The sequence below is a fragment of the Agrobacterium rubi TR3 = NBRC 13261 genome, assembly GCF_000739935.1.
Classification (GTDB): Bacteria; Pseudomonadota; Alphaproteobacteria; order Rhizobiales; family Rhizobiaceae; genus Agrobacterium; species Agrobacterium rubi.
In genome coordinates this window covers 1-57,099 of sequence record NZ_BBJU01000028.1, presented here as the reverse complement: position 1 = coordinate 57,099, position 57,099 = coordinate 1, and the positions used below count along the sequence as shown (strand labels likewise).

The window sequence follows — 57,099 nt, the reverse complement described above, 5'->3', positions numbered from 1 at the left end:
CTATCATCGACCCGCATTTCCATCTGTGGGACCTCGAAAACAATTATTATCCTTGGCTGTCGGACGGGGTTAAGCCTTCGGCATTCGGCGATTATAGCGCCATCAACAAGACTTACCTCATAGAAGATTATCTCGCCGACGCCGCAAATCAGAACCTCGTTAAGGCCGTCCACCTCGACGTCGGTTACGATCCGAAAGATCCGGCAGGCGAAACCCGGTGGCTCCAGGGCGTGGCCGACAAGCACGGCTTTCCACACGGTATCGTCGGCTATGCCGATTTAAGCAAGCCGGATGTCGGCGATCTGCTCAACGAGCACATGCAATATGCGAATTTCCGGGGCATCCGGCAGTCGATGAATTTTCATCCGAATCCGGCAAAGACCTACCTAACCCAGGCGGAGGTCAGCCGCACGCCGGAGTGGCGCGCCGGTTTCAAGGAGCTTGCCCGGCGCGGCCTCAGCTTCGATCTGCAAATCTACTACTGGCAGATGGAGGAATTCTACAAGCTTGCCTGCGATTTCCCCGAAGCCCTGATCATTCTCAACCATACCGGCATGCAGGTCGATGGCCCGGATCATTTCGACGGTTGGCGTGAAGGGATGAAAAAAATTTCACAGGCACCAAACGTCGCATGCAAAATATCCGGTTTGGGAATGGGTAATTGGAACTGGACGATCGACGAGATTAGACCCTATGTTGAAGAGGCCATCACCTTGTTCGACATCGACCGATGCATGTTCGCATCCAATTTTCCTGTCGACAAAATCTTCTCGACGTATGACTCGGTATTCGGGGCCTTCAAATCGATAACGGCGGGTTATAGCGATAATGACAGGCGATCCTTGTTTCATGATAATGCAGCGCACTTCTACAAAATCTAATGCATTCTGACTTCCTTTGACGTGCCATCCTTTCTGCTATTGACCCACGATATCGACCAAGCATTTTATCTGGGCCACCGCATTTACATGATGGTAGTGCGCGCTGGCTGCATTCAGCATGATCTTGCGGTGGAGGATTCCAGGCCGCGGGAGTGGGGAGTGCACGTCTAGATATACCCAGTCATGGTATTGCAGCTTCGTTACAGGGTGCCCAGGTCATTTGAGTTGATAGGTCTCGTTCTCTTACCCGAATAGGGGGCCCTTTAATATCCCCAATCAAGTCCTTGCCGGGCACCGCGGAGATGCCGTCAGCAGCGATCATAACGGCCTCGACACCATGGACCGAGCAGGCACAGGCACCTGAGCAGGACGGCTGGAAAGGTGGGCTGCTTAGTGCCAGATGCGGACGCCCGGATAAAGTTACAGTCGCAATTGCATTGGCTGTCCGCACCACTATATTCGAGCCTTTGATCGCCGTCAGACCTGGCTTTGGCGTCCAGGCCATCTGGGGAAGCACTCTTGGATCTCTTACTGTTTGACGCGATCATTTTCCCTAGCCCGCCATGCGGAACGGCGAGTGAGCGATCGTGCGTCGGCAAGATGCCGCTTCCGAAAACCTGAACTGAGCAACAAGTTCATTGAGTTCGCTCGCTTCGTGCGCAAGAGTGTGGCTTGCCGCAGTTTGCTCCTCCACCATTGCCGCGTTCTGCTGCGTGGCTTGATCCATCGTCGAAACAGCCGCATTGATCTCTTGAAGTCCAGTCGATTGTTCGCGCGAGGAGACGACAATTGCACCAATGTGACTGTTTAACGCGGATAGGGCAAAAGATAACGATCTCGAACCGTCTGGCCTACATACTCCCGTGGATACACGCCGCGGTCCTGCAAAATCGGAACGACTTGATCTACGAACTCGACGATGTCATCCGGCGCGCGCGGGGGCTGGAGGGTATAGCCGTCGACGGTTCCGTCTTGCCACAGATCGATTATGCCATCTGCCACGTCTTCGGGGGTACCTAGCAGTAAGCGATGGTGCCCCTCAGACCGTCGGACGACTTCGCGTGCCGTTAGACGCTCATGGGTCAGGAGATCGGACAGACCGAGCCCCATGCCGACCGCCCATTGGCGGTTTTGATCCGGTGTGAATTCTTCGGCATTCAGCACTGCGTCTGGGTCGAATCGATTGGGGTCGCGGCCGTTTTCTTTGACGAAGCGTGCCAGAAGTCCGTCTTCGGATCCCGCACCACTGAACAACTCGTGTTTTCTCAAGGCTTCTTGGCGGGTCTTACCCAAAATAACGACGAGGCCCGGCACGATGCGGATGCCAGATGGATCGCGGCCGAAGGCGATAGCGCGGTCCCGCACTTTCTTGCCGAAGGCCTGCCCGGCCGGGCGTGAGAGGATATTGCAATAAATGATCTCGCCATGGCGGGCGGCAAGGTCGATGCCGCCTTCGGACGCTCCCGCCTGGGCGATGACCGGGTGGCCCTGAGGTCCGCGCGGCACGTTGAGCGGGCCTTTGACGGTGAAGAATTCACCGTCGTGGTCGATGGGTTGGGCTGTCGCTGCATCCCAGAACCGGTCTTCCGCCACGTCTTGTTCGCGTCGGTTGTCCCAACTGGCCCAGAGCTTTTTGGCCACGTCCAGAAACTCCGTAGCCTTCGCATACCGTTCGCTGCGCGGCGGCAGCGGCGCATTGCCAAAGTTTGCTGCGACGTTCGGATTGAAGGAAGACACGACATTGATGATCAGGCGACCGCCCGAGACGATGTCGATGGACTGCGTCCGTCTGGCCAGATTGTAAGGGGAGTTATAGGTGGAAGAGATCGTCGCCACGAAACCAATGTCAGGCACTTGAGCCGCAAGGGAGGTTGACAGGATCAGCGGGTCGATGGTGTGGAAGGGTCGGCTGAGCGGATCTGTCAGAAGTGCGGGATGGTCCGATAGAAACACGGCGTCGAACCGGCCCTTATGGGCGATTTCCGTCAGGTGGCGATAATAATCGATATCATTGATGTCGTGCCTTGTGCCGGCGCGATATTTCCAGGCGTTGGGAAGATAGCCGGTGGTATTGATACCAACGTTCAGGTTCAGCCGGCGTTGTGGTTTGCTCATGCGTCTGCTTTTTCTTTGTCTGTTTGCAGCGCTACTCCGACCCCGCCATTAGCGGGCGGCGAGGCACCGTTGACGGCGAAATCGCCAACGATCCTGTCGTGATAGATGCGTGGATTATGGGATGTGATGGTACGTGCGTTGCGCCAGTGGCGATCGAGCCCATGGCTGCGTTTGGTCGAGGAGGCACCAAGGGCATCGAAAAGCGTGGTGGATGCTTCCAGTATCAACCTGCTGACAACCGTCACAGTTTGGCTGACTTCGATTTCGGCATTGCGGTTGGTGAAGACAATCTGCTCTTCGTGACCTGAAAGATTGGCATCATATGCGGCTTGCAAGGCTTCCGCGGCTTTCAGCACGATTGCACCAGCCGTGTAGGCCGCACCGCGCACCTCTCCCACGACCTGAAGAATCTGCGGATCGTCCGAAAAGCGGCCGGCATTGCTGCGCTGGTAAACGCGTTTGCGATCCGCAACCAGACGGGCGAGATCCGAGGCTGCGGCACGACCTATGCCGGCCAGCGAGGCCAGATGGACCAGTTGGAAAAACCCGCCGGAATAGCTGAAACGCAGGGCGCTCGGTTTGATCAAATCGTTTTCGATGGCCACATCGGTAAAGCGCGCCGTGCCGCTTGCCGTCAGCGCCTGCCCGAAACCGTCCCAGTCATTGACGATGTCGACGCCGGGCGCACGGGTGGGCACTATGGCACCGATGGGCTCGCCATCTCCGTCCACCGCACCAAGCGTGATCCAATCTGCATAAAGAGAGCCGGTGGTGTAATATTTCTCACCATTCAAACGCCGGCCACTTCCGTCCCGGATCAACTGTGTCGAATAGGTCCCAAGCCGTGTCTCACCCAGTTCCGAAAAGCCGCTGCCGATGGTGTCGCCCTCTCCAAGTTGGGCAAACCAGTTGTCACGCCATAAACTCGGCGGTGCGTTGAGCAAATCTTCCGTAAAACCAAAATGACTGCGATAGGCATTGGTGAGATTGGGATCGGCTTCGGCGAGTTCGATGATCAGGCCGAAAAGCTCAGGCAGGGTTAGGCCGAGACCACCGTGCTGTTCCGGCAGGCGCAATTTAGAGAAGCCTGCCGCCTTCAAGGCGTCATAAGCATCGAAACGAAGTTGCCTGTCGAGATCGCGCGCCACCGTTTCCTTGGCGATCTGCGCGAAAATCGGGCGGAAACGGCTCGCGATTGTTTCATAACGTTTGCTGGGTGGAGAACCCCAGGCGTGCAGGGTGTCGGTCATCGATAAATCCTGTGCGCGGAAGCGTCCGGGCAATATCCGTGATGGTAGCAGCCGGGATTTCGGCCGCGAGTTAAAAATCCTTGGCCTGCAGGAAAGAAAAACTTGCGCAGCGTGCAAGGAGACGCCGTTGTTTCAAGCAGCGACCTGCGCCGCTTGCTCGAAGTCATGCAGATGAATGGCGATCTCGAAACCGCGCCGTTTCAGCCAATGTGCGACCACCCGCGCACGCGCGCCTAAAAGGTCATCAACGAGTATGACCCTTGCTCCACGCACGGCAATGGTGCGGTAGGCAACGCCAAGCAATTGGCCACCCTCAGACGAAATCGACCCTGGAATGTGTGATGCAGCGAATTCTTCAGGCGTGCGAACATCGAGAAAATAAGTCGTTCGGTCCTTATCCGCCAACCATCGTTCCGTGGTTGATCGGTCAATGAAGATGAGGTCGTCCTCTTTCGAAAAGGTCTCCAGACGGGCTTGGGCAAATCGCTTAGCATCTGCACTGGCGGGACGGTATATATCAAAGAGGCCTGTTTCCAGGTCAAATCCATCATCCGTCCAGCCGCGTGTCCCGTCATGCAGATAGCTTACCCGGTTCTCGATCCCCGCATCGATCAATGTCTGCGCACCAAGGATCGCGCGCGGAAGTCCGGCGCAGGACACCACGATCTTTGTTTCGGTGGAGGAAACAAGGTCAGCAAATCTCAGCAGCAGTTCCGCGCCCGGCACGTTGACGGCACCGGGAACATGCGCTTTCTCATATTCGGGCGTCGTGCGCGTGTCGATAACGACAACATCCTCACCCGCCTCCCTCCATGCCTTGAGTTCGCGCGCGAAGACGACGGGTGTGTTCTTTTCCGCGCGGACCTTCTGCACAAAAGGCACGCCTGCAATGTCGAAGGTCGGCAGGTTTTCGAGCCCGCCTTTGATCCATGCGGGGATGCCGCCATCCAGAAAATGGATATTGCTCCAGCCGTTTGCCTTCAGCCGCTCAGCAGACTGGCGTGCGACCTTCGTGCCGTCGTCCACCAGCACCGTGCGGATGGTTCGACGCGGAACAAAACGGTCAAGTTCGGCATCCAGCCGATCAGCGGGCAGATTGGTCGCAAACAGTGGCGATGCATAGCCAACATCATCTACCGGACGGATATCGATGACGGCGAGTTCCTCACCGGCTCCGAGCCAGTTGATGAGCGTGCTTTTGCTGATGGATTGCTCTGACATATTGATCTCCTTGAATGGTGTTCGTTCAGGAATTTGGATCGAGCCAAAGGTCGCCGAAACTCCAGTTGAGCCCCTGCGCACCGGTGACGTAGTTCTTCACCCTCTTGTGGGCGACGATCTGGCTGCCTGCGGCCACAAGGTCCACCGAGGCGACGTCGTCATGGATGAGATGCTGGAACTGGTTCCATATTTCTTTGCGTTTCGCCTCATCCGGTTCGATGGCTGCCGCCTCAAGCAAGGCGTCCGCTTGCCGGTTCGAATAGTGAGCGGCATTGGAAAACGGTAGGCCGATCTTGAAGTTCTTGCTCCAATACGCGCGCTGTATGCCAAGGGACGGATCGAAGGTGTTGGAAAGAGATTCCACGACAAGATCGAAGGCACGGTCGGTGTAGACAGTCTTGAGATAGGTCGGCAGATCATATTTGCGGATTTCGACCGCGACGCCGATCTTTTCAAGCTGGTTGCGAATGACATCCGCAAAACCTGGCGTGAGATAGGAATTGTAGGTCAATCGCACCGGGAACCGTTTGCCGTCATCCTTGCGGGGATAACCCGCTGCATCCAGAAGCCGTTCGGCCTCCTTTGGGTCATAAGGGTGAGCTTTCACTGACGGATCGTACCATTTGGTCAGTGCCGTGCTGACGGGGCTTGGCGACACCTGACCGTAACCGAAGAGGCCCACATTGACGATTTCCTCCAGGTTGATTGCCTTGGCAATTGCCAGGCGGACATCCTTCTTCGCGAAGATATCGTTGTCGTAGTTGAAAAAAAGCTGCTGCTGCGGCCCCGCATAGGCATAGGTCGTCGTATCAAGCACAAGGTCGGGATTTTGCTTCAACCTGTCCAGATCGGCCAGCGGAACGGGGTTGTCGCCAATATCGACCTCGCCGGTTTCCAGCGCTACCGCGCGCGCAGCAGGATCGGTGATGACGCGCAGTACGATGCGGTCGAGATAGGGTTTGCCTGCATCCCAGTAATCCGGATTGCGTTCGAAGATGAGATGGCTGCCCGGGCTCCACTGCGTCAGTCTGAACGGGCCGGTGCCTATGGCGGTCTTGAGCGTCTGTCCGTCACCAGGCTTCAGCGTTTCGAAAATATGTTTCGGCACGATGGGCGATTCAGAACTAGACTGAGCAGCAATCAGGAAAGGTGCCGGTTTGGACAGTACGATGATGGCGGTCAGCGGGTCTGGCGTCTCGACGGAAGTGACGTTCTGGTAGGTGATGCGACCGCGGGGATGGGCCTCCTTGAGCCGGAAAATCGAAAAGGCAACGTCGTCGGAGGTGAAGTCCTTGCCGTCATGCCATTTCACGTTCGGGCGCAATTTGAACGTATAACGAAGATGGTCGTCCGAGACCGACCATTCGGTAGCCAGAAGCGGCTGTGGTTTGAGTTCGAAATCGAATGTCAGCAGGCCTTCAACGATTTTCGGGCCTATGGCCTGACCCGTTCCCGAGGAGGTGTTGATGGCAAACAATGCGTTGCCCGGATCGACCCGATAAAGAAGATTGAGGGTTCCGCCCGAAACCGGACGCCGGGAGGCATCCGCTCCAAAGACAGATCCCGGCAGGGCCGTGCCTGCGGTGGCCAGAAACAACAACTGATTGAATTTGCGACGCCCTATACCCATTGCACTGTCCCCATCCCTGTGAAAACCTAGTGTCGAATGGATCCAGCATGTCGGCAGACGTGTTTTTTTGTAAGAATAATTTTCTTCGTGAAGCTGAAAGAAATCATTTCTTTGGGAATGTAATTCCAATATGTCTGATTTGTGGGTGAAAGCTTGCTTTCTGCTTTGGTGGGAGTAGACCCCCGTTACACGAGGTTGCGAGAATACGGAACGTTTGAAATCGATTGTGACCGCGTGCTCTGCTCCGGGCCGGAAATTTTCTTCCAAGAGCGGGTTGCCGATTGGCAATGCGTTCCTCGGCTGTCTATGTTGGGGCGCATAGGAATTATATGACCGTTGCAGTTGCCGGGTCAGATGGCTGTAAAGCGCTTCACTCTGTTTTCTGATCGCCCAAGAGGTTTTCCATGACGATACATTCTTCTTCCATTACCGAAGGCGAAGTTCCACAGCAGCGCCTTTCTGCCCGCTATGGCGTGGAACAGGATTTTTCGCTGCCTTTCTGGAACAGCACGATCGATGCGCTGCTGAACCACCGCACCGCGCGTGATTATTTGCCAAAATCACTGCCAGAAGGCGCGCTAGAACTTTTGGTGGCAGCAGCCCAATCCGCACCGACCTCGTCCAATCTTCAGGCTTGGAGCGTCGTTGCCGTTCGAGATGAAGATCGCAAGGCGCGGCTCGCGGGTTATACCGGCGGCAATGCGCATATTCTGTCTGCGCCGCTGTTTCTCGTCTGGCTGATCGACCTGAAGCGGTTGAGAGCCGTGGCCCAACTTCATGGCAATGAGGGTGAGGGGCTTGATTATCTGGAGAGTTTTCTGATCGGTGCCATCGACGCAGCTCTGGCCGCGCAGAACGCCGTTGCGGCAATCGACAGCCTCGGTCTCGGCTCATGTTACGTTGGAGGTATTCGTAACAAACCTCATGACGTTTCCCGTGAACTGCAACTGCCGCCGGAAACGGTCGCGGTTTTCGGCCTCACTGTCGGATATCCCGACCCGGACGTCATCACCGACGTAAAACCACGTCTTCCACAGTCTTCTGTCCTGTTTCACGAGACATATTCCGGGACGCCCGAGGCGGGTTTGGATGGCTATGACGATGTGCTGAAAGCATTTCAAGTCAAGCAAAAGCTGCCACAGGCGGGCTGGACAGGGCCAATTTCAAAGCGCGTCGAGAATGCAGCAGCGCTAAAGGGCAGGGCGGAATTGACGGAAACGTTGCGGACGCTCGGTTTCCCGATCAAGTAGGGGCTGACGGCACGGTGCGCGCAGGCAGGCCGTGCAACCTGCTTTTGGAAAAGCGATCTCACCAACACCATGATAAATAGTACAGTATATCTATAGATTATATAATTATCCTTATAGCGTGCCTGATATCGCTCGTATTTAAGGATTATAGTCATGGCAGATGCAGCCCTTCGCAAGGTAACGCAACCAGACACCGTGTGGTATGCGCGCTGCCCGGCTCCCACACCGTTATCGATTGCTGCGCAGCTCGGTTGGGTCGAAGAGGGTTTTTCGGCTCATGGCATCGGCGTAACCTCCATTCGAGATGCGACAGATCCGGCCATTCGCCTGAGCCATTTTGATCACCGGCTCGACTGGTCCTTTCGCCAAGGCGGCAATATCCCGCCGATCTGGACGCGTTCGAAAGGCCGCCAGACCCGGCTGATCGGTCTGACGCGGACGGATGAGTTTCAGGCCGTCATCGCCCTGCCGGAAAGCGGCATCACCAAAGGGGCGGATTTGAAGGGCCGAGGGATAGGCCTGCCAAAAAGGCCCAACGAGATCATCGACTTTCAGCGCGCGACATCGCTCAAGGGCATCGTCTCGGCTCTGACGATTTCCGACCTTGTCCCTGACGACGTGGAGTTGGTGGATATCGGGGCATCTGAGCCGGTTCTGCTTAATCCTACGGACCAAAGGCTTCAAGGGCTCAACCGTCGGTTTCCTTACGGTGAAGAAATCGCGGCTCTGCACCGCGGCGAAATCGAGGCCTTTTTTGTGAAGGGTGCAGAGGGCGTAACGGTTGCCAACCTCCTCGGCGCGCTCGTCGTCGTTTCCACGGGATTTCATCCAGACCCGAAAATTCGCATTAATAATGGTACGCCGAGGCCGCTGACTGTCGATGCGACTTTTGTGGACGAGCGCCCGGATCTCGTTGCCGAATTGGTGTCGAGCGTGCAGCGGGTCTCGCACTGGGCGAATGAGAACCCAGGAGATGCGGTTCGCTTCATCGCGCGTGAAATCGGGGTGAGCGAGGACGCTGTTCTGGCCGCCAACGGCCCACAGGTGCATCGCCAACTGGTGCTTGATCTCGACCCTGCCGAAGTGGATGCCATCAGCCACTTCAAGGACTTTCTGCTCGAATGGAATTTCATTCCTACGGATTTCAACGTTCACGACTGGCTCGATCCACGTCCGCTGGCCGCATCGCGCCAGTCCGTTGGCACGTGAGGGCGGGAACAATGGCGGTGGATATTCTGGTAACAGGCGCGACTGGCAGGCTGGGAAAGCTCGTCGTCCCACGGCTTCTGGACGCGGGCATAAAGGTCCGCGTGCTGACCCGGCGTCCGCAGGAGGCAATCGGTCTCTGGGGAGGCAAGGTCGAGGTTGCTCAAGGAGATTTCGCCGACCCGGCAACGGTGAAAGACGCGGCACGCGGCGCTCAGAAACTTTTCCTGCTTTCACCGATCAGCGAGACGCTCATCACCCACCAGAGTGCCGCCATCGATGCAGCAAAAGATGCGGGTGTTGCGCGCATCGTCAAGATATCCGGTTCTGACTGGACCTTGAGGAACCCCGACCGCTCCATATCCGGTGCCGCCCATGCAGCGGTAGAGGCGCATCTGGTCGCCAGCGGCATTTCGCATGCCATTGTGAGGCCAAATGCCTGGATGCAGGTGGGGCTTGCCTCGGTCATCGCGGCTGCCGGCAAAGGAGAGGATTTGCCAAGCAGGTATGGACACGCCGCCGTGTCCTACATCGATGCGCAGGACATAGCCGATGTCGCAGTCAACGCCCTGCTTGATGAAACGGTCTCATCCGACCCTCTGGTTTTGACGGGGACAGAGGCGCTAACGATACACGACATCGCGCGCATCGCAGCGCGGATATTACAGCGTCCCCTTGGCGTATCTGCCGCATCATCCGCAGCTCTGCCGACGCATATCGATACATTCGAAAGACGTGCCATCGGCGAGTTCGTGGCGCTGATCGGGGAAGGATTGGCCGCACCTGTGACGCAGACGGTGTCGCGCATCACCGGCAAGCAGTCACGCACTGTGGAGGATTTTTTGCGTCACCATCTGGCTACCGCTGAAACGCAAAAGAACGACCCAAAGGGAGAAAAGACATGGCACTGACTGCGCCGATCACCGGAGACCTGGAACTCAAAGGGCCGTTCGACTTCGCGGAAAGCCCGCTCAGCCGTGCTGCACAACAGCCCTTGATGATGGGACTGTTCCTCAATCTTCAGGACATCAATTTCTCAAGCCTGCCGACCAGCAACAGCTGGACCTTCGACTATAATGTCGAACTGGTAAAACGGGCGGAGGAACTGGGGTTCGAGCTTGTCTTCAGCCGCACGCAATGGCTGCCGAAAGGCGGTTATGACGGGGATTCCTCGCTCGACAGCTTCGTTGCCCTCGGCGCGATGGCGGCGGTAACCAAAAGCATTTTGCTGATTTCGACCATTCATGTGCTTTACGGCCCACTCCATCCGCTGCATCTGGCCAAATATGGCGCAACGCTCGATCACATCGCCAAGGGGCGGTGGGGTATCAACATCGTTACCGGTCACCGCGCCATCGAGCATGAAATGTTCGGCTGGCAGCGCATCGAGCATGACAAGCGCTATGACATGGCAAGTGAGCTTTTCGACGTGCTGCACCGGCTGTGGGGCGAAACCGAGAATTTCTCCCATGAGGGTAAGCTCAATCCATGGGCCATCAGCAATGGCTGGATCACGCCCAAACCTGCCTTTGGCCGCCCGAACTTGGTAACGGCCACCGGCTCCCCGGCAGGTATCGACTTTGCGGCGCGCCATTCCGATTTGGTGTTCGTCACCTCGCCCGGTGGTGCGCATATCGATAGCGCGTTGGAAACGCTTCCCGACCACGTCGCGACCATCAAAAACCGGGCAAAGGCCTATGGCCGGCAAGTCAAGACGATTATCAACCCCATCATCGTCAGCCGTGATACGGAAGCCGAAGCAATCGCCTATGCGGACGCGATCGAGGCGGGTAAGCCGCAGCCTGGCGGTACGCGTGCTTTCGCGGCCACCAATTATGAGAGCGATGCTCACGCCTGGCGCGGACGCGGCGACCCGCGCCACAAGCAGGGACGCAATCTTGGCGGCAACATCGAGATCATCGGCTCACCGGAACAGGTGGTCGAGCAACTGGTGGCGCTGAAAGATGTCGGCATCGATGGCGTTCAACTCAACTTCTACGATTTCCGGGAAGACCTGGAATATTTCGGTGACCGTATTCTGCCGCTGATGAAGGAGGCCGGGCTGAGGCTTTGACGTCTTGTCCCGCTCTTACTGACCAGCATCGCCGAGACCTTGGCAATGCATTTTCTTCCCAATTGCAATGAGGACCAGCCGTGAATATTGCCGTCGATCCCGTCAAAACACCGCCACCTGAGATTATCGATCTGATCGCAACCTATGTTCCTGAACTGGTCGATATCAGGCACGATCTGCACCGCCACCCCGAAATCGGTTTCGAGGAAGTTCGCACATCCGGCATCGTCGCGGAAAAGCTGGCCTCGTGGGGTATCGAGGTTCATCGCGGATATGGCAAGACCGGTCTCGTCGGCGTGCTTCGCGGCAAACATGCGGGCAACCGCGTCATCGGTCTCCGCGCCGATATGGACGCTCTGCCGATGCCGGAGGAAACCGGCCTGCCTTATGCCTCCATTTACCCCGGCAAGTTCCACGGATGCGGACATGATGTTCACACCACGATCCTGCTGGGAACGGCTCGCTATCTGGCGGAGACCCGTGATTTTGCCGGCTCGGTGGTCTTCATCTTCCAGCCTGCGGAAGAAGGCTTGGGTGGCGCGCGTGCGATGATCGCGGATGGCCTGTTCAGAGACTTTCCGGTGGATGAGCTTTACGGGCTGCACAATTCGTCACACGCCGCGCCCAATCATCTCAAGGTATCGCCGGGAACGATCCTGGCAGGGGCTGACTTCTTCGACATTCGATTTAAAGGCAAAGGCGCGCATGCAGCCCATCCAGATGTGGCGCATGATCCCGTGCCCGCAATCGGTGAATTGATCAGTGCGTTGCAGACGATTGTCAGCCGCAATGTGCCGCCCACCGAACCGGCAGTCTTGTCCATCACACGCATCGAAGCCGGGTCCGCCTATAATGTCATCCCCGAAACGGCTTTGATTGCCGGAACGGTGCGGGCGTTTTCGGATACGGTCCGCGAAACCATTCGGTCGCGCATCCACACGATTTCGGAGCATATCGCGCAGGCCCATGGTCTTTCGGCAGAGGTCGACATTCGCGATATCTTCTCGGTTCTGACCAATGACGACGCATCAGTCGACATCGTTGCCGACGTTGCGCGTCAGGTCTTGGGCGAGGCTCGCGTGTCCACGGAGCCCAGCCGCTTCATGGGCAGCGAGGATTTCGCCGATCTGTTGAAACACGCGCCCGGCGCATTTTTTACGCTTGGCCATTCCGGCACCGTACCAGCCCACAATCCCGGCTTCATCGTCGATGACGCAATCCTTCCGGTGGGCGCAACGCTGTTTGCGCGCCTGGTGGAAAGCCGCCTGAAACCGGCCTGATGCAGCACCGCATTTCATAACCAAAACGAAAAGGAAACAATCATGGATTTGACGAGGCGTAAGACATTGCTTTTGGGTGCTGCGCTCGGTGGGGCCACACTGCTGCCATCGCTATCCTTCGCAGCTACACAGACACCCAGCAAAGGCGGCATCGTAACCTTTGCCGGGTTGGGCGAGCCCACGACGCTCGTGCCTTTGTCGGACAGCAACACGCGCACACGCGCCATTTCCACGAAAATCCTCGAAGGGCTGGTGCGGTTCGACAGCGAGTTCAAGCCGCATCCCGTTCTGGCCGAAAGCTGGGATGTGTCCAGTGATGGTCTGCGTTACACCTTCAAGCTACGCCAAGGTGTGAAGTGGCACGATGGCAAAGACTTGACCTCTGCGGATGTGATGTTTTCGCTGCTGGCCTTCAAGAAAGTCGGGCCACGCGGGCGTATCACCTTTGCCAACATCGCCGACGTCGAAACGCCCGATCCGCTGACCGCCATCGTGGTTCTTTCCAAACCCGCACCCTATCTGTTGCGGGCGCTTGTCGGTGGTGAAACGCCGATCCTGCCAGCGCATGCCTATCCATCGGAGAATTACAGTGAAAGCCCGAATGGAAACTCGCCCATCGGCACCGGGCCCTTCATCTTTGAAGAGTGGAAGCGCGGCAGCTATGTGAAACTCAAGCGCAACCCGAACTACTGGCAGGCAGACCTGCCGCATCTGGATGGCTTCATCGCGCGTTTCGTTGCGGACTCTGCATCGGCCACAATCGCGGTGGAGACAGGCGAGGCAGACTACGCGACCGATGTATCCTTCGGCGATCTGGAACGCTTGCGGCAGGATCCGAAACTGGCCGTCGATGTCTATACGGATGCCTATCTGAACAACGCAGCCGTTTTCGAGTTCAATCTCGAAAATCCCATTCTCGCCAAGAAGGAAGTCCGTCACGCGCTGGCGCATGCAATCGACCGCAATTTCATAAACGATGCGATTTTTTATGGCACCGCGAAACCCGCGGGATCGAATATTCCGGCGATATTCACCGCCTATAATGACGAGGCACCGTTCAACTATCCTTTCGATCTTGCCAAGTCCAACGCATTGCTCGACCAGGCGGGCTACCCAAAAGGGGCGGACGGAACGCGTTTTTCGCTTCGGCTCGCCTTCCTGCCGTCAGATGTCTTCCGCAAAACATCCGAATATCTGCGCTCCTCATTCGGCAAGCTCGGGATCAAGGTCGAGACTCTCGACGGCGATCTGGCGACTTTCATCAAGCGTGTCTATACCGAGCGCGGTTTCGATCTGACCGTAAACGGCATCAGCCGCCTGTTCGACCCGACAGCCGGCGTACAGCGGCTTTACTGGTCCGATGGCATCAAGAACCCGGCACCCTATGTCAACGCAGCGCATTACAATAATCCGAAGGTGGACGATCTTTTCCGAGCCGCTGCCGTAGAAAGCGATGAGACAAAGCGCGCCGCGCAGTTCAAGGACATTCAAAAGATCACCGGTGACGAATTGCCGAATTTCTCCATCGTTGCGCTGCCGACTGTCATTTTGCGAAACGCCAATCTGCAATCCCTGGTGACGACCATCGATGTTGCCTATAGCGACCTCGCGACTGCGTGGAAGCAACCGCAAAGTTGATCTACGCCTCTTCTGCTCCCTGGACCCGGCGCTTGCGTCGGGTTTTTTATTGCGCGTTGCTCCGGCAGGTCATTTCCGAACGTTTGCTTCAGAGCGCAATCGGCGAATGCCATTGTCCTTTTGACCCATCCGGAAAAAGGAAATGCCTGGAGAGTAATCTTCCAAAGAACGCTATTTCATCGTTGTTTTTCAGCAAATTTATTCTTCGCATGGCAGCAAAAATACGTTTCTGGACCCGCCATATCTCCCGCGTCAGTGTCGGTTCACCCTAACTATCAATGATGGATGCCCATGGCCAAGGACACGCTTTTTCTCATCGCCCCAGGTTTTGAAGACCCGAAACATCCGGGGGTGACGTTTGTCTGCCCTCATTGCAACCAGATCGAAGGGCTGCTTGCAGCTTTTCCAGATCTTGCCAAACGGCTCGATATTCACCGCGTCGGCTTCACCCGTCCGCGTGAGGCGGTGATTGCGCAGGTTGGCGAGCAGAACCAGTCGCTGCCGCTTCTGATCTTCGCCGAGGATGCCCCCGAAGACGCGACGGTTCACGGCGACAAGCGGTTCGTTCAGGACACGAAACGCATCCTTTCCCTGCTGGCCGAACGACACGGTTTTCCGCAGCTTCATTGATATCGGTCCATTCACTTTACGCCGGAGACAGAGATGAGTTTTTCCAGACGCCAGTTTCACAGAATCGCACTTGCTGCAGGCGCTTTCGTTGCCCTTCCCGGCGGCTCCTTCGCGGCAGCCGAAGAGCCGGTTTCCGGTGGCACGTTAAAGATCGTTTATTTCCCGGAGCCGACCCAGCTCGTCGCGATCAACACCAGCGCTGGCGGGCCGCAATTCGTGGGCTCCAAAATCTATGACGGGTTGCTGACTTATGATTATGACCTGACACCCAAGCCGAGCCTCGCCAGAGAGTGGTCGGTTTCCGCCGATGGGCTGGAGTATGTTTTCCATCTACAGCCGAACGCGAAATTTCACGATGGCAAGCCCGTTACATCACAGGATGTCGCCTTCTCCGTTCTCCGTCTCAAAGATGCGCATCCTCGTGGGCGCGCGACCTTCTCGCAGGTCGAGAGTGTCGATACATCCGATCCGCTTGTCGCGAAACTCAAGCTCGCCAAGCCTTCGCCGGGGCTGATTACGGCGCTGGCATCGTCGGAATCGCCAATCGTACCCAAGCACATCTTCGAAACATTCAAGCCGACCGAGAACCCGAAAACGAACCAGATCATCGGCAGCGGACCGTTCGTTCTGAAAGAGTGGACACCCGGCAGTCACATTCTCTTGGAAAAGAACGCCGATTACTGGGACCAACCGCGTCCGCATCTGGACCGGGTCATCATCAGGCTGATCAACGATGCGGGCGCACGGGCGGCAGCGCTTGAAACCGGAGAGGGCGATATCGGCCCAAACCCTGTGGCACTGTCTGATCTGGAGCGATTGAAAGCCGTGCCATCGCTGCATGTGGATGATCGCATCTATGCCTATGCGGGGCAGCAGAACCAGCTCGTCATCAATCTTGAAAACGAATATCTCAAGAACCTTGGAGTAAGGCAGGCCATTGCGCACGCCATCAATGTTCCCGCTCTCATCGACATCGTTCTTTACGGCTATGCGGTGCCGTCTCCCACGCCCATCAGCCCCGGCCTGCCGAAATTCCACAATCCGGATATCGGCTTTGCCAAGTTCGATACTGCCCTTTCCGAAAAGCTGCTGGATGAGGCCGGCTTTCCGCGCAAGGGAGATGGCAAGCGCTTCAAGCTCAGGGTCACCACCAACCCGTTCAATCCGCAAACCTATTCCGACTTCATCGCGCAAGCGCTGATCAAGATCGGCATCGAGGCAGATATTCAGAAGTTCGATTTCGGCACCTATGTGAAGGTGGTTTATACCGACCGTGCCTGGGACCTCTCGGTGGAGTCGCTCTCCAACACGTTTGACCCGACAGCCGGTGTGCAGCGTGTGTACTGGAGCAAGAACTTCAAGATCGGCCTGCCTTTCTCGAACGCCAGCCACTACGAAAACCCGGAGGTCGATCGGTTGCTGGAAGCGGCCGCGGTGGAGCCCGACATCGAAAAACGTGCCGAGTTGTTCAAGGCATTCCAGGTCATCGTCGCCAGGGACTTGCCGGTCATCAATCTTGTCTCACCCATTCAGCCGGTCGTCGGCAGCGTTAGGGTCAAGGATTATGCCGTGGGCGCAGAGGGATTGAGCGGCAATTTGGCACAGGCATGGCTGGCAAAAGAGGCCTGAGGCACTTGGCGCACTGACGGGTGCGCCAATCATCTTTCGACATATGAACAGGATCGGAAAGACAATGAGCAGAACGTCGGAGAAACTCGTTCTCAACGCATTCATCTATCCCGGCGGCCACCATGAGGCGGCCTGGCGTCACCCGCAGTCGGAGCCACTTCGCGTGACCGATATCAAGCTTTACCAGGATATCGCAAAGCGTGCGGAAGCGGCCAAGCTGGACGCGATTTTCTTTGCGGATGCACCGGTTCTGGATAGCAACATTCGTTATGCCGCGCGGCATCGGCTGGAGCCGATCACCATGCTTGCCGCGCTTGCGGTGGTCACGGAAAAAATCGGCTTCATCGCGACAGCATCGACCACCTATTATGAGCCCTATAATCTGGCGAGGCTGTTTGCCTCCGTCGATCATATCAGTGGCGGTCGCGTCGGCTGGAACATCGTTACAACGTCGGCAGATGCGGCAGCCGCGAACTTCAACCTGGAAAAGCATCCGCCCCATGCCGACCGGTACCGTCAGGCGACCGAGTTTGTCGATGTCGTCACAAAGCTATGGGACAGCTGGGAAGACGACGCCATCGTGGCCGACAAGGAGAGTGGTCTTTTTGCCGATACGGACCGTATCCATCCGGCTAATCACAAGGGTGATTTTTATCAGGTTCGCGGCGCACTCAACCTGCCGCGCTCCCCGCAGGGCCGCCCGATCTATGTTCAGGCCGGATCATCTGAAGAAGGACGGGGGTTTGCTGCCCGTTACGCCGAAGCGATCTTTACCGCACACCAGACTCTCGAAAGTGCCAAAAGCTTCTATTCCGACATCAAGAAACGCGTCGCCGCCGTGGGCCGCAATCCGGCCCATGTCAAAATCCTGCCCGGCATCAGCCCCTTCATCGCCTCGACGGAGACGGAGGCGCGCAAGCTGGAAGCGGAATTCAACAATCTCGTCCAACCCGCCTTTTCTCTGGCGCAGCTGAACCGCATCACCGGCATTGATCTCGGTTCGGCCGATCTTGACAAACCGTTGCCGCGTGAGGTGGTGGAGGCGACACGGGCCCACGCCAACAGTAGCCGTCATCAGCTTGTTCTGGATGTCATCGACCGCGAAAATCCGACCATCCGGCAATTGCTGCACAGGCTGGCTGGCGGGCGTGGCCACAAGGTCATTGCCGGCACGCCGGAGCAGGTGGCGGACTGGATCGAAAGCTGGTTCCGGGAGGGTGCTGCGGATGGGTTCAACATCATGCCGCCATGGCTGACGGGTGGGTTCGACATCTTCATCGATGAGGTGGTGCCGCTTCTTCAAAAGCGCGGCCTGTTCAGGCTGGATTACAAAGGCGATACGTTGCGCGATCATTATGGCTTGCCACGGCCGGACAATATTTATGCTGTGCCGGCCGTTGCGCGCGAAAGCGCCTGACTTGCAATGATGTCAGGCGGCAGCGTTCAAGGAAGGCACATCGTCGCGCAGCAATGCGATGAGTGATGCGATTTCCGGCTGTCGCCGTCTCTCTTGGCTGGCGAGGAGATGATAGCGGCACGCGGTGGGCTGCGGTGAACCGATGGGCGAGACAAGCCTGCCGTTTTTCAACTCTTCCGACACCAGCGATTGACGCACGAGCGCAATGCCGTGACCGGCAAGCGCTGCCTCGATCAGTACCGGTTGATGGGAAAAGCGCGGTCCAAGCTTTGCAAGCCTGATATGAATGCCGCAGGAGCGCAGCCAGTTGGCCCAATCGAAGTCACCATCGCTGCCGCTGCCGCGCAAGATTTCGCCCGAGAGATCGCGAAGCCGTTCCGGATGACCGGTGAGGCGATGACGCGCGGCAAAGTCCGGTGCACACACGGCCAACACGGCGTCGTCAAACAGCGGTTCATAGACGAAGCCCGCGATCCGCTCCCCAGATGCGACGATTGCGCAATCGGCGTCATCCAATTGAAGGCGGTCGAGTGGCCCTTCATCCAGTGTTTCGATGGAGAGTTCCACATCGCCAAGCGCATGGCTGATCCGTCCAAGCCTTGGCGCAAGCCATCGGGCCGCAAAGGATGGGCAGGCAAGGATGCTGAGCCTTGGCCGAGAACCGGCACGCAGAAGATCCGAAAGACTACCGACCATGGTTTCGAACGCTTCCGCCATGCCGGGATAAAGTGCGGCACCGGCATCCGTCAGTGCTAGTTCGCCGCGCTGGCGGCTGAAGAGCGGTTGGCCAAGATGGGTTTCAAGAATCCGAACCTGTTGACCGATGGCGGCGGTCGAGACATGCAGTTCATCGGCAGCGCGGGAAAAACTGGCATGTCGGGCCGCGACGACGAAAGCACGCAGGGCCGTGAGCGGCGGCAGGCGTGAGAGCGTCGGCAATCGCAAGGGCGCGTTTGCTTTAGGCGGAGACAGAAACTCTGTTCTCATGACGGGTTCACTCTCATCATCAGAACACTCGGCCTTCGGCAAGGTGCGTGGTGGTGCCGTTCAAATAATAATCACCGATGACCCGCGCCTTGTGCTGCAACGGATTGTGGTTGTAGACGGTGCGGATATTGCGCCAGTGCCGGTCGAAATTGCGTTCGCTCGACGTGGCCGAGCCGCCGCCCAACTCGTAAATGGCGGTCGCGACGTTCAAGGAAAGCTGAGACGCGATGATCTGAGTGCGGGCAGTGGTGAGCGAGCCATCAATAAGGGCGGCTTCTATCGCGGCTTCATCACCCGTTTGAAACGTCAAAGCCGTGACATCCAGCGTGCGCGCCGCTTCGCGAATCAACGTCTTTACCGCAAAAGCACCGGCGCTGAGCTCGCCAATCGTCTTCTGCACAAATGGGTCCTGATTGGCGGTTTCGGCGGCGCTGTGAAGCGTGGTGCGCGCCTGTTTCAGAACGTATTCAATGCCGTCTCTCACGGCGGCTTGCACTGCGCCCGTGGCAGATGCGGCCAGATGCAATTGCCGCATTGCCGAGCAATGACGTCCAATCAGGCTTCCCAGTCGCCGTGTCGTCAGCTCATGCGGCAAGACCTCGACATTTTCGAGAAGGACGCCACCGCTTGCGGTCATGCGCTGGCCCATGCTGTCCCAGTCATCGAGCACGGTAATGCCCTTGCGATCCAGCGGAATGAGAACGCCAACCGGTTGTTCGTCATCACCAATCGCGCTGAACGACCCGAAATCCGCAAAGGCGGTTCCCGTGGCATACCATTTGCGGCCGTTCAATCTGTAACGGTCGCCATCAGTGCTCAGCCGGGTCGTGATTTCGCCAGGACGCTTGGTGCCCTGTTCCGTACTCGCGCCAGCAAAAAGCTTGCCCGAAAGCACGTTCTCCAGATGCCTGCGGTCTTCAAGCTCGATGGGGCCAAGCGCGATGTTTTCAGTAAAATTGAAATGGCTGCGCAGCGCATGGGGAATATTGCTGTCGGCTTCGCCAAGGATCATCAACAATTCCATGTAATCGGCAATGGAGCCGCCCGGACCGCCTTTCGACTTGGGAATACGCAAGGTTCCAAGTTTCGCCTCCTTGATGCGGGCAAAGACGTCGAAAGGCAATTGCCGTTCGCGCTCGCGACGGGCCGCGTCTTTTGCGGCAAAAGCTGCGATGTCTTTGGCGCGGGACAGAATGTCGTCGCGGCTTGGCACGTCGGACAGGCTGGAGGTTTCTGTGCTGGCTATGTTGGCGTTCGACATCGCATTTGGTCCTTGAGCGGATCGGTTAGCCTGCGGCCTTTTTGTGCCGCAGGCGTTGTCATGATGGCAGTCAGGCAACGGCGCGGGTCTGGACCGGCGCGCGTGGCGCAGGTTCGACATTGCGCGGTACGCGGCCTTCCACCGGATGGCTTGGATCGTTAAAACCGGGCGTCGATGGGTGGCCTGTCGTCACGAGGCTGTCCACCACTGCTTCGTCGTCTGCATCGATGTTCACATCGAGGGCTCTGATATAGCCGTTCCAGTGTTCTTCCGTGCGGGGGCCAGTGATGGCGGCAGTGACGAACTTATTGTTCAACACCCAGGCCAGGGCGAAATCCGCCGCCGAGACGCCCTTGGCCGCAGCGTGCGCTGCAACCTTCTGGGCGATCTCAATCGATTCCGGACGCCATTCCGTTTCTAAAACGCGCTTGTCGCCACGGCCCACGCGGGTATCTGCGCCCGGCTGCTGGCCTGGCTGATACTTGCCAGTCAGCACACCACGCGCCAGCGGCGAATAGGAAACGACGCCGAGGCCATAATGGTCGGCGGCGGGAAGCTGCTCGGCTTCTGCCGTGCGGTTGACGATGTTGTAGAGCGGCTGGCTTGCCACCGGACGATCGATGCCGAACTGGTCTGCAAGATGCGAGATTTCAGCGATCCGCCAGCCACGGAAATTCGAGACACCGAAGTAGCGCAGCTTGCCGGCGCGAATGAGGTCTGCAATAGCGCGCAATGGTTCCTCCAGCGGCGCGTCGAAGACGGCGCGGTGGAAATAGAGAATGTCGATATAGTCGGTGTTGAGGCGGCGCAGGGAGTTTTCGACGGTTTCGATCACCCATTTGCGCGAATGGCCACCCAGATTGGGGCCTTTCTTGTGCGAATTGACGAATTTCGTCGCCAGAACCCAATGATCGCGATGATCCTTGATACCGCGGCCGACAACCTCTTCGGATTTGCCATCGTGATAGACATCGGCGGTATCGATGAAATTGATGCCCTGTTCGCGCGCCTTGTCGATGATGCGGAAGGCGACGTCGTCAGGTGTCGGACCACCGAACATCATGGTGCCGAGGCTCAGGGGTGAAACTTTCAGCGCGCTGCGCCCGAGATAGCGGTAATCGACCATGTTATGTACTCCTTGGATTGTCATTGGGCATAGTGGCAGGCCACGGCGTGGCTCTCACCGAAAAGCTGGTGTTCCGGCGCTGTTTTGCGACAGAGATCGGTTGCCAGTGGGCAGCGCGTATGAAAGCGACAGCCTGAGGGCGGATTGTGCGGGCTTGGAAGATCGCCCGAAATGGGAGCCGCCTGCTTGCGGCGCGCCGGGTCCGGTACGGCGGCCAGCAGTGCCCGTGTGTAGGGATGTTTCGGCGATGCCCATAGCTGCGCCGTGGGTGCCCTCTCTACGATCTTGCCAAGATACATGACCAGCACGCGATCCGAAAAATACCGGACCACGGACAGATCGTGTGAAACGAAGAGATAGGACAGCGATAGGCGGTTCTTCATCTCCACGAGGAGATTGAGTATCTGCGCCTGAATGGACAGATCGAGCGCCGAGACGGGTTCGTCACAAACGACCAGTTCCGGTTCCAAAATCAACGCACGCGCGATGCCAATACGTTGGCGTTGGCCGCCGGAAAATTCATGCGGATAGCGGTCGAGTGCATCCGGCGGTAATCCCACCTGGGCAACGATAGCCTCTACAATCTCGCGCTGCCGCTTGCCGTCTCCAATTCCATGCACCTTCAGCGGTGCGGTGAGGATCGTGCGGACCGTCTGGCGGGGATTGAGCGAGGCAAAGGGGTCCTGAAAGATCATCTGGATGCGACGGCGAATGCCCCGCAATTGCGAGGATGACATTGCCGTCACGTCAGCACCCTTGAAGGTGACCTTGCCGGAAGAAGGTTCCACCAGGCGCATCAGGGATTTGCCGAGCGATGATTTTCCGCAGCCGGATTCCCCGACCAAGGCCACCGTTTCACCGGCCTCGATCTCTAGCGAGACGTCATCGACTGCGCGCACCGTTCCACGACCGCCGGCGTATTCGGTGGAAAGCCTATGCACTGACAAAAGCGCCATGGGAGACCTCCGCCGCTATGGGGTTGACGAAAGGGCACGCTGCCTGTCGGCCCTCGGAAATGGTTCTGAGCGGCGGTACGAATTGCCCGCAGACACCACGTGCGCCCGGACAGCGCGGCTTGAACGAACAGCCTTTTTCGCCGGTTGCCGAAACAATCGACCCGGGAATTTCAAGCAGCGGTCCGTCGCGGTAGTGCTGACCGGCTTCCGCACGCGGCGACGCGGCAAGCAGTCCGCGTGTGTAGGGATGATAGGGGCTGCGGAATACTGGTTCCGGCAAGCCTTCCTCGACTTTTCGGCCCGCATACATGACCATCACCCGGTCTGCCCATTGTGCCACGATACCGAGATCATGGGTAATCAAAATGACGGCCATGTTGAGATCGCGGCGGAGATTGTCGAGTAGCTGGAGGATTTGCGCCTGGATCGTCACATCCAGCGCTGTCGTCGCTTCATCGGCAATCAGGAGCTTGGGATTGCAGGCAACGCCGATGGCGATCATGACGCGCTGGCGCATGCCGCCGGAAAGCTGGTGCGGATAATCATCCACACGCCGTCCGGCCTCTGGAATATTGACGAGGTCGAGCAGTTCGATCGCGCGTTTTCGCGCCTGACGCTTGTCGATTTTCTCGTGGATGCGAAGCACCTCGACGATCTGCTCACCGATGGTCAGGACCGGATTGAGCGAGGTCATCGGCTCCTGAAAGATCATACCGATATCGCTGCCGCGAATGCCGCGCCATTGCCGTTCCGAAAGCGACAGGAGGTTGCGCCCCTCAAGCAAGATCTTGCCACCCACCTTGGCATGAGATGGTAACAGCCCAATCAAACCAAGTGCGGTCAAGGACTTGCCGGATCCGCTTTCGCCGACAATTGCCAGCATCTCGCCAGCCGATACGCTGAAGCTGACACCCTTGACGGGCTGGGCCTCGCCAAAGCCCACGGAAAAATCCTGTACATCGATCAGTTTGGTCATCGGCATTCCTCCGAAAAGCGCGGATTGAGCGCGTCGTTAAGGCCATCGCTGATCAGATTGAGTGATATCACGGTGAAGACGATGGCGAGGCCGGGCAGGGCAGTCAGATACCAGGCGGTGCGGATGACATCGCGCCCAGAGCCGATCATCGAACCCCATGATACGCGGTTGGGATCTCCCAGTCCCATGAAGGAAAGCGCTGCTTCCATCAGGATTGCACCGGCAACCATGACCGACGATGTCACGATGATCGGCGGCAGTGCATTCGGCAGGATTTCCTTGAACACGATGCGCGCATGGCCGTAACCCAGGCTGCGCGCGGCCAGAACATAATCCTTCTCACGGATGGCGCGGAATTCGGCACGCGTCAGCCGGGCCACCATGGGCCACGTGATAATACCGATTGCGGACGTCACGGTTGTGACCGATGGCTGGGCGATTGCGACAAGCACGACCAGCAACACAAAATTCGGCAGGGTCTGAAAGATTTCGATGATCTTGACCAGAATATCGTCCACCAGACCGCCGAAATATCCGGCAAATGCGCCGATGGTGATGCCGATCGTTAGCCCGATGACAGTCGCGACTACGCCGACGGTGAGCGAAATGCGCGCGCCGTGAACGATGCCTGCCATCACGTCACGCCCCATGGAATCTGTGCCGAGCGGATAAGCAGCGTTCTGTCCCGGCCACAAAAAGGGTAGCGTCACCATCTCAAGCGGATCGCCCGGATAGAGAATGGGTGCAAGCAAAGCCGTGACGATCACGGTTGCCAGAAAAAGCAACCCGACAATGGCATTGGGGTTCGTCAGAAAGATTTTCAGTTCCCGCCGCAGGCCCTTTCTGGGCACAGAGACCGTGCGGGCGGAAAGCGCGTCGGGAGCATGCAGATAGGGCCAGGGTTTCTGATCTCCCTTCGGCTCTTTGGCGATGGGGCTGGCGGTTTCGGCTTTCGACTGCTTGGCAATGTCGGCTGCTTGCAGGAATGCGGTGGTATTTGAAGAGCTCATCGGCTTTCTCCGATGCGAGGGTCAAGCCATGCCTGCAACAGGTCCACGGCAGCGTTGACGACGATGACGACGAAAGAAGACAGAAGCAGGATGCCGAGCAGCACGCTGAAATCCCGTGCCATGACAGCTTCGAATGCGAGGCGCCCCAATCCCGGCCAACTGAACACCGTTTCGACAACGACCGCGCCCCCCAGAAGTCCGCCAATATGCATTCCAGCCATGGTGGTGATGGGAATGAGCGCGTTGCGCAAGATGTGGCGTGTGGTCAATTTGAAAGGCGAGACGCCTTTGGCGCGCGCTGTACGCACATAGTCCTGCGACTTCACCTCCAGCATCGCTGCACGGGTCAGGCGCGCATAGATGGCTAGAAAGTAGAGGGCCAGAGAAAGTGCGGGCAGAATGATGTAGCGGATGCGATCCAAGAAGGCATCGAGGCCGGTCAAGCTGCTACCGATAGTGCTGTCACCGCCCGAGGGCAACCAACCGAGCTTGACGGAAAATGTCAAGATCAGCATCAGGCCAATCCAGAAGCCCGGAACTGAATAGAAGATCAGCGATCCGATGGAGATGATCCGATCCGGCAATCTGCCGGAAAAAAGCGCCATGATCGATCCGAGGAAGACACCGACGAAGATGGCGATGCCCAGCGCCGCGCCCATCAAGGCCAGCGTGCCGGGCAGTCTTTGCCCGATCAGGTCGGCGACGGGCATGCCGTATCGCGGTGAAAAACCAAGGCTGAACTGCGCGAGATTGCCGAGGTAGTTCGTCAACTGATGCAGCACCGGCAGATCGAGACCGAAGCGAGAGCGCATCTCCGCCATCGTCTCCACCGTCGCAGAACCTGCTTCTGCCGCAAGCACATCGGCGGCATCGCCCGGCGCGAGCTGAAGCAGGAAGAAGTTCAATATGATGATGCCAAGCACGGTCGGTATGGCCGACAAGGCGACCCGGCGCGCCTGGGATAAAATCCGCTTCGAATTCGACATTGCTTCCCATCCGTTTTGTCTCAGGCGTCAGCACTGCCCGGTTTGAATAGGTTATTAGTTGACTAAAATTATGGAATTTGTCAAAGATATATCGGAATTATTTTCTTAAAAACAGCGATAAAGCCCCGTTTAAGGAAAGATAATTTCTATAATAGGCCGTTATTGGGCGTATGTGCTCATATCTGTCTTCGTCAGAAACGAATTTTCCATCGGGACAAGTTTCGTCGGTCAATGTCGGCGCAGAGAGGAACGTTATATGACTGATTTACATCAAACGACACGACGCGGGTTTCTGCTGGCTTCCGTCGCGCTGGGTGCCGTTTCATTTTCAGGTGTTGGGGCGTGGGCGGTGGAGCCAGCGCGCGGTGGCACGGCAACCTTTCTGCTGGCCACGGAGCCGCCGGTGTTGACCACCATCGCGCATACGGCGGCCAATTCCTTTTACGTCTCCCCCAAGGTGACGGAGGGTTTGCTGACCTATGATTTCGATCTCAATCCGAAACCGCTTCTGGCAACGGAGTGGCAGATCAGCCCGGATGGCCTTCATTATACGTTCAAGCTGCGGTCCGGTGTGACGTGGCACGATGGCAAGCCCTTTACCTCTGCCGATGTGGCGTTTTCCATCAAGACCATCAAGGAGGTGCATCCGCGTGGACGCAATACCTTCCTCAATCTGGTGGATGTCGAAACACCCGATGAACTGACAGCGGTTCTGGTTCTTGCCAAGCCCGCACCTTACCTCATTACAGCACTTGCAGCCGGTGAAACGCCGATCGTTCCAAAACACCTCTATGAAGGTACGAAGGTTCAGGAAAACCCGGCCAATTATGCGCCCGTCGGCACAGGACCCTTCAAGTTCAAGGAGTGGGTACGCGGCAGCCATATCGTTTACGTGCGCAACCCGGATTACTGGGACAAGCCGCGCCCCTATCTCGATCAGCTCGTCGTGCGTTTCATCACGGACTCGGCAGCGCGCAGCATTGCAATCGAATCCGGCGAGATTGATCTGGCACCCGGCACGCCCGTTCCCTACAGCGATCTGGACCGTCTCAAGGCCTTGCCGGATCTCGTCTTCGACACGCAGGGCTACCAATATATCAACAGCGTCAGCCGTGTGGAATTCAACATGGAGAAGGAGTTCTTCAGGGATGTTCGGGTGCGGCGCGCCTTTGCGCATGTCATTGATCGCAACGTCATCTTCAACACGGTCAATTACGGTTATGGCGCACCCATTCCAGGTCCCATAAGCGCGAAGCTGAGCAAATGGTATGTCGGCGACCTGAAGACCTATCCAATCGATCTCAAGGCGGCGGAAGCACTGCTCGATGAAGCCGGATACAAGCGCGGCGCGGATGGCGTGCGTTTGCGCATCAACCTCGATTACGTTCCCGGCGAAGGTTATCCACGTGGTGCAGATTATATTCGTCAGGCCTTGGCGAAGGTCGGTGTGGAGGTCAACGTCAGAAATCAGGATTTTGCGACCTACACCAAGCGCATCTACACCGACCGTGACTTCGATTTCGCCTATGAAGGCATGAGCAACCTGTTCGATCCGACGGTCGGCGTCCAGCGGCTCTACTGGAGCAAGAACTTCAAGAAGGGTGTGCCTTTCTCGAATGGCGCAGCCTATAGCAATCCGAAAGTGGATGCGCTGTTCGAAGCCGCTGCTGTTGAGATCAATCCTGAAAAACGTTTCGCGCAGTGGAAGGAAATCCAGCAAATCCTTGTCGAGGATGTACCGGCGATCGACATCGTCAGCGCGCCGGAAATCACCATCTACAACAAACGACTGGCAGATCACACAGTGGGTGCAGAAGGGGCGGCGGGCAGTCTTGCCTTCGCCCATATCGCCACGTCCTGACCCTTTTCGAAAAGAGCCCATCGCCGCTACGGCGGTGGGTCGTCTTGCGCTCCGTTTTTTCGAAGCGCCGTCCCGCTCTTTTCCTTTGCGCTCGACATAGAGGACATATGATGACAACGCCGCTTTCCGAAATCTGGTACACACGCTGCCCCGTTCCAACGCCCGTCGGTCTGGCTGCTCAATTGGGCTATCTGGAACAGACATTTGCCGAGGTCGGCGTCGCCCTGAAATCGATCATCGATTCGCCGGACCGGGCTATCAGGCAAAGCCATTTCAACCATACGCTGGAATGGTCTTTCCGCCATGGTGGTAATGTACCGCCCATTCGTGCCCGCTCCGAAGGCCGCAACACCCGCCTCGTCGGCATTACCTGGACAGACGAGTTTCAGGCCATCATCACCCTGCCGCAAAGCGGCATCCGCTCCGTCAAAGACCTTGTCGGTCGCCGCTTCGGCGTGCCGCGCAGGCCTGAAGGCATCGTGGATTTCATGGCGGCAACGGCTCTGAAAGGGCTGGTCTCGGCTCTCTCGCTGGAGGGCTTGAAAAGCGACGACGTGGAACTGGTTGATATTCATATTAAGGATTCGATTTTGGCCTCCCAGGAAGGTCCGTCGCTGTTTGGCTTAAAGCGTCGGCAAAGCTTTGGCGAGGAGGTAGCGGCATTGCTGCGTGGAGATGTCGATGCCATCTTCGTCAAGGGAACGGCTGGCATCAGCGTTGCCAATCTGATCGGTGCGGTGCAGGTGGTGGAGTTCGGTTTCCATCCTGATCCGAAGATACGGATCAATTCCGGTTCGCCCCGTGTGCTGACGGTCGACGCTCGTCTCGCAGATGAGCGGCCCGATCTTGTCGAGCGTCTCATCGCGGTCATTCGCAGAGCATCCGACTGGGCCGAGCAGCACCCGGAAGACACCCGCCGCTTCATCGCGCGCGAGGCAGGTGCAAGCGAAGAACAGGTGCTTGCCGCCAACGGGGCGGATGTCCACCGTCATCTTGGCATCAGCCTTGATGACAAACTGGTGGCCGCTGTCGGCCATTACAAGGATTTCCTGCATGAATGGGGCTTCCTCGAAAATGACTTCGATATCGCGGAATGGGTCGATGCACGTTTCATCGATGCTGCCGCTGAGAGGGCCGTCGCATGAGTGCTACCATCTCCGCCGTCAAACGGCCCTCCGAGCCGCTCGTCGATCCGGTATCGATCGCCGCCGATCTGGCGCGGCGTTTTGCCGAAACCGCCGCTGACTATGATAAAAGCGGAGAGTTCGCCGCCGAAAATTTTGCAGCACTCTTCCAGTCCGGACTTCTGGGGCTGGTCACATCGCGTGAAGACGGCGGTCTTGGTGCAGGTCTTGAAATCACGCAGGCCGTGATTTCCACTATTGCCAGCGGGGACCCTTCCACAGCGCTTATTCTCGCCATGCACTACAGCGTGCATTCCGCCATAAGGCGCGGGCGCTGGCCATCCGCGCTTGCCTCAAAAGTTCTGGCTGCGAACGTCGAGGGACCGGCGCTTTTGAACAATGCACAAGCAGAACCCGGTGCTGGCTCGCCCGCTCACGGCGGATTGCCGGAAACGGTGGCGCGGATCGAGGGCGACTTTTGGGTGATCAATGGTCGCAAAAGCTTCGTGACCGGGCTTCCGGGCCTCAAATGGGCCATCGTTCTTGCCTTGACCGAAGAGGTAGCGCCTCGCCTGGTGCAGCTGCTTGTCCCACTCGACAGCGATGGCATCAGCCACGCCCGCGCATGGGAGGCGACCGGCATGTTCGGCACCGCCAGTCACGATCTGGTTTTGACGAATGTGCGTGTGCCGCTGGCTGACATCGTCGCGCAGCAGCCAGCGAACGAACCCCTTCTCCGAGACGAGGCGGATGGCCAGACGTTCTTCACCCTGCTTTCAGCAGTCTATCACGGTGTTGCCCTTTCTGCCCGTGACGACCTGCTACGCCATTTGACCGCGCACGTGCCGTCCAGCCTCGGCGCACCACTCGCCACCATTCCCCGGATTCAGGAACGGATCGGACACATCGAGGTGTTGCTGACTGCCAATAAAAGGCTGCTCACATCGATCGCGCGGGATGTCGATGCGGGTATTCCGATTGGTACGGATGCGTTTGCTCTTCGCCATGTCGTCATCGACAATGCCGTCACGATAACCGATCTTGCGCTTGAGCTCAGTGGAAATCGCGGCCTGCGGCGAGACTACAATCTCGAACGGCATCATCGAGACGCAATCACGGCCCGTGCCCATGCACCGCAAAGCCATATGATCCGCTCCATGCTGGGGCGAAATGCCGTCAGTCGAGTCGCGAACGGGACGCCATCGGACAAGAGTGTTTAAAACCAAAAAGGGCACGCGCTTCTGTCTATCGCGCGTGCCCTCCTAAACGTCAGTGTCGATCCAGGCGCGCGGCCGCCTTGTCACCAATCCACTGGATGCCGCAGACGATGACGATCAGAACGGCCACGACGGCGATCATCACGTTGGTTTCGAAACGCTGATAGCCGTAACGAATGGCAAGGTCACCAAGTCCGCCAGCCCCAATCGCCCCCGCCATTGCGGACGCTCCGATCAGCGTGACCAATGTCACGGTAAAGCCGGCGATGATGCCCGGCAGTGCTTCCGGCACCATCACTTCGCGAATGATGGTCCAGCGATTGCCGCCCATGGCGCGGACCGCCTCGATCAACCCGTGATCCACCTCGCGCAAAGAGACTTCGGCGATGCGGGCGTAATAGGGAATCGCGGCGATGGAGAGCGGCACGATTGCCGCCCATGTGCCAAGCGACGTTCCAACGATCAACCTCGTCAGCGGAATGAGTGCGACGAGCAGAATGATGAATGGAATGGAGCGGAACGCGTTGACGATGGCACCGATGATCCGGTTGATCCAGAGGTTTTCGGCAATGCCGCCTGTCGATGTTATGACAAGCGCAAGCCCAAGCGGCAGACCGACGATCAGGGAGATGACGCCGGATGCAAAGGTCATCAATGCCGTTTCCCAAATGGAACGGATCAGAAGTTCGATCATGATGTCAGACATAACCCAGCACCTCCACACGAGCCCCAGCGGAAACCAGTTTGCTGGTAATGTCCCTCAACAAACTCTCATCGGAACGAGGAACGGTCAGGAAAAAACGGGCAACCGGTTGCGATTGAATGTGTTCAACACCGCCTTCCAGAAGGCGCACTCCGCGCGAAAAAGAGGCCCCGAGATCGTTGAAAAGCTGGCTCTGGGCATAAGCACCGACCATATCGATACTGATAAGGACATCTGCGCCGTTCTTTTCGTCCAGCGTGCGGCTGATATGTTCAGGCAGTTGAGGCCGGTTGCCGGCAAGCAGACTTTTCGTGATCTCCGCAACAGGATGTGAGAACACCGACCACACATGACCTTCTTCCACGATCCTGCCCGCATCGATGACGGCCACGCGATCTGCAATTGCGCGGATGACATCCATCTCATGGGTGATAAGGACGATTGTCAGGCCAAGCTTGCGGTTGATATCCTTGAGCAGGGCAAGAATGGAGCGGGTTGTTTCTGGATCAAGCGCAGACGTTGCCTCGTCAGACAGCAGCAAAGCAGGCTTTGCGGCCAAGGCCCGGGCAATGCCAACGCGCTGCTTCTGTCCGCCTGAAAGCTGGTTTGGATAGGCTTCCGCCTTGTCCGAGAGGCCCACGAGCTCCAGCATTTCGCGCGCACGCGCCAACCGCTCAGCCTTGGCCATCCCCTCTATTTTAAGAGGAAGGGCGACATTGGCTTCAACGGTCTTTGCCGACAGAAGGTTGAAGTGCTGGAAAATCATACCGATCTTGCGACGCAGCGGCTGAAGCTCTCGTTCCGGCAGCCCATTGATCTTGCGGCCGTCGATGATGATATCGCCGCTGTCGGCACGCTCAAGGCCATTGAGGCAGCGAATAAGCGTTGATTTTCCTGCGCCACTTCTGCCGATGATGCCAAGAATTTCGCCCTGCCGCACACTCAGCGAAACCCCGTCTAAAGCGGATACCGTACCAAAGCGGCGGTGCACGTCGTGCAACCGGACGACCTCTGTCGCGGCCTCTATCGACTCTTGTGGTGCTTGAACGATGTTGTGACTGTTCATTGTGTGTTCCTACAAGCAAAGGCGGCACGGAAGAATCCGCGCCGCCTTTTCGCTTTTGTCTTTTCAGCTATTAGTAAGCGCTCAAGCCTGTTCCGCGATAAACCTTTTCGAACACGGCCTTTACGGCATCGTTCTGATAGGCTGCGACCAGTTGCTTCACCCAAGGCTGGCTTTCGTCAGCCTGCTTGACGGCAATGAAGTTGCGATATGGGTTATCTGCAATAGGTTCCTGCGCAATGCGGTTATCTGGGCCAAGACCGGCCTTCAAAGCCCAGTCCGTGTTGACGACAGCTGCATCCAAATCATCAATGGAACGACCGACAATACCCGCGTCGAGCTCCTTGATTTTCAGCTTCTTCGGGTTTTCAGTAACATCCGCCAAAGTTGCCAGGATGCCGGTGCCATCTTTCAGCTTGATCAGGCCCTCATTCTGAAGAAGGCGAAGTGCACGGCCCTCATTGGACGGATCGTTCGGCACGCCAACTTGCGCCCCTTCCTTCAGATCAGCCACGGTTTTGTGCGTCTTGGAGTAAAGCCCGATGGGCCATACACCAGTGTAGCCAACTGGTACGATCTTGTAGCCATGCTGCTTTACCTGATTGTCGAGGTATGGCTTGTGCTGGAAGGCGTTGGCGTCGATCTCGCCGCGTTCCAGCGCTTCATTTGGCTGTGTATAGTCATTGAAGATGACGGTTTCGATCTTGAGACCGCTTTTTGCTGCCTGCTTGGTGACCTCGCGCCAGACGTCTTCGTCTTCCCCGCTGATAATGCCGACCTTGATCGCCTTGTCGGCTGCATGGCCTGCCGCAACGCCGGTCACGCCAGCGGCTGCAACTGCAAGCAGTGCCGTCAAGCCAGCGCGGCGGGTGAAGGAGATGGTGTTTCCAAGAATCTTTTTCATTGTTGTCGCCCCTTAAGCTTTCGAAGCAATTGCTTCTCACCTTTTGGAGAATGTCAGAGACGGTTACTCAAAACGACGCAGCGTCGTTTATTTTGCAGTGCGGAAGAGAAAAAGGTTTCCGCGTCGTCTCACAGGCTTAAAATAATCTACTTCTTTAGTCGATTATATCTCGAGTGCAGATAAATCGAAGGCGGCGCAATGTTTTCCTAGACTGACGCTTCCAGTTCCTGTGAAGAGAACAAAAGTTTTATCGATTTTCATAATATGCGCAGGATTTTCTAATCTGAATAAGGAGTAGAAAAACACAGACGTGGACCTGTTTGCCAAAATTGAGCATTCTGGCGTCAGTGCTTGAGCGTGCTGGCAACGTTATTATCGGCTTCTCATGACTTTGAACTGCGGATGTCGTGATCAGCTTCATTTGAGATTTTGGCGGATTGGTCCACGGAGAAGGCATGTGTACCACCTTGATTGTACCCGGTCTCAACGGGTCCGGGAGTGACCACTGGCAACACTACTGGTTGCAGGATGACTCCGGCGCTGGGCTCGTTGATCAGAAGAATTGGCAATGCCCTGTTCTTGAAGACTGGTTGGAGTCTTTTGAGCGGGCTTTGGCAAAAACGGATCATGCCTATGTCGTCGCTCACAGTCTCGGCTGCATTCTCGTTGCCAATATGGCCGGACGACCACTCGCCGCCAAGATTAGAGGTGCTCTTCTCGTTGCTCCTGCCCAGCTTGAACGGGTAGAGGCGTTGCATCCATGCATCGTAAGTTTCGGTGCGGCTCCGATCGAGCCGCTCCCGTTTCCAAGCGTCGTCATCGGCAGCGACAACGATCCCTACATGACGACCGAAGAATTGGAGTCGGCCAGCTCCCTATGGGGCAGCACCCACATTAATCTCGGTTCAGTCGGGCATATCAACGTTGCAAGCGGGTTTGGTCGCTGGTCGCAGGGTTACGATCTCATGGATCGTCTCAAAGGGGCGGGTTTGCCCAATCAAGTAAGCCGTGTAACCGACAATCGAGCCTTTGCATAAGACATCCGTTTCTTGATGACGGGAATTCATTCTGGAGACTCATTATGCCTCTCTCCCATATTCGTCAGTTTTCGTTCCTTATTCCAGGGAATTACGATGATGATGACCCAGCCCGTGGGATGGAGGACACATTGCAGCTTTTTGAGCAGGGCGAAAGGCTGGGTTATCACACGGCCTCCGTTCGGCAACGACATCTCGAGCGGGGTATTTCTTCCGCAGCTACGTTTCTCGCCGCTGCATCGCAACGCACGAAAAGAATTGGGCTCGGTACGGCTGTCATTCAACTCGGTTACGAAAACCCGTTCCGCCTGGCGGAAGATCTTGCAACGGTCGATGTGCTTTCCCATGGACGATTGAATGTCGGCGTATCCGTTGGTGCGCCACCCTTCGCGCAGTTGATTTCGGCCTACACCGATTCTGCGCCGGAGACGGATTATACCCATAATCGGGCGGAAAAACTGGCGGCGGCCTTGCGGTCTGCTCCCCTCTCAGTGCGAACGGACGCTGGCAATGCGGCCGGCGCGCAGGTCCCGCGGCTGCGGCCGTTTGCAAAAGGGCTGACCGATCGCCTGTGGTATGGTGGCGGTTCGCAGAGTTCAGCGCGCTGGGCCGGGCAGGCGGGTTTTAATCTTCTGACCGGAAACATCGTCAGCGGCGAAAACACCGACGATTTCATGACCGCACAGGCAGCACTCATCACTCGTTTTCGTAATGAATGGGTACATGAGCGTGAGCCGCGGGTCGCACTTGGCCGCGTGATTTTGCCAACCGATAGCGCAGACCCGCAAACGCGCCGCCGTTACAGGGAGTTCGCAGCTCAACGCGACAAGCGCACCGGTGTGCCACACGGGGACCGCCGAACGTTGTTTCTGCCAGATATCGTCGGTACCACGGAAGAGATTTTCGAAACACTCTCGCGTGATCCCGTCTTGCCGCTCGTCTCCGAGTTGCGGCTGGAACTCCCTTATGAATTTCAGGCGGAAGACTATCGCCAGATCATTGACGACTTTGCCAGCGCCGCATTTCCTGCCACACAACAGACGACAAAGAGCGTTGTTAAAGCGCTTCCATCGTAAGACAATATTTTTTCCGTTCACACGCAAACGTAGAACGAACATCCTTTATTAGTTTAGTAAATCGGTAGACTAATCGGTCATCAGCAAATGGACGAGGTCACGATGTACTCTCTCAGCCTTCTGGATAAGAGCCCCATCTCCACCGAGGAGAACGCTACAAACGCTTTTCGCGATACGCTTAATCTCGCAAAACGCGCGGAAGAGTTGGGGTATCGCCGGTTCTGGGTGGCTGAGCATCATAACTCGCCGGAACTAGCAGGATCGGCGCCGGAAGCACTTGTCGCATGGATTCTGGCGAAAACCTCTCGCATCAGAGTGGGTTCGGGTGGGGTCATGCTCCAACACTATAGTCCCTATAAGGTAGCGGAAGTCTTCAACGTCCTGTCGTCCCTTGCCCCTGGGCGGGTGGATATTGGAGTGGGAAAGACGCCGGGTGGTCTGCCGCTCGCAACATCTGCATTGCAGCAAGCCTACGACCCTGCACGCAAGCCGGATTTCGAAACGGCATTTGCGGAACTCGATGGGCATCTGTCCGGTCCGGTTGCTGAAGGAAGCGCACAGGCAGGCCTTGCTGCGACACCTGTGCCGCCTGTGGCTGCGGAAAGATTTCTGCTGGGTGCAAGTCCTGAAAGCGCAAAGCTGGCGGCATCAAAAGGTTGGAATTTTGTCTTTGCCGGTCACCTGAATGGCGATCCGGACGTCCTGCGCACGAGCCTTGAGATTTTCCGTGCGGAAAGCGGCGGAAGATCCGCCATTCTGGCATTGTCGGCACTTGCGGCAAATGATCCTGCGCAGGCTGCGGCGCAGGTGGCCAATCAGCGAATTTTCCGGGTGTTTCTCAGCAATGGCAAGGCGTTCAATCTGGGACGGCGTGAGCAAGCGGAGGAATTTGCCCGGCAATCCGGCGATACGGATTATCGCATAGAGGAACGCAAACCCAACGTGCTGCATGGCACGGCAACAGATATCCACACACAGCTTCACCGCCTCGCAAGTGATTACGGCATTGAGGAATTCATCATCGAGCCTCCGCATGTCGGTGCGGATCAACGGCTTGCGTCAATCGAATTGCTGGCAACGCACCGCCTTTCGGCTGCCGCGTAACGGATGTCAGGAGACAGGAACATGACCAAAAAACAAATACGTTTCGGTATCATGCTGCAAGGTCCCGGTGGCCATATGAATGCATGGCGCCATCCCAAGAGCCCGGTCGACGCCAGCGTCAATTTCCAGTTCTTCAAAGACAATGCTCTGAAGGCGGAAGCTGCGGGTATTTCCTTCGCTTTCGTGGCGGACGGGCTTTACATCAATGACAAATCCATCCCGCATTTTCTCAATCGTTTCGAGCCCCTGACGATACTCTCGGCACTTGCCGCGGTTACCACGAAAATCGGTCTTGCCGGTACGGTCTCCACCTCCTACAGCGACCCCTTCACGGTGGCGCGGCAGTTTGCCTCCCTCGATTTGATCAGCGGTGGCAGAGCGGGGTGGAACGCTGTCACGACGCCGCTGGAGGGGACGGCCAAGAATTACAGCCGCAACCATCCCGAACACGCGCTTCGCTACGAGATAGCGGACGAATATCTCGAGGTTATCAAAGGTCTCTGGGACAGCTGGGATGACGACGCTTTCACTCGCAACCGTGAAACAGGCCAGTTCTTCGATAAGGCGAAATTGCATACACTCGGTCACAAGGGCCGCTTCTTCTCTGTAGAAGGGCCGTTGAATATTCAGCGCTCAGCACAGGGGCAGCCAGTCATCTTCCAGGCTGGCTCTTCCGAAGCGGGTATTGGTCTTGCAGGAAAACATGCGGACGCGGTTTTCACCAATTCCGCGTCTCTGGAAGAAAACCATACGTTCCTGAAGCGGGTAAAACAAAGCGCGGTCGCTCAGGGACGCTCCGCCTCCGATGTGAAGATATTCCCCGGCATCGGCCCCATCGTCGCCGCAACACAAGACGAAGCCGAACAGAAATACGACATCATCCGCAACCTCATCACCATTGATGATGCGCTGGCCTATCTCGGACGCTTCTTCGATCATCACGATTTCAGCGTCTATGATTTGGATGCACCTTTTCCAGAACTCGGCGATATCGGCAAGAACAGCTTCCGCTCGACCACGGACCGTATCAAGCAGCGGGCGAAGGACAAGAACCAGACCCTGCGGGAAGCAGCCCTTGAGGCGGCAACGCCACGGGAAGGCTTTATCGGTACGCCCGAAAAGGTCGCAGACGAGATTATTCGCTGGGTAGAAAACGATGCTGCCGATGGCTTCATTCTGGGCTTTTCCGTGATTGCCGAAGGGCTGGATGACTTCATCCGTCTGGTCATCCCGGTTCTGCAACAGCGTGGCTATTTCGATCCGCAGCTTGAAGGCTCCACACTTCGCGATCATCTCGGTTTGCCGTTCCGCCAAAGCGTTTATTCTGGCGAGTCAACGAATCTGGACAAAGCCATAGCCTAGTCGCTGAGCAATTTTTAAGGATGCGCGGCAGGTTAAGGCCGCGCAGGAGATAACGATCATGAATATCCACATTGACGGCGCGCGTCCCAGTGACGACGCCGAGCGGGGAATCCTTGCCTTTCAGGAGGAGAGTGTCGCGATCCGTCGTGACCTGCACCGCCACCCTGAATTGTCGCGCAAGGAAAAGCGGACCTCCAGTGTCGTGGCCCGTTACCTTCTCTCTTACGGTTACGAGGTCACGGAAGGTGTGGGTGGCTATGGTGTCGTCGCGACGCTGAGGCGCGGCACTGGCGACAAACGCATCGGCATACGGGCAGATATCGACGCGCTGCCAATCGTGGAAGAAACCGGCCTTGCCTATGCCAGCGAAAATCAGGGTGTGATGCATGCCTGCGGGCACGATGGCCACACCACGATCCTGCTGGCCGCTGCTCGATATCTGGCGGAACAATCGAATTTCTCCGGCACGTTGACCCTGATTTTCCAGCCCGCCGAGGAAATCGGCGCTGGTGCCAGAGCCATGATAGCCGACCGGCTTTTCGAGCGGTTTCCGGTGGATGCGGTCTTCGGCCTTCACAACTGGCCAGGGGTTCCCACGGGTCAATTCGGCTTCGTTGAGGGGCCAGCCATGGCCTCCGTCGACAAGGCTACAATCCGCATCGTCGGTAAGGGTGGCCATGGTGCGGAACCCCATGAAACCGTCGATCCGGTGCTGGCATCCGCCGGGTTTATCACGGCCTTGCAGAGCATCGTGTCACGCAATGTCGACCCGCGCCAGATGGCGGTTTTAACGGTCGGGTCCATTCACGGCGGTACGGCGTCGAACGTCATTCCTGAGAGCGTCGAGTTGCAAATCACGGCGCGGGCCTTTTCTGAAACAGTCCGCGAGACTTTGGAACGCAGCCTGAAAGCGCTGGCAAAAGCTCAGGCCGAAAGTTTTGGTGCGACGGCGGATGTGGATTTCCACCGCGGTTTCCCTCCGGTCCTGAACCATGTCTCACAGACGACGTTCGCGCGTGCCGTAGCAAAGCGGCATTTCCCCGCGTCGCAGATCGCCGAAGACTTTCAGCCGCGCACCGCCAGTGAAGACTTCGCCTTCATGCTTCAGGAGAGGCCCGGTTCCTATCTTTTCGTCGGCAATGGCGACAGCGCCTCACTGCACAGCCCGCATTACGATTTCAACGACGCCATCATCGCACCAGCGGCCCGTTACTGGGTCCGACTGGCGGAAGCCTACCTTTCCTGATCTCAACACCGGAAGCAAAATCATGAGCGACAGTTTTCTCTATACATCTGTTCTCGATCCGCTCGCACAGCCGCTGCTGGACGAATTGTTGTTCGAATATGACAGCCGCTACGGCACGTTTTTCAATGCGGAAGGCGCCAAGGCAGAACTCAGCAAGTATCCGCCGGAAGCCTTCAGCCCGCCCTATGGCAATTTTCTGCTTCTTTTACGGGATGGAAAAGCCATTGGCGGCGGTGCCTTCATGCGCCACGATGACGATACGGCGGAGTTCAAACGCGTCTGGACACATTCCGCCCATCGCCGTCAGGGGCTAGCGAAAAAGGTGTTGGTCGAGCTTGAACGTCAGGCCATTCGGCAGGGATATGCCCGGATTTATCTGACCACCGGTTTCCGCCAACCGGAGGCCGTGGGCCTCTATCTCTCCAACGGTTACAGGGCGCTGTTCGACACGACGGCGGACCCGCAAACCATCAAATCCTTGCCCTTCGAAAAGTGGCTCTTCGTTGCGCCAACGGCATCGTCCTTTGACACCGCGACGACACCCCGTGCCGTGAGTCATCACGCATAGATCAGCTCTGAAAGGCTCGCCTCATGACCATCGCGTCCGATTTTCCGCACGTGGCAGTGAACGAACGAAAGGTAGCGCCAATCAAGGGCGATTATTCACACTTTCGCATCGTTCCCGCCCGTTATCCGCTGCGCACCTTTGGCACGATCGCATCCGTCGTCATCATCGCCGCAGTTCTGAATTCCGTATTCGGCAATCCCCGCTGGGGCTGGGATGTGTTCGCAGAGTGGTTCTTTGCCGAACCCGTGCTGGTCGGCCTTGGTAGAACGCTGCTTCTGACAGTTCTTGGCGCTTTCCTCGGCTTCGTTCTCGGAACGGTTCTGGCACTGGCACGCGTGTCCGGTTCACCGCTGCTGGTCGCGATTTCGTGGACCTATATTTGGATATTCAGGTCCATCCCGCTGATCGTTCTGCTGCTGATCCTCAACAATCTCGGTTATCTCTATGAAACCATCACGATTGGCGTGCCTTACACGGGCATCAATTTCTTCAGCTGGAACACCACCCAACTGATGACGCCGTTTGCGGCGGCGGTTATCGGTCTCACCTTGAATGCGGGTGCATTTTCCTCCGAGATCGTGCGTGGCGGTATTCTGTCCGTCGAACAGGGTCAGTTGGAAGCGGCAGCATCGCTCGGCCTGCCGCGTAGCAGACAGTTTTCGAAGATCATTCTGCCACAGGCCATGCGCACCATTTTACCCAATGGTTTCAATGAGATCATCCTGATGGCCAAGGGCACGTCACAGGTCTATATCCTTGCCCTGCCGGAGCTGTTCTACACGATCCAGATCATCTATCGCCGCAATCTGGAAGTCATTCCGCTGCTGATGGTGGCAACAGTCTGGTATCTCATCATCCTGACCGTTCTCTCTGTTATCCAGCATCACATCGAGCGACATTTCTCTCGCGGCGCGCTGCGCAATCCGCCGCCATCCTTTTTCGGCACGCTGTATCGTACCGTTTGGCCGCGCTCAGCTGTGCCTGAAGCCAACGAGAAGCTCGATGCAACTACGGATACATCGAAGCAGCCGGTCGCTGTTCGCTCAGGCAGCTTCCAGCTTGGAAACAGAGGCGGCAACGTCACCATCCATGGCGTGTCAAAATCCTTCGGTTCTCTCAAGGTGCTGAAGGACGTCACCCTCACGGTTCCCGCAGGCAGCGTCACTGCCATTCTCGGCCAATCCGGCTCTGGCAAGTCTACCCTGCTGCGATCGATCAATCATCTGGAGCGCGTGGATGATGGTTTCATCGCTGTTGATGGCGAACTGGTCGGTTATCACCAGAAGGGCGATACGCTCTACGAGCTGAAAGAAAAGGATATCCTCAAGCGCCGCGTCGAAGTCGGCATGGTGTTCCAGAGTTTCAATCTCTTTCCGCATCTGACTGTTCTGGAAAACATCATCGAAGCACCTGTGACGGTGCGAGGCATTTCCAAAACTCAGGCGGAAGCGGAAGCACGTGACCTGCTGGCCCGTGTCGGCCTGGCGGAAAAAGCGGGTGCTTACCCTCGCCAACTCTCCGGTGGTCAGCAGCAGCGCGTCGCCATTGCCCGTGCGCTCGCCTTGCGGCCCAAGGTTCTTCTATTCGATGAACCCACATCGGCGCTCGATCCTGAACTCGTCAACGAAGTGCTCGATGTCATCAAGGAACTCGCCCGGTCCGGCGTCACCCTCATCATTGTCACCCACGAAATCGGCTTTGCCCGCGAAGTCGCCGACACGGTCGTCTTCATGGAGCAGGGCAGGATACTGGAAACCGGAACACCGGAGAAGGTTTTGAGCAAACCAGACCATCCCCGCACAGCCGAGTTTCTCGCAAAAGTCCTATAAAATTCAAACAAGAGGAAACATTCAATGATTTCTAAATCGATATTGCTTTCCACCATCACTGGCGGGTTGATCACCGCGTTTCTTTCCTTTGGGCAAGCGGCGCATGCCCAGGAAATCGACCTCTCGCCAGAGCAGAAAGGTCGCGTGCGCGTCGAGAAGGTGGAAGAGGCCGCAAAACTCATTCCAGCCGATTTCAAGTTTGTCACTGCGGGCAAGCTGACTGTTGCGACCAATCCGTCTCGGCTGCCACTTGGCGATTATGCCAATGACGCAAAGACGCCTGTTGGTAGTGAGCCGGATATTGCCCAGCTTGTCGCCGATAGCCTCGGCCTTCAGCTCGAACTGGTACCTGTTGCCTGGGCCGATTGGCCACTGGGTCTGGTATCTGGAAAGTACGATGCCGTCATTTCCAATGTCACGGTCACCGAGGCGCGCAAGGAGAAATTCGATTTTTCCAGCTATCGCAACGATCTGCTTGGCTTTTACGTCGCGGCTGACAGCAAGGTGACCAGCATTACCAAGCCAGAGGAAATCGCAGGGCTGAAGGTCATCGTCAGCGCCGCTACCAATCAGGAACAGATTCTGTTGAAGTGGATCGAGCAGAACAAGGCCAAGGGCCTGGCGACCACCGACGTGCAATATTACGATGATCAGGCTGTGCTTGACCTTGCCTTGCAGTCCGGCCGTGCAGACGTGTATCTCGGTCCCAATGCCACATCTGCCTATCAGGCCGCGACAATCAAGAAAACCAAACTTGTCGGAACATTCTCCGGTGGTTGGCCGGAATCGGCTGAAATCGCGGTCGCAACGAAAAAAGGCTCGGGCATAGACGTGGCCGTGACAGCCGCGCTGAACGCGCAGATCAAGAACGGCAATTACACCAAGGTTCTTGCCCGCTGGAATCTGGCCTCCGAAGCGATCACGGAATCACGCACCAACCCACCCGGTCTGCCGAAAAGCTGAGTTGAGAGGCAGCCTCACTCAGCCGGTGGCGCAGGCATCCTCCCGCCCGCGCCACCCTCTGTCCAACGTTTTTCAAACGAAAGTATCGTCATGACATCAACATTGGGTTTTCGTTCGGTTCTCGCCAGTCTGGCTTTGGTGTCACTCAGCGCGAGCATGGCATGTGCTGCCAGTGATGTCTTTGATTTGTCGCCCGAACAACCGGGCCGTATCCGTGTTGAAAAAGATGCCTATGCCATCGCGGCCATTCCGAAAGACTTCAAATTCGTAACGTCCGGAAAATTCACAGTCGCCGTGTCAGCCGGGGGACCGCCGCTCGCCACCTATGCAACGGAAACAAACCGACCTTCGAGTGGAAAGTCTGCCTGAAACTGAGCATCGAACGTCCTTTGCGCGAGCTCAGCGAACGCCGTTCGGTACACGAGGTCAATCTGTTTCATCGCCTGATCCAGTTATAATTAATTTGGAAAAAGATTGTAACTATGTTCCCGGATGTCAATGGAGCGATGCTAGACCCCTTCGATTTCAGTTCAAGTATTGAACACTGGTGCGTTTAGGCTTCGTTGCGAGGTTGTCAGCGTGTGCGGTGCGACTTTGAAAAGCGATAAAGGGAGATAGGTTTCCGGACCTATGTTCTGATCCCATCAAGGCGTTCGGTGTAAAAGTCTGATCACGACCCATGACGGTTGTGGCACGATCTCGTTCAGCGAATATTTTATGGTGGATGCACTGAACTTGATCTTTGCCTTGTTGGAACCACGTCCTGCGTGCTTTGGCATCATGGACAAGCAGTCGGCCCTAGGCCAAACGATGCCATCGTCGCTTCGCACGCTCGGGTAAAGCGCATCGAGGGCCCTTCGTTGCCAGTTGCAAGTTTGCTGACGCGCGCTCCCTCCAACAGCATTGCGAGGGTATCAGCCAAGAGGTCTGGATCGTTGATACCGGTTGAACGACAGAGATCGGCAAGGCGGGAGTGCTGTTGCATCTTCAAAGTTTCTATGATCGCGTGCGCGGGATGTTCTTGCTCTTTCAACTCCACGGCAGCATTTGCCAGATCGCATCCATAAGGCTCGCTCGCTAGACATTGTGCGCGTGCTTTCACCCAGGCCGCAAGCTGGGCCTTGGGATCGCCTGGGTTCTCTGCCTCGAGATATTCCCAGGCCTTGTCGAGTGCCTGAGAGCTATGCCTGAGGGCCTCGCATACCAGATCGTCCTTGGAGCCAAAATGTCGGTATAGCGTCATCTTGTTGGTAGAGGCTGCTTCTGCGATCGCATCAACACCTACTCCGCGTATCCCATGTTCACGAAACAGCTGACAGGCTGTCGAGACGATGCGGTCCCGAGGTGGGATTTTCTGTTCGGACAGAAGGCCAGATTTCTCGGATTTCATGGGATTTAATTTTTATCCTGTCGGGATGTTGACACGGGTGTGACTGGTCGGTAACTATGCAATTGTTACTTACCGGTAACACCTTGCTGCGTGTCTGTCAACGATCACCGGTTTTGAGGGAATTTGAATTTATCGAAAGGAGACTGGGATGACCGTCAAGACAAACGAAATGACGCTCGCTGAACTGTTCGGGGATCCCCTGATCCTTTCTGTCATGCGCGCAGATGGCGTCTCTGTGAACGAACTGAAAGAGTTGATGCTCTCGGCGCAGAGGGCTCTGAAGGCACGAGATGGAACAGCACTCGTTGCGAAGTTCCGGACGAGTGGACGTCCAGCGTCTCCCAAGCGGACATTGGTCACCACGATGCAGCCACTGTTTGCTGGATCGTTTCAACCGTGTTGCGCGAATATGTAATTGCTGATGCGGCATGCACCAGCATCTGACACATGCACCGTATCGGCCATGATCTTTGAACCTCACCTGGATTTGGCCGAGCGTGCAAAGAATGTCGCGGCAAGTCGCCACTTTGAACGCCGTCTTCGTGGACAGGGGTTCTATCGCCACCGCACCATCACCACCCCAGTCGCAGACCTTCCCTCAGCGACTGCTTGAGCTCGTGCTTTTGGGTGAGCTCAGCCCTTTGGACCCGCTCGACGATGCTGGCGACGTGTTTGATGTGATCGAGTGTGTTGGCCGTCTCTGGCCCGAGCCGTAATGGGTCCGGTGTCATCTGCCGCATGTCGGCGCTGCCAAAGCGCTGCTCCAGGGCACTGGCGATCGTCTGTGCCTCGGTGATGGCCTGCTTGCCTTCAGGTGTCGCGGAAAGTTGCGCCAGGAATGTCGGCCTGTCTTCAAGGGCGAGGCTGTCAAACTGCTGCAGAAGGGCTTGGCTGCGGGGTGTGAGGCCTGGGACTTCAACGATGTCCTGACGCTCACGTTTCCAGGTTTCTGATTTGCGCTCTGCCTCCAGGCGCCGCTGCCAGGTTTCGGCCGCAAATCCGATGTGGTTGCCGAGCGCATGGCTGTAATGGCGAGCAAGCTTGCGCTCTTTGCTTTCGCCGAGAAGCCCGACTTTACCGCGCAGGGGTCCGAACTGCTCGGGGTTCTCAACGAGCGATTTGGCCAGAGCTTTTCCGTCGATCCCGGCCTCGGTGATGGCGCAGGTGAGGGTGGCGACAGCGCGGTCAGGATCGATGTAGACCTGACGACCGACGGACCGCACGTCTCCCATAGCTCTGACCAGATTGGGCAAGGCTTTTTCACGGGCGATGTCTTCGACACTGCGATCGTAGAAGCGAACGGCGGGAACGAGCGGAGCGGGGGTGTCGTATTCTCGCGATTGATTTGGGGTGATGTTGGACGTCTGCGAGAGGACCTTTGCGGGCTCGGCCTGGAGCGCGGGATCGACCGGATTGCCGGCACGCATCACGCCAGATGGCGCCTCGACAGCGTGCTGTCGCTGCAAGGGTCGATCCTGCTTCTCCCGTGCGATTGGGGTTGCACGAGAAGCGGAAGTTTGCATGGGCACGAGCGGGTTGGCAAGATCAATCCGGGGAGATGTCTGCAGTGTCAAACCACGCCGCTCGGCAAAGACGTCAATGTAATCGAGCGTCGTTTCCTTGGCGCCGGAACGGCTCATACTGGCAACCATCTCCTTCATGTCGGTAAGGTCATCGCGACCGGCATAAAGGGTTGCCTGATGGCGATGGCGCGTCATGGCAACATAGGTGAGATGCCGGTCCATGGTTGAGGATGCCATGACGAAGGCGCGGTCGACGGTGGCGCCTTGGGATTTGTGAATGGTGGTGGCGTAACCATGATCAAAACTTTGGTAATCTTTGACGGGTAGGGAAAGAACACGGGCATTGTTTTGCCCGCTGGCAGCTCCGTCGAGCCGCAGATGTATTGCGTTCGGCTCGACGGCCTCGACCGTTCCCAGCATACCATTCTTGACGCCGAGCTCGCGGTTGTTTTCCAAAAGAAGGATGCGGTCACCACGCGCAAATGAACGCTTGCCGTTGACGGTCTGATAGACGATCTCACGGTGTGTTTGAGCCGCGCTATCTGCCGCGACTTTAACTTTCGACGCATCATCGTCCCCGATGCCCTGACCATTGTCTTTTGCCAATAGCCCCTGCGCCTGCAGCGCGGTTCGAATGCCGTCATTGATTGCGCGTACATCCACCCGGCGGTGGGCGAGAGCAATGCGGGATGCGGATGGATGTTGGTTGAGATCGGCAAGATAGTCAGCCACGAGGTGTTCGCGCGCCTGATCGCGGTCATTGGCAAACTGAACGCTTCCCTGTTCAGCGTAAGCCGCCAGTCCATCACCGGTGCGATGGGTGGCAAACGCCACCGACGCCTGGCGCTGCCAGTCCTGTGTCTGGCGGCGGATTTGCGAAAGCTCGACCGATCCGATGCGCTCGACTATCGCCCGGAAGGGGGAGCCCGCACCGATCGCCTGAAGTTGCTCGTGATCGCCGACAAGGACGAGCTTGGCACCACGGGCCTCGACCTGCGACACGATCCGCGCGAGCTGACGACTGCCGACCATGCCGGCCTCGTCGATGACAAGGATGTCGCCGCGCTGAAGTTCGCCTTTGCCGTTTTGCCAGCCATACTCCCATGATGCCAGAGTGCGCGCAGTAATGCCGGATGACGACGTCAACCCTTCCGCTGCCTTTCCGGCAAGCGCTGCCCCGTGGACCGTAAAACCTTGGCGCTCCCAGGCGTCGCGTGCCGCGGCCAGCATGGTGGATTTGCCAGCACCGGCAAAGCCGATGACGGCGGCGATCTGCTGGGGGGATGTGATGTGGCGCACAGCCGCACGCTGCTCGTGGCTGAGACCAGAACCCGGCAGCATCGCGTCCTGACGATGCAACGCGTGATCAATGTGTTCAGGTCTGACACCATGACTGTGTCTATCCACCATCCGCAGCGCACTGGCCGCCATGGTATGTTCGATGCCGATCATCTCGCGGGTGGAATAGCGCGCCAGTTCATCGTGTTGCTCGGGCTGCAACTCGACCAATTGCGGTGAGGCCATGACGGCAGCAAGCGCATGTTGGAAGCTGTGACTGTCGTTGATGTAGCGATGGAGCGTGCGGGCGATATCGTGACGGGTGAACACGCTTTTCTCATCGGTCAGAAGGCGCAGAACCTGGTCCGGTTTGCTCCGGATCAGCTCGGCGTTTCGCCGTGCCGCATTCTCCTCCAACCGGGTTCTCGAGACATCCAGACCACGCCGCTGCATTTGGCTGGCATGCACGCCCATATGTTCGGTTGGCTCGATCGACAGGCCGCGCTCCAGATGTGAGCGATGATCGATCCGCACATCGAGACCAGCGCGCATCAGATGTCGGTTTGCATGCTGTGCAAAGGTTTGGCGGATATCGCGCATCTGCTGGTGAGAGGTGGGCAGATCATGGGCGAGTAGCCATTTATTCTCGCGCTCGATCAGCGTTTTGTCGCCAAGGCCATCCGACGTCACCACCCGCGTTGTCATCATCACATGGGCATGGATATTGCGGGTATCGCTTTTGCCCTGGGGCACGTGGATGGCGAAGTCGACGGCTGTGCCAAAGCGGTTGGCGAGATCCAGGGCGAAGGCACGCGTCAGCGACAGACGCTCCTGTTCACTCAACTCATGGGGAAGGGCAATCTCGAACTCGCGGGCCACACGCGCATCGCAGCGGTTCTCGGCAGCTTCCGCCGCATTCCAGAGCGTCGAGCGATCGCGTGCCCAGTCGGCATCGATGCCATCGGGAAGCACGATTTCGCAATGATCAACACCCTGCTTGGCGGTAAAATCATGAACGAGACCATCGCGTTCATTCACCAGCAGACTTGCGGTGCGATAGGCAATGGCAGCCACGGCACTGCGGCCACCTGATCTTGAGACCGGCTTGCTGCTGAGATGGTAAATCGCCACCGCCACCTGTCCTTTCGCGGTTCGAGCAATCGGTTCGGTGAGGACGCTGCAACTCGTAAGTGCGCCCTTGTTGTTTTCGATGAGGCACGGCTAGCATTCGCAAATCGTGCTGGCGACGTGCAGATCTGCACGTTGCGGGACCTGAGAGATTGGAGTTCGAATAGCCCCAAGGCCAAATCGTCATAGGAGCACGCCGTCATGAGAAAGCCGATCGCGCAACGCATCAAAGAGCTCGAAGAGCGCAAACGCGCCTTGCAATCGCGACTGGGCAAACAGGAGCGCGCACAGGAAACCCGGCGCAAGATAGTGCTCGGTTCGTTTGTGCTGGAGCGCCTGGCGCAGGATGACGATACCACCGGTCAGTGTGACCTGAGGCAATGGCTTGCGGCACAACTCCCGGCGTTTCTCGTCCGTGATGCCGATCGGGCCTTGTTTGCAGATCTGATCGAGCAATGCCGGATGGGTCAAGGCCACGGTGTGGCAGACGGCAACGCGCAGCAGAGCACTGAACACCTTCAGCAGACCAATGGCAATCAAGCTGATGTCATCGGGGACAATGAACCATGACGTTGCTCGATGTCACAACGCGTGCTCCTCAGCCCACGTTCGCGACGGTAACGGATGACTGGACGATCAAGAGGGATTGCGGGATGAGCCTGTCCTGACGGGAACGCGCTCACCATAGCGCCGTAGTGAGCGGCAGGACGGGCGTGCGTCTGGCTTCAACGGACGAGGGAACGCAGCCCAGGATCTGACGAACGATCCCGGTCGGATCCCGCCGTTGCGCTCTGCGCCAACGGCAGCTAAAGGCAGGCAATGACAAACAGGAATTTTCGCATGTGGCTGGATACGCCCAAGCATTATGGTCTGATCAGCCGGACCTTGCATTGGACAATGGCCTATCTTTTGATCTGGCAGTTTGTCGTCATTTTAACGTGGCGATTGTTCGGGGATACGGAGTGGGTCAGGACGGTCACGTCGCTTGGACCTGGCCATGGCACCGTTGGCCTTTTGGTGACCGTGCTTGTCGTCATTCGCGCTATCTGGTGGATAGTCAATCGCAACCGTCGCCCCGTTAAATCGACAACCGTTACCGGTCATCTGGCTGCTGTTGTTCACGCCAGCTTCTATCTTCTGATGTTTAGCATTCCGGCACTGGCGCTATTGCGCGCCTATGGCAGCGGCAAGGGGTGGGAGCCGTGGATCCCGGCGAGCGGGGTGGAGGTGTCATGGATGATTGCACCAGCCGATCGTCTTCACAGCCTGTTGGCATGGGGTCTTTCGGTTCTGATCGCAGGCCACGTTATCATGGCGCTCGTTCACCACTTCGCGCTGAATGACGAAACACTTGGGCGGATGACGGGAAGGCCGGGCAGAGCCACGACTGATGAGTAAGCAAGGAAGGGCAAGGCAGCCAAACCAAAACTGAATGCAACGCCGCAGACGAAGGCATGCCAACTCCGTCGAGGGCTTTTGTGTGAAGCGTGTCAAAGGCCTAGTGGCATTTCCTGCAGTTGTTGTTTCGGTTGAACTGTGTCAGGTTTTCCGTACTACCTTTAAGAGTTTCGACATCGATACCACCAACGAACAAGAACCTTCTATCATGATGAAATCGTCTCTTGATCATATTCCGCCTCGCAAGCAACGCGAACTTGCCCGTGCGCTGGAAATCCTGCACGAGGAATTCGAGGATGCGCTGGGCGAGGGAACAGCCGACTTCAAAAAGCGCGGACGCATTCTCAAAATCATCCTGTTCGGCTCTTACGCCCGCGGCACCTTTGTTGACGAGCCGCATACGATGAAGGGCTATCGCTCTGACTTTGATCTGCTCGTCATCGTCAACAATCGCAAGCTGACGGACTTTGCCGAATATTGGTACAAGGCCGCCGATCGTTTGATCCGGGATAGTTTTATCGAAACGCCGGCGCAGTTCATCGTGCACTCGCTGCGCGAGGTGAACACGCAACTGAAGGAAGGGCATTACTTCTTCTCGGATATCCGCAAGGAAGGCATTGTTCTCTACGAACTGGATGACGAGCCATTGGCTGAGCCCAAACCGCTCACTGCGGAAGATCGGTTGAGGGTAGCGCGGGAGCATTTTGAGAGCCGTTACTCATTTGGAACCTACAACGCGAAGCTCGCGATGCAGGCGGTAAACGATAAGCAGTTCAAGCATGCGGCCTTTTTGGTTCATCAGACGCTTGAACAGGCTTATTCCTGCGCTTTGCTTACCCTCACGAACTATGGACCAGCATCGCACAACATCAAGTTTTTGCGCTCACTTGCTGAGGAGCAAGACCTTCGCTTGGTGGAAGCCTTTCCTCGTGACCATCATCGGGAGCGTGCCTGGTTCAACACGATCAATGAGGCCTATGTGAAGGCCCGGTACTCGAAGCATTTCGAGATCAGCGAGGAGGCGCTTGTCTGGCTTGGGGAGCGGACCACGCATCTGCTGGAACGGGTGAAGATGGTTTGCGAAGAGCACCTGACAAAACTCGCAGAGAAGGCGAATGAACACGCGTCTCAAGCGGGTGGTTAGTCCTGCTCTTGGCGTCTTGCTCAAGACAGCGACGGGGGTGGTTTGTGGCTACTCATGGTCTTGCAGCGATACATTGGCGTTGTCCCATGATGCGGTTGGGTCACAGACCAATCGAAACTGTGTGGTTTGGGATTTTTCCCGATGTCTGGACTTGAAAAAACGCAGGCGTGCGGCATTTTCGAGTGATGAGCCTGACAACGGATTTCATTGGCGAACTTGTTCGAGATGCCAATCGCATGGAGCGTCTCGATGCGTTCCAGAAGCGCCGGATGCTGGAGCGCGCCGTGGCAACGATCGCGGATTTGCGAGACGCTGCGGGCATCCCGAAAGGCCCTGGCCGCGATATCGTGCTTGATATCCATACGACGGCTCTTTCTGTGGAACGGGGCTGGCGCAATGATAGGCAGGTCCGGGAGGCGTTCCTTCTCGCTGCTGGTATGATCCGGGACCTGCACATTGTTCTCGATAGCGGGACAAAGGTATCCCTTGTCTTGAACCGCACAGGGTTTGCCGGAGGGTCCAACTTCTAAAGAGAGTGGGATCACTGTGATCGAAACGGCGAACCAGTTTTCACCTGAAGTCCGCCAACGTGTCATTCGTATGGTGCTGGATCGTAAAGGCGAGCACACTTGCCCGTCACGGCCTGACACAAGCCGGGACTCTCGGCGACAGTGGAACTCATCGCGCTCGGCCTGGCCGCAGCAACCGCGATCTGGTTTCTGATCCAGCACCCTGCTGAAGGTTGTGTCCGGTCGCCTGAGGCGGTAAGCGCGATGGTTCACCACCATTGCACGGATGTTGCCCGGGCCGCTTCCGTTGCCGGTGTCACGGCGTGCTGCGCCTATCTTATTGCGGTTGCAGATGCCATAAGAAAAAAACCGACCAATGGAGCGCGGCTTGTGATCAGAGATACCCAGGAACAAAGCATTGTTGACAGTGTGTCTCAGCGGCATGGCGTAAGTGTTGGTGTGGTCGAGCACCTGGCAATGGCGCTGATCGCTGGCCATACACATCAGGCGCAGTTTAATCATTCCGAGCTTGGTGGGATGGGACAATGGTCGAACGGCGGCATGACGATGGTGGGTGACATGTTCAACAACGGCTTGAAGCACCGGGTTGATATGCTGTGCTCAGAGATTGCCGGTTATATAAGGGAAGGTCGGTTATCCGGCCCGAAACCAGATTGGTCTCACCAGTCCCAGAGCCAGGGAAGTGGCAACAGCTTTTTTTATCAGTCAGGTTCGCACAGTGGTTCCTGGCCGCAACATCTCGGGCAGCCCTCATCGACCGGTGCGCAGAATAATTTACGTTATGCGTTCTTTCCGGCAAGCCGCCGCCTGGCCATTGATGTCAACGGACAGATAACGGTCTACGACACAAAGGACCATAACATCGGTGGATTTTCTCAACAGCAAAGCGGCGACCAGTCTCTAACCTTCACGTCCCAGCATGGTCTCGTGCGCGTTGCTGATCTCGATGTTATGACCGAAAAGGACAGCGTTCCGTCCCCTCAAGAGCCGCTGAAAGCGCCGCTTGCCCTGACCGAGCCAGTTCCAGTCCCAATCCCAGTCCCGGACCCGGTCATGACACCTCCAAGCACGAGCGTCGTCTCTGGCCCGACAGGTTTTGAAGACGATATTATCAGCAAAATCGAACGGCTCGCTGGTTTGCACGCGAAGGGCATTGTTTCCGACGAAGAATTTGCGGCCAAAAAGACCGAGTTGCTGGAGCGGTTGTAAAATTACGGCCCTGTGTCAGGACGAATATTACCCCCCATGCAATGGGGCCCGAACGATATCGATGTGATCGATTGATCGTTTTGCGGAGGGTGAGGTTACCGCTGGCGCGTCTATTGCGCAACGAGCAAGAGACGCGACAGAGCAGCCCTGGCCGGAAAGGCAGCCGAAGGCTTGACGTCGTCATCCGGCATTGCGGCGCGCACATTGGCTCTTGGATACAGTCATCGCATGTCGTCTATCATTCCCAAAAGGGCTGCTGTGAGATGTTTGATGATGAGTGATCCTGTGATTGTTAAGATGGAATATTGCTATTGTGACAATCGCCGTTCGTCGTCGATCAACGTCAGGCGAGGTGTGGCTGATGTTTGCCATGTCCAGAGGACTATATTGAGATCGGCTTCGGTGGTGCCTGGAGCAAAGCTCCTGACGACCAAGCCGCAGAAGCCCGCGCTCTTCAAATCGCGCGCCAGCCTCTGTGTCGGGGCTTCACCCAGCACTTTCATATCGTCGCGCCAAGTTGTCGCGCCGAGAGCTTGAAGGTTGATGCCATGATTATGAAGGGCGTTCGCGTCACGGGTATCGAACAAAGGCTCGAGATCTGCCTCATAGGAGACAAGAGTGGTTGGCTGTAGGCTCCCTGCCTGATTTGCTTCCTTAAGTGCCGTCATGATTGTCAATGACGTATAAAGGGCGGGCGTGCCTTTCGGATTAAATCTGCCGCCGTAGAGCTCAGCGCCCCGTCCGGAGAGCGGTTCGCGAGCGTAGACAGGGTTAAGTGCTCGATAGAGCTTACCTTTGTACTGCATCGATAATGTCAGGCATGCACGCCAGCATCGATGGCATCGATATACTCAAGCACTTCGTCAGCGCGTCCATCTCGAACAAGCTGCATCGCGGTGTGCCCGGAAAAGCCAGAGAGAGGTTCTGAGCGATACCAGGCATATGCCATGAGCGCGGATCCGAAGCGGGTCTCGACTTTATTGACGACTTCGATCATTTCGCGCAGCCGCCGCTGTGTTTTGTCGGATTTGATACGCTCTTTGCGCTGGACTGCATCTTTGCCGAGTCCGGCACTACGGGCAATGTCGTCGCTTGTTGTGTGAAAAACGTCAGCGATTTTTCTTGGCGCAAACAGGCCATTGTCGGCATATTGAGCAAGAGACATTTGAAATACCCTTCGATACTAACGTTAATTATGACGCAATATAGCGTCAATATGACTGGCATTCAAGTGTTGAACGCTGCCCGCTTCCGGATCCTCGATCCATGAAAGTTTGCATTGCAAAGCGGACGCGATATTGATCGACGTTCAGCGGATGGCCCGTAAGCATGGATGAAATGCGGTCTGGCGCCTTGTTGTTTTCATTGCCCTTGTAACTTCGCGCGATGCTTGCCTGGTCGATCCACGGCATGAACCTTGAAAAAACGAATGGGTCCCGCATTTTTGATCCATGGGTCTGCACATCGTTCTCGAAAGCGGCACAAGGGTATCGGTCGCTGGAAACCGGGACCAGGGGCCGATGTCGGTGTGTCAGATCAAGCCTTGTTGTCGTCCTCGGCCAGCATAGCGGTGCGAAGGAAAGTGTTTATCCGCTCCTGCCAGCCTGGTCCGTCGTCCTGGAAATATGCCAGAACGTCGCTGTCGATCTTCAGGGAAACCATTTCCTTGGTTGTCGGGATAGCGCTTCTTTTTATGACGGGTGCTGCAGCCTTTCTGGGAGCTGCAAAAAGAGCTTCGGCTGCATCTTTTGGGTCGAGCGGTCTGCGAGGTTTCGGGGCCATGATGTGCTTTCCAACGGTCAGTGTTTGCGCAAGCGAGCGCCACGGGAGATGGGCGTTGCGATCCCTCAGATCAGCTGGTTGCAAGAAGGACTGTAAACCTTGGAGGTGTTGTACGGTGATCCAGGTCTGATGTCGATTGGCCGTGAGACCATTAGCCTTTGATGGCGCGGTCAATCAGCGTTTCACTTTTGACGTTGATGTTGTCTCGCACAGCCGCAGAATTTAGCGCCTGGAGACTTTCGACATCGCGGTTGACATGAGCGCGTCGAGATGGCCGGTGTCAATTGGATGGATCGCAACAATGGACTCGGTTAGGACAACTCATCAGCAGCATCGTGGTGAAACGCATGGCAGGATCATTGGAAGCAAGGCCACTTTTCGGCATCGGGCTGGCGGCCATGGGCTACTCCTGTTTTGCTCTTCAGGATGCGCTCGTCAAATGGCTTGTCGAAAGCTATGAGGTTGCGCAAATCCTCTTTGTGCGAAGCGCCGTCATCGTGCTGATTACCGGCATACTGGCACATCGCTACCGCCACCCGTCCATCCTCAAAAGCAAATATCGCGGCACCGTCATTCTTCGCGCAGCACTCATGCTCACCGCATGGATGCTGTTTTACAGCTCAGCGCGATATCTGGAGCTGGCCGAACTCACCACGCTCTATTTCTCCGCACCCATCATGGTGATGGTCCTTTCCATCTTCGTGCTGAAGGAGAAAGTCGGCGCCGGCCGCTGGATCGCCTGCGCGGTCGGTTTCGTCGGAGTCGTCGTGGCTGCCAATCCTGCCAACTCCCCAAACTGGCTGCCCGCAACACTCTGCATCATCGCAGGCTTCTGCTGGGCGTGGAGCACCATCCTCATTCGCCTTGTCAGCAGAAGCGAATCGACGCTGACGCAGATGTACGCCACCAGCGCACTGTTCGGCATCGCCTGCGCACTGTCCTTGCCCTGGCTCTGGAAAAACCCGGATACCCAAGGCTGGCTTCTCATGATCGGGGTCGGGCTGGTCTCGGCAATCGGGCAATATCTTCTCTATGAAGGCTTCAGACACGCGCCCGCATCATTGCTGGCACCAGTGGAATATACCGGCCTGATCTGGGCGTTCATCTATGGTTACGCCATCTGGACGGAAGTACCGGCATATAACGTCTTCGTCGGCGCAGTCCTCATCGTTGCGGCAAGCCTGGTTCTCGTCAGTTGGGAACGCCGAAACGTCAAAATTGCAAAGGATCGGATCGGTTGAATCGTGTCTTCAGTCCTGTTGCTTTGACTGCCGCGCTGGGAAAGCCTCATTGACCAGGCCTGTCTCTCCGGGAACCCAACCCCTGGTATAGCCTCGACCCACTGCAACAACGGCCAGGCTCAGCTGTTGTCGAAGATGTTCTATCTCGTCTTGCATCGCCTTGATCGCGGCCTTTGGATCATCGTTGTGGCAATCTAGAATAGCCGCGGAGTCCGACAAGAAAGAGGTTTTCACCGCATCCTTTTACTCGTTGCCGGTTACAATCGGCAACGTCGTAAGATGCTTGTCGATGGTCTCGACAACATCCTGGCGCATGGGGAGGTTAGCCGTTTCGGTCTCCCATCGCTCCATGAATAACGCTACGGTTTCCTTGGCTGTGTCGAGCACGAGCTTGCGCGGCAGGTTAGCCTTAGCCGATAGATGTGCCAGCTCATCCAGCGTAAATCCGGTGAACTCTTTCGTCCGGCTGAAGGTCAGCGCGGATTTGTCGTTCGCGATATACGCGATCGTGGACACGAAGTCATAGGCTGGAGCAAGGCGTGCGTTTCGGCGATCGGGATAGATGAGCGACCAGTTTTTCAGGTGCATGTCGCCGTTGCCGATCAGGACATTGAACGTCAGGCGGCGAATGAATTCGGCCACATCATCGTGATCTGATTCCGATGCTATTACCGATATCAGATTGCGGTAACTGGCTTTCTTGTACTTGTTCTCGGGGTAGACGTTAAAGATCTGGGCAAAATCCTCGATATGCGTGACGCTGCCATCATCATTGCGATCGAAGCGTTCAGTGACGAAGGCCTGTTGCCCGATCTTCTCAATCCCATCCGGCAGATTGCCGATCGATCTCACATCGATCAGCCCGATCGCGGGCACGTTGATCCCGACCATCCTCGCAAGACTCATCATCGAGAACTCGTTTTCCGGGACGTTGGCGAACTCGCGAGAGGGGAGTTTGACGATCCGATTGCCGCCGACGCCGCTTGTCGGAATGGTCAAGCCGCCGCTGGCGCTTTGAACCGCTGAGAATTTGAGCTGCACACCCGCCAATGAAAACCGCATAGCATCTTCAGCAGCCTCCTTCGCGGCTTCACCTTTAAGGATGTTATGTGCCTCGTCTGGCCACTCTTCGCCGTGCGCTGGGACGACGGTGATGCCGCCGGGCAAGTCCTGCCCGAGCACCCATAAGAGAAAGAACTCGCGGTCAGTATGGATGTCTGCTTTCTCAGCCAGGTACCGGCGCAGATGCCCCTCTGGCAGGAGGTTCGAGAAGTAGGGCATCAGCTTGATTTTATATGGCCGGAAATCCGTGATCAGCTCGCCGAATTCATTCTTGAACTGGAGGCCGAGGGTCGGTCTTTCTGGGTTTTCGACATAGGCATCGTTGAACGTGAAAAGCGTCTTTTCTGCTCCGACATAGGTGATGGTGCCGATTTCTTCGCCATAGAGGCGCACGCTGAGTACGGAGACATCAGGCATCGTCGTCCTCGTCGTCTAATGAGTAGGCCGGACGGCTTGCGCTGCGTTGTTCGCTTGTCGGCTCGAAATGGGCGATCTGGTTGCGGAGCGCTTTCATTCTGTTGGCGGCTTCGGAGATGCCTTTCCACTGCTGCGTGATATTGACGCGTTCAATCGTGTGCCGCAATGAGCGGAGATTGTCCAAGAACCGCGTATCGATTTGCAGGCGCTGGATAGACGCTGTGGCTTTGCGCAGGTCATCCAGTTCCGGCAGAGTCGGCGCATCAATCTGAAGGGTGCGGATCGCCTTTTGCAGTTGCTGCATTTCTTTGCCGATTGCGGGCGGTTGGATCACAGTGCGATCAGTCGTCTGACGCGTGATCGATTTGATCGCAGGCACCGCCTTGCGTGGTACCAGGGCGATTTCCAAATCCAATGCGCTGGCTATGGCCACGAGGCTCGACAGACGTAGATCGACGCTGTTGGATTCGATCCGCGAAATCTGTGCTTGCGGGACCCCTGCCAAGCGGCTCAACTCTCTTTGGCTGAGCTGTTTGGCGTCTCTAGCCTCGCGGATTCGATCCGCTATTTCTTTGGTTTCATATTTCATTGATATTTTATTCGACATCATTTCTAGTATCTGATATCGTTTAATGTATCAGGAAGATGAGTGATTTTCAAGATTGATAAGATAGCGGCGTTGGCGATCAGAGGGCCGACCGTTTGCCTCTGTAGGTAATTGGTGGCGGAAGAGCCTCATGGGCTTGTGCAAGCGTTTCAAGCCATTCGGCCAGACCGGCAGGGACGGCGTCATTGCCCGCTTCCAGGGCCTCGATCCACGAAAGTTCACATTGCAGAGCGGACGCGATATTGATTGGCGTCCAGCGGATGACCCGCAAGCATTGATTAAAGCGGTCTGGCGACATGGTGGTTTTCATTGCCCCTGTAATGTCGAGCGATGTTCGGCTGGTCGATTGTGAGAGTCAATCGATTTCGCAACCTGTGGGAGATGCAGTCCTCCGCGCACTTTCGGGTATATTTTCTATATAATTGTTAAGTTATACATAAATGGAGATATTTATACTCTACATAAGGAATATTTTTTCACCCGTGGTTCAGGTAAAGGTGTGCACTAAAAAAGGTATATAATTATTATCCTGAAGAGGTGTATTTATATATAATATCTTTGTTCGGGTGCGATTTTGGTAGAGGGGCGTGTAAACTCGACGGGCACATCAGCAGTGAATTTAGGAAGATCTCGCATTTATATAGGCGACCTACAGCTTTATATAGATTTTGCGATGTGATATGGGGAAGGTTTGCGAGTGAATAGGATGGGGTTTTGGCGGATTAAGTGGTGATCCAGTTGGCTGCTTGCAATTACAATAACAGTATCATGATACTGTTATTGTAATTGCAAGCAGCCAACTGGATCACC

Annotated in this window: 50 protein-coding genes and 3 pseudogenes (1 of these 53 only partly in view); 29 read left to right on the top strand and 24 right to left on the bottom strand. The window is 56.8% G+C overall.

The features are described 5' to 3' along the window. A protein-coding gene (locus tag RRU01S_RS21340; RefSeq protein ID WP_045232245.1) for an amidohydrolase family protein crosses the window boundary here: on the top strand, window positions 1–881 show its 3' portion. The gene continues 13 nt to the left of window position 1, outside the view; 881 of the gene's 894 nt are visible here — the last part of the coding sequence; its start codon lies beyond the left edge, outside the window; its stop codon occupies window positions 879–881. A 553-nt stretch (window positions 882–1,434) separates the two neighbouring features. Here RRU01S_RS21340 and RRU01S_RS25570 read toward each other — a convergent pair. The 5 genes and pseudogenes from RRU01S_RS25570 to RRU01S_RS21320 all read right to left on the bottom strand — a co-directional run. Continuing rightward, window positions 1,435–1,692 (bottom strand): annotated as a pseudogene (locus tag RRU01S_RS25570) (hypothetical protein); the annotation flags it as partial. Continuing rightward, window positions 1,689–2,996, bottom strand: a complete 1,308-nt coding sequence (locus tag RRU01S_RS21335; protein WP_045232244.1) for an NtaA/DmoA family FMN-dependent monooxygenase — start codon at window positions 2,994–2,996, stop codon at window positions 1,689–1,691. The gene RRU01S_RS21335 and the pseudogene RRU01S_RS25570, both read right to left, overlap by 4 nt. Continuing rightward, complete coding sequence (locus RRU01S_RS21330) at window positions 2,993–4,246, bottom strand: acyl-CoA dehydrogenase family protein (RefSeq protein ID WP_045232243.1); 1,254 nt, start codon at window positions 4,244–4,246, stop codon at window positions 2,993–2,995. Before RRU01S_RS21330 ends, RRU01S_RS21335 begins: the two co-directional genes overlap by 4 nt. Window positions 4,247–4,378: 132 nt before the next feature. Continuing rightward, entirely contained in the window at window positions 4,379–5,467 is a 1,089-nt protein-coding gene (locus RRU01S_RS21325; protein ID WP_045232242.1) for a rhodanese-like domain-containing protein, read from the bottom strand. A 25-nt stretch (window positions 5,468–5,492) separates the two neighbouring features. Then, window positions 5,493–7,097, bottom strand: coding sequence for an ABC transporter substrate-binding protein (locus RRU01S_RS21320; protein ID WP_045232241.1), 1,605 nt, complete (start codon window positions 7,095–7,097; stop codon window positions 5,493–5,495). A 404-nt stretch (window positions 7,098–7,501) separates the two neighbouring features. On the opposite strand from RRU01S_RS21320, the gene RRU01S_RS21315 reads away from it, so the two are divergent. From RRU01S_RS21315 to RRU01S_RS21275, 9 genes are all read left to right on the top strand, one after another. Then, the gene (locus tag RRU01S_RS21315; protein WP_045232240.1) at window positions 7,502–8,347 is read left to right on the top strand and encodes an NADPH-dependent oxidoreductase; all 846 of its coding nucleotides are present in this window, start codon (window positions 7,502–7,504) and stop codon (window positions 8,345–8,347) included. Window positions 8,348–8,500: 153 nt separating this feature from the next. After that, window positions 8,501–9,556, top strand: a complete 1,056-nt coding sequence (locus tag RRU01S_RS21310; RefSeq protein ID WP_045232239.1) for an ABC transporter substrate-binding protein — start codon at window positions 8,501–8,503, stop codon at window positions 9,554–9,556. 11 nt (window positions 9,557–9,567) lie between these two features. Then, a complete protein-coding gene (locus RRU01S_RS21305; protein WP_045232238.1) occupies window positions 9,568–10,464 on the top strand; it encodes an NmrA family NAD(P)-binding protein in 897 nt (298 codons plus the stop codon). Beyond that, the gene (locus RRU01S_RS21300; RefSeq protein WP_045232237.1) at window positions 10,455–11,627 is read left to right on the top strand and encodes an LLM class flavin-dependent oxidoreductase; all 1,173 of its coding nucleotides are present in this window, start codon (window positions 10,455–10,457) and stop codon (window positions 11,625–11,627) included. The genes RRU01S_RS21305 and RRU01S_RS21300 overlap by 10 nt, the downstream gene beginning before the upstream one ends. Window positions 11,628–11,707: 80 nt before the next feature. Then, a complete protein-coding gene (locus tag RRU01S_RS21295) occupies window positions 11,708–12,907 on the top strand; it encodes a M20 aminoacylase family protein (RefSeq protein WP_045232236.1) in 1,200 nt (399 codons plus the stop codon). Window positions 12,908–12,949: 42 nt separating this feature from the next. Further along, window positions 12,950–14,545: an ABC transporter substrate-binding protein gene (locus RRU01S_RS21290; protein ID WP_045232235.1), complete on the top strand. Its 1,596-nt coding sequence runs from the start codon at window positions 12,950–12,952 to the stop codon at window positions 14,543–14,545. A 291-nt stretch (window positions 14,546–14,836) separates the two neighbouring features. After that, the gene (locus RRU01S_RS21285) at window positions 14,837–15,175 is read left to right on the top strand and encodes a DUF3088 domain-containing protein (RefSeq protein WP_045232234.1); all 339 of its coding nucleotides are present in this window, start codon (window positions 14,837–14,839) and stop codon (window positions 15,173–15,175) included. A 33-nt stretch (window positions 15,176–15,208) separates the two neighbouring features. Next, window positions 15,209–16,804 carry an ABC transporter substrate-binding protein gene (locus tag RRU01S_RS21280; protein ID WP_045232233.1) on the top strand — a complete coding sequence of 532 codons (1,596 nt, stop codon included), beginning with the start codon at window positions 15,209–15,211 and terminating at the stop codon, window positions 16,802–16,804. 64 nt (window positions 16,805–16,868) lie between these two features. Next, window positions 16,869–18,221 (top strand): LLM class flavin-dependent oxidoreductase, encoded by a 1,353-nt coding sequence (locus RRU01S_RS21275; RefSeq protein WP_045232232.1) that lies wholly within the window; start codon window positions 16,869–16,871, stop codon window positions 18,219–18,221. 12 nt (window positions 18,222–18,233) lie between these two features. On the opposite strand, the gene RRU01S_RS21270 is transcribed toward RRU01S_RS21275, so the two are convergent. The 7 genes from RRU01S_RS21270 to RRU01S_RS21240 all read right to left on the bottom strand — a co-directional run bounded on the left by RRU01S_RS21270 (window position 18,234) and on the right by RRU01S_RS21240 (window position 25,523). Then, entirely contained in the window at window positions 18,234–19,208 is a 975-nt protein-coding gene (locus tag RRU01S_RS21270; RefSeq protein WP_045232231.1) for a LysR substrate-binding domain-containing protein, read from the bottom strand. Between the two features lie 19 nt (window positions 19,209–19,227). Further along, entirely contained in the window at window positions 19,228–20,469 is a 1,242-nt protein-coding gene (locus RRU01S_RS21265; RefSeq protein ID WP_045232230.1) for an acyl-CoA dehydrogenase family protein, read from the bottom strand. 70 nt (window positions 20,470–20,539) lie between these two features. Beyond that, window positions 20,540–21,595: an aldo/keto reductase gene (locus tag RRU01S_RS21260; protein ID WP_045232229.1), complete on the bottom strand. Its 1,056-nt coding sequence runs from the start codon at window positions 21,593–21,595 to the stop codon at window positions 20,540–20,542. Between the two features lie 20 nt (window positions 21,596–21,615). After that, window positions 21,616–22,551: an ABC transporter ATP-binding protein gene (locus RRU01S_RS21255; RefSeq protein ID WP_045232228.1), complete on the bottom strand. Its 936-nt coding sequence runs from the start codon at window positions 22,549–22,551 to the stop codon at window positions 21,616–21,618. Then, complete coding sequence (locus RRU01S_RS21250) at window positions 22,529–23,527, bottom strand: ABC transporter ATP-binding protein (protein ID WP_045232309.1); 999 nt, start codon at window positions 23,525–23,527, stop codon at window positions 22,529–22,531. Before RRU01S_RS21250 ends, RRU01S_RS21255 begins: the two co-directional genes overlap by 23 nt. After that, the gene (locus RRU01S_RS21245; RefSeq protein WP_045232227.1) at window positions 23,524–24,537 is read right to left on the bottom strand and encodes an ABC transporter permease; all 1,014 of its coding nucleotides are present in this window, start codon (window positions 24,535–24,537) and stop codon (window positions 23,524–23,526) included. The genes RRU01S_RS21250 and RRU01S_RS21245 overlap by 4 nt, the downstream gene beginning before the upstream one ends. After that, window positions 24,534–25,523: an ABC transporter permease gene (locus RRU01S_RS21240; RefSeq protein ID WP_045232226.1), complete on the bottom strand. Its 990-nt coding sequence runs from the start codon at window positions 25,521–25,523 to the stop codon at window positions 24,534–24,536. The genes RRU01S_RS21245 and RRU01S_RS21240 overlap by 4 nt, the downstream gene beginning before the upstream one ends. 256 nt (window positions 25,524–25,779) lie before the next feature. On the opposite strand from RRU01S_RS21240, the gene RRU01S_RS21235 reads away from it, so the two are divergent. From RRU01S_RS21235 to RRU01S_RS21225, 3 genes are all read left to right on the top strand, one after another. Next, complete coding sequence (locus RRU01S_RS21235; RefSeq protein ID WP_045232225.1) at window positions 25,780–27,384, top strand: ABC transporter substrate-binding protein; 1,605 nt, start codon at window positions 25,780–25,782, stop codon at window positions 27,382–27,384. Window positions 27,385–27,494: 110 nt separating this feature from the next. Beyond that, window positions 27,495–28,529: an ABC transporter substrate-binding protein gene (locus RRU01S_RS21230; protein WP_045232308.1), complete on the top strand. Its 1,035-nt coding sequence runs from the start codon at window positions 27,495–27,497 to the stop codon at window positions 28,527–28,529. Beyond that, the gene (locus RRU01S_RS21225; protein WP_045232224.1) at window positions 28,526–29,728 is read left to right on the top strand and encodes an acyl-CoA dehydrogenase family protein; all 1,203 of its coding nucleotides are present in this window, start codon (window positions 28,526–28,528) and stop codon (window positions 29,726–29,728) included. Before RRU01S_RS21230 ends, RRU01S_RS21225 begins: the two co-directional genes overlap by 4 nt. Before the next feature lie 49 nt (window positions 29,729–29,777). Here the strand turns inward: RRU01S_RS21225 and RRU01S_RS21220 are convergent, their stop codons facing one another. The 3 genes from RRU01S_RS21220 to RRU01S_RS21210 all read right to left on the bottom strand — a co-directional run bounded on the left by RRU01S_RS21220 (window position 29,778) and on the right by RRU01S_RS21210 (window position 32,395). Beyond that, window positions 29,778–30,431, bottom strand: coding sequence for a methionine ABC transporter permease (locus RRU01S_RS21220; RefSeq protein WP_045232223.1), 654 nt, complete (start codon window positions 30,429–30,431; stop codon window positions 29,778–29,780). Next, window positions 30,424–31,494, bottom strand: a complete 1,071-nt coding sequence (locus RRU01S_RS21215) for a methionine ABC transporter ATP-binding protein (RefSeq protein ID WP_045232222.1) — start codon at window positions 31,492–31,494, stop codon at window positions 30,424–30,426. Before RRU01S_RS21215 ends, RRU01S_RS21220 begins: the two co-directional genes overlap by 8 nt. Before the next feature lie 70 nt (window positions 31,495–31,564). Next, window positions 31,565–32,395, bottom strand: a complete 831-nt coding sequence (locus RRU01S_RS21210; RefSeq protein WP_045232221.1) for a MetQ/NlpA family lipoprotein — start codon at window positions 32,393–32,395, stop codon at window positions 31,565–31,567. Between the two features lie 455 nt (window positions 32,396–32,850). Here RRU01S_RS21210 and RRU01S_RS21205 point away from each other — a divergent pair, with 455 nt between their 5' ends. The 9 genes and pseudogenes from RRU01S_RS21205 to RRU01S_RS25985 all read left to right on the top strand — a co-directional run. Continuing rightward, window positions 32,851–33,432 carry an alpha/beta hydrolase gene (locus tag RRU01S_RS21205; protein WP_045232220.1) on the top strand — a complete coding sequence of 194 codons (582 nt, stop codon included), beginning with the start codon at window positions 32,851–32,853 and terminating at the stop codon, window positions 33,430–33,432. A gap of 44 nt (window positions 33,433–33,476) precedes the next feature. Further along, window positions 33,477–34,508, top strand: a complete 1,032-nt coding sequence (locus tag RRU01S_RS21200; protein WP_045232219.1) for an LLM class flavin-dependent oxidoreductase — start codon at window positions 33,477–33,479, stop codon at window positions 34,506–34,508. Window positions 34,509–34,610: 102 nt separating this feature from the next. Beyond that, on the top strand, window positions 34,611–35,612 hold the full coding sequence (locus tag RRU01S_RS21195) for an MsnO8 family LLM class oxidoreductase (RefSeq protein WP_045232307.1): 1,002 nt from the start codon (window positions 34,611–34,613) through the stop codon (window positions 35,610–35,612). 21 nt (window positions 35,613–35,633) lie between these two features. Next, window positions 35,634–36,974 carry an LLM class flavin-dependent oxidoreductase gene (locus RRU01S_RS21190; RefSeq protein WP_045232218.1) on the top strand — a complete coding sequence of 447 codons (1,341 nt, stop codon included), beginning with the start codon at window positions 35,634–35,636 and terminating at the stop codon, window positions 36,972–36,974. A gap of 58 nt (window positions 36,975–37,032) precedes the next feature. After that, a complete protein-coding gene (locus RRU01S_RS21185) occupies window positions 37,033–38,220 on the top strand; it encodes a M20 aminoacylase family protein (RefSeq protein WP_045232217.1) in 1,188 nt (395 codons plus the stop codon). Window positions 38,221–38,242: 22 nt separating this feature from the next. Then, the gene (locus RRU01S_RS21180; protein WP_045232216.1) at window positions 38,243–38,788 is read left to right on the top strand and encodes a GNAT family N-acetyltransferase; all 546 of its coding nucleotides are present in this window, start codon (window positions 38,243–38,245) and stop codon (window positions 38,786–38,788) included. 23 nt (window positions 38,789–38,811) lie between these two features. Continuing rightward, window positions 38,812–40,617 carry an amino acid ABC transporter permease/ATP-binding protein gene (locus tag RRU01S_RS26715; protein WP_081880154.1) on the top strand — a complete coding sequence of 602 codons (1,806 nt, stop codon included), beginning with the start codon at window positions 38,812–38,814 and terminating at the stop codon, window positions 40,615–40,617. A gap of 24 nt (window positions 40,618–40,641) precedes the next feature. Beyond that, window positions 40,642–41,580 carry an ABC transporter substrate-binding protein gene (locus tag RRU01S_RS21165; protein WP_045232215.1) on the top strand — a complete coding sequence of 313 codons (939 nt, stop codon included), beginning with the start codon at window positions 40,642–40,644 and terminating at the stop codon, window positions 41,578–41,580. A 90-nt stretch (window positions 41,581–41,670) separates the two neighbouring features. Next, a pseudogene (locus RRU01S_RS25985) lies at window positions 41,671–41,916 on the top strand (ABC transporter substrate-binding protein); the annotation flags it as partial. On the opposite strand, the pseudogene RRU01S_RS26850 reads toward RRU01S_RS25985, so the two are convergent. Beyond that, window positions 41,910–42,020: pseudogene (locus RRU01S_RS26850) on the bottom strand (nucleotidyltransferase family protein); the annotation flags it as partial. The pseudogenes RRU01S_RS25985 and RRU01S_RS26850 overlap by 7 nt on opposite strands. A gap of 338 nt (window positions 42,021–42,358) precedes the next feature. Further along, window positions 42,359–42,970: a TetR/AcrR family transcriptional regulator gene (locus RRU01S_RS21155; RefSeq protein WP_045232213.1), complete on the bottom strand. Its 612-nt coding sequence runs from the start codon at window positions 42,968–42,970 to the stop codon at window positions 42,359–42,361. A 148-nt stretch (window positions 42,971–43,118) separates the two neighbouring features. Between RRU01S_RS21155 and RRU01S_RS21150 the strand changes: the two genes are divergently transcribed. Continuing rightward, window positions 43,119–43,385 carry a hypothetical protein gene (locus RRU01S_RS21150; protein ID WP_045232212.1) on the top strand — a complete coding sequence of 89 codons (267 nt, stop codon included), beginning with the start codon at window positions 43,119–43,121 and terminating at the stop codon, window positions 43,383–43,385. Between the two features lie 157 nt (window positions 43,386–43,542). On the opposite strand, the gene traA is transcribed toward RRU01S_RS21150, so the two are convergent. Beyond that, on the bottom strand, window positions 43,543–46,902 hold the full coding sequence (gene traA / locus RRU01S_RS21145) for a Ti-type conjugative transfer relaxase TraA (protein WP_045232304.1): 3,360 nt from the start codon (window positions 46,900–46,902) through the stop codon (window positions 43,543–43,545). A gap of 198 nt (window positions 46,903–47,100) precedes the next feature. Between traA and RRU01S_RS21140 the strand changes: the two genes are divergently transcribed. The 5 genes from RRU01S_RS21140 (at window position 47,101) to RRU01S_RS21120 (ending at window position 51,180) form a co-directional block, all read left to right on the top strand. Next, a complete protein-coding gene (locus RRU01S_RS21140) occupies window positions 47,101–47,469 on the top strand; it encodes a mobilization protein (RefSeq protein WP_234936237.1) in 369 nt (122 codons plus the stop codon). A 249-nt stretch (window positions 47,470–47,718) separates the two neighbouring features. Further along, complete coding sequence (locus tag RRU01S_RS21135; protein ID WP_045232211.1) at window positions 47,719–48,297, top strand: cytochrome b; 579 nt, start codon at window positions 47,719–47,721, stop codon at window positions 48,295–48,297. A gap of 208 nt (window positions 48,298–48,505) precedes the next feature. Continuing rightward, window positions 48,506–49,441, top strand: a complete 936-nt coding sequence (locus tag RRU01S_RS21130; protein ID WP_045232302.1) for a nucleotidyltransferase and HEPN domain-containing protein — start codon at window positions 48,506–48,508, stop codon at window positions 49,439–49,441. Between the two features lie 185 nt (window positions 49,442–49,626). Next, the gene (locus RRU01S_RS21125; protein WP_045232210.1) at window positions 49,627–49,971 is read left to right on the top strand and encodes a hypothetical protein; all 345 of its coding nucleotides are present in this window, start codon (window positions 49,627–49,629) and stop codon (window positions 49,969–49,971) included. Between the two features lie 141 nt (window positions 49,972–50,112). Beyond that, window positions 50,113–51,180 (top strand): SHOCT domain-containing protein, encoded by a 1,068-nt coding sequence (locus RRU01S_RS21120; RefSeq protein WP_244446094.1) that lies wholly within the window; start codon window positions 50,113–50,115, stop codon window positions 51,178–51,180. 308 nt (window positions 51,181–51,488) lie between these two features. On the opposite strand, the gene RRU01S_RS21115 is transcribed toward RRU01S_RS21120, so the two are convergent. From RRU01S_RS21115 to RRU01S_RS21100, 3 genes are all read right to left on the bottom strand, one after another. Further along, a complete protein-coding gene (locus RRU01S_RS21115; protein ID WP_045232209.1) occupies window positions 51,489–51,986 on the bottom strand; it encodes an RES family NAD+ phosphorylase in 498 nt (165 codons plus the stop codon). An 8-nt stretch (window positions 51,987–51,994) separates the two neighbouring features. Then, entirely contained in the window at window positions 51,995–52,345 is a 351-nt protein-coding gene (locus RRU01S_RS21110) for an MbcA/ParS/Xre antitoxin family protein (RefSeq protein WP_045232208.1), read from the bottom strand. Between the two features lie 371 nt (window positions 52,346–52,716). Beyond that, window positions 52,717–52,962: a BrnA antitoxin family protein gene (locus RRU01S_RS21100; RefSeq protein WP_045232300.1), complete on the bottom strand. Its 246-nt coding sequence runs from the start codon at window positions 52,960–52,962 to the stop codon at window positions 52,717–52,719. A gap of 347 nt (window positions 52,963–53,309) precedes the next feature. On the opposite strand from RRU01S_RS21100, the gene RRU01S_RS21095 reads away from it, so the two are divergent. Then, window positions 53,310–54,203: a DMT family transporter gene (locus RRU01S_RS21095; RefSeq protein WP_045232206.1), complete on the top strand. Its 894-nt coding sequence runs from the start codon at window positions 53,310–53,312 to the stop codon at window positions 54,201–54,203. Between the two features lie 243 nt (window positions 54,204–54,446). Here the strand turns inward: RRU01S_RS21095 and RRU01S_RS21085 are convergent, their stop codons facing one another. From RRU01S_RS21085 to RRU01S_RS21075, 3 genes are all read right to left on the bottom strand, one after another. Further along, the gene (locus RRU01S_RS21085) at window positions 54,447–55,682 is read right to left on the bottom strand and encodes a type II toxin-antitoxin system HipA family toxin (protein WP_045232204.1); all 1,236 of its coding nucleotides are present in this window, start codon (window positions 55,680–55,682) and stop codon (window positions 54,447–54,449) included. Further along, the gene (locus tag RRU01S_RS21080) at window positions 55,675–56,292 is read right to left on the bottom strand and encodes a helix-turn-helix domain-containing protein (RefSeq protein WP_081880153.1); all 618 of its coding nucleotides are present in this window, start codon (window positions 56,290–56,292) and stop codon (window positions 55,675–55,677) included. The genes RRU01S_RS21085 and RRU01S_RS21080 overlap by 8 nt, the downstream gene beginning before the upstream one ends. Before the next feature lie 76 nt (window positions 56,293–56,368). Beyond that, the gene (locus RRU01S_RS21075) at window positions 56,369–56,587 is read right to left on the bottom strand and encodes a hypothetical protein (protein WP_045232299.1); all 219 of its coding nucleotides are present in this window, start codon (window positions 56,585–56,587) and stop codon (window positions 56,369–56,371) included. Between the last annotated feature and the right edge of the window lie 512 nt (window positions 56,588–57,099).

Excerpts from the sequence above, each read along its gene's own strand:
- RRU01S_RS21240 (WP_045232226.1), bottom strand. The coding sequence starts at position 25,523 with ATGTCGAATTCGAAGCGGATTTTATCCCAGGCGCGCCGGGTCGCCTTG.
- RRU01S_RS21115 (WP_045232209.1), bottom strand. The coding sequence starts at position 51,986 with ATGCAGTACAAAGGTAAGCTCTATCGAGCACTTAACCCTGTCTACGCT.
- RRU01S_RS21225 (WP_045232224.1), top strand. The coding sequence starts at position 28,526 with ATGAGTGCTACCATCTCCGCCGTCAAACGGCCCTCCGAGCCGCTCGTC.
- RRU01S_RS21310 (WP_045232239.1), top strand. The coding sequence starts at position 8,501 with ATGGCAGATGCAGCCCTTCGCAAGGTAACGCAACCAGACACCGTGTGG.
- RRU01S_RS21185 (WP_045232217.1), top strand. The coding sequence starts at position 37,033 with ATGAATATCCACATTGACGGCGCGCGTCCCAGTGACGACGCCGAGCGG.
- RRU01S_RS21325 (WP_045232242.1), bottom strand. The coding sequence starts at position 5,467 with ATGTCAGAGCAATCCATCAGCAAAAGCACGCTCATCAACTGGCTCGGA.
- RRU01S_RS21205 (WP_045232220.1), top strand. The coding sequence starts at position 32,851 with ATGTGTACCACCTTGATTGTACCCGGTCTCAACGGGTCCGGGAGTGAC.
- RRU01S_RS21250 (WP_045232309.1), bottom strand. The coding sequence starts at position 23,527 with ATGACCAAACTGATCGATGTACAGGATTTTTCCGTGGGCTTTGGCGAG.
- RRU01S_RS21270 (WP_045232231.1), bottom strand. The coding sequence starts at position 19,208 with ATGAGAACAGAGTTTCTGTCTCCGCCTAAAGCAAACGCGCCCTTGCGA.
- RRU01S_RS21130 (WP_045232302.1), top strand. The coding sequence starts at position 48,506 with ATGATGAAATCGTCTCTTGATCATATTCCGCCTCGCAAGCAACGCGAA.
- RRU01S_RS21100 (WP_045232300.1), bottom strand. The coding sequence starts at position 52,962 with ATGGCCCCGAAACCTCGCAGACCGCTCGACCCAAAAGATGCAGCCGAA.
- RRU01S_RS21135 (WP_045232211.1), top strand. The coding sequence starts at position 47,719 with ATGACAAACAGGAATTTTCGCATGTGGCTGGATACGCCCAAGCATTAT.
- RRU01S_RS21180 (WP_045232216.1), top strand. The coding sequence starts at position 38,243 with ATGAGCGACAGTTTTCTCTATACATCTGTTCTCGATCCGCTCGCACAG.
- RRU01S_RS21155 (WP_045232213.1), bottom strand. The coding sequence starts at position 42,970 with ATGAAATCCGAGAAATCTGGCCTTCTGTCCGAACAGAAAATCCCACCT.
- RRU01S_RS21245 (WP_045232227.1), bottom strand. The coding sequence starts at position 24,537 with ATGAGCTCTTCAAATACCACCGCATTCCTGCAAGCAGCCGACATTGCC.
- RRU01S_RS21200 (WP_045232219.1), top strand. The coding sequence starts at position 33,477 with ATGCCTCTCTCCCATATTCGTCAGTTTTCGTTCCTTATTCCAGGGAAT.
- RRU01S_RS21110 (WP_045232208.1), bottom strand. The coding sequence starts at position 52,345 with ATGTCTCTTGCTCAATATGCCGACAATGGCCTGTTTGCGCCAAGAAAA.
- RRU01S_RS21085 (WP_045232204.1), bottom strand. The coding sequence starts at position 55,682 with ATGCCTGATGTCTCCGTACTCAGCGTGCGCCTCTATGGCGAAGAAATC.
- RRU01S_RS21255 (WP_045232228.1), bottom strand. The coding sequence starts at position 22,551 with ATGGCGCTTTTGTCAGTGCATAGGCTTTCCACCGAATACGCCGGCGGT.
- RRU01S_RS21095 (WP_045232206.1), top strand. The coding sequence starts at position 53,310 with ATGGCAGGATCATTGGAAGCAAGGCCACTTTTCGGCATCGGGCTGGCG.
- RRU01S_RS21280 (WP_045232233.1), top strand. The coding sequence starts at position 15,209 with ATGAGTTTTTCCAGACGCCAGTTTCACAGAATCGCACTTGCTGCAGGC.
- RRU01S_RS21300 (WP_045232237.1), top strand. The coding sequence starts at position 10,455 with ATGGCACTGACTGCGCCGATCACCGGAGACCTGGAACTCAAAGGGCCG.
- RRU01S_RS21195 (WP_045232307.1), top strand. The coding sequence starts at position 34,611 with ATGTACTCTCTCAGCCTTCTGGATAAGAGCCCCATCTCCACCGAGGAG.
- RRU01S_RS21140 (WP_234936237.1), top strand. The coding sequence starts at position 47,101 with ATGAGAAAGCCGATCGCGCAACGCATCAAAGAGCTCGAAGAGCGCAAA.
- RRU01S_RS21150 (WP_045232212.1), top strand. The coding sequence starts at position 43,119 with ATGACCGTCAAGACAAACGAAATGACGCTCGCTGAACTGTTCGGGGAT.
- RRU01S_RS21075 (WP_045232299.1), bottom strand. The coding sequence starts at position 56,587 with ATGTCGCCAGACCGCTTTAATCAATGCTTGCGGGTCATCCGCTGGACG.
- RRU01S_RS21210 (WP_045232221.1), bottom strand. The coding sequence starts at position 32,395 with ATGAAAAAGATTCTTGGAAACACCATCTCCTTCACCCGCCGCGCTGGC.
- RRU01S_RS21260 (WP_045232229.1), bottom strand. The coding sequence starts at position 21,595 with ATGGTCGATTACCGCTATCTCGGGCGCAGCGCGCTGAAAGTTTCACCC.
- RRU01S_RS21235 (WP_045232225.1), top strand. The coding sequence starts at position 25,780 with ATGACTGATTTACATCAAACGACACGACGCGGGTTTCTGCTGGCTTCC.
- RRU01S_RS21330 (WP_045232243.1), bottom strand. The coding sequence starts at position 4,246 with ATGACCGACACCCTGCACGCCTGGGGTTCTCCACCCAGCAAACGTTAT.
- RRU01S_RS21190 (WP_045232218.1), top strand. The coding sequence starts at position 35,634 with ATGACCAAAAAACAAATACGTTTCGGTATCATGCTGCAAGGTCCCGGT.
- RRU01S_RS21335 (WP_045232244.1), bottom strand. The coding sequence starts at position 2,996 with ATGAGCAAACCACAACGCCGGCTGAACCTGAACGTTGGTATCAATACC.
- RRU01S_RS21220 (WP_045232223.1), bottom strand. The coding sequence starts at position 30,431 with ATGTCTGACATCATGATCGAACTTCTGATCCGTTCCATTTGGGAAACG.
- RRU01S_RS21080 (WP_081880153.1), bottom strand. The coding sequence starts at position 56,292 with ATGATGTCGAATAAAATATCAATGAAATATGAAACCAAAGAAATAGCG.
- RRU01S_RS21305 (WP_045232238.1), top strand. The coding sequence starts at position 9,568 with ATGGCGGTGGATATTCTGGTAACAGGCGCGACTGGCAGGCTGGGAAAG.
- RRU01S_RS21290 (WP_045232235.1), top strand. The coding sequence starts at position 12,950 with ATGGATTTGACGAGGCGTAAGACATTGCTTTTGGGTGCTGCGCTCGGT.
- RRU01S_RS21285 (WP_045232234.1), top strand. The coding sequence starts at position 14,837 with ATGGCCAAGGACACGCTTTTTCTCATCGCCCCAGGTTTTGAAGACCCG.
- RRU01S_RS26715 (WP_081880154.1), top strand. The coding sequence starts at position 38,812 with ATGACCATCGCGTCCGATTTTCCGCACGTGGCAGTGAACGAACGAAAG.
- RRU01S_RS21215 (WP_045232222.1), bottom strand. The coding sequence starts at position 31,494 with ATGAACAGTCACAACATCGTTCAAGCACCACAAGAGTCGATAGAGGCC.
- RRU01S_RS21265 (WP_045232230.1), bottom strand. The coding sequence starts at position 20,469 with ATGTCGAACGCCAACATAGCCAGCACAGAAACCTCCAGCCTGTCCGAC.
- RRU01S_RS21320 (WP_045232241.1), bottom strand. The coding sequence starts at position 7,097 with ATGGGTATAGGGCGTCGCAAATTCAATCAGTTGTTGTTTCTGGCCACC.
- RRU01S_RS21165 (WP_045232215.1), top strand. The coding sequence starts at position 40,642 with ATGATTTCTAAATCGATATTGCTTTCCACCATCACTGGCGGGTTGATC.
- RRU01S_RS21275 (WP_045232232.1), top strand. The coding sequence starts at position 16,869 with ATGAGCAGAACGTCGGAGAAACTCGTTCTCAACGCATTCATCTATCCC.
- RRU01S_RS21315 (WP_045232240.1), top strand. The coding sequence starts at position 7,502 with ATGACGATACATTCTTCTTCCATTACCGAAGGCGAAGTTCCACAGCAG.
- RRU01S_RS21125 (WP_045232210.1), top strand. The coding sequence starts at position 49,627 with ATGAGCCTGACAACGGATTTCATTGGCGAACTTGTTCGAGATGCCAAT.
- RRU01S_RS21230 (WP_045232308.1), top strand. The coding sequence starts at position 27,495 with ATGACAACGCCGCTTTCCGAAATCTGGTACACACGCTGCCCCGTTCCA.